This window comes from Desulfuromonas acetoxidans DSM 684 (genome assembly GCF_000167355.1).
Classification (GTDB): Bacteria; Desulfobacterota; Desulfuromonadia; order Desulfuromonadales; family Desulfuromonadaceae; genus Desulfuromonas; species Desulfuromonas acetoxidans.
Genome location: NZ_AAEW02000008.1, coordinates 1 through 57,671, shown reverse-complemented (window position 1 = coordinate 57,671; position 57,671 = coordinate 1). Strand labels below are relative to the sequence as shown.

Here is a 57,671-nt window from a genome sequence, read left to right as displayed (position 1 = left end):
TGTGGGACTGCAGTGCACCTTTTAACGGATATAACGATGATGCCGTTACGAATCATTGCCAGATGTGTGGTGGTCGGACTGTTGATCATCCTGACCAATTCGTTTGCCGGCGCGGCCACTGATCATCGTGGCTCGCGCACGGTAACGGACCTGGCCGGACGCCACGTGGAGGTGCCCGTTCCGGCCCAGCGGCTGGTGGGCATCCATTCCGCTCTGAGTATGCTGTGCTATCTGAACCTTGCCTCGCAGGTGGTCGGCGTGGAGCAGGAGGAAAAAGATCCGCGTCAGTGGCTGGGTGGCAGCGGCCGCTCCTATCGACTGGCCCATCCCCAGCTCGGCGAATTGCCCGGTATCGGTTCACGCCGTCAGATCGACGCTGAGGCGCTGGTCACACTGCAGCCCGACGTCATCTTCATGGGCTGGGGCACGCCGCAGGCCGCCGATCGCCTCCAACAACAGACCGGCGTTCCGGTGGTGATGGTGCACAACGGCAACCTGACCAGCCAGCGCCATCGGTTTGAACAATCGCTGAATCTGATTGCAACGATCTGTGAACGCCGGGAGCGCGCCGAACAGATCAAGGCATTCATCGACGCCAGCCTGGATGATCTGCACCAGCGCATCAAAGGGCACACCTCATCCACGACATGCTATATCGGCGGCCTCAATTTCCGCGTCGCCCACGGCCTGCTCGGCACCAGCCGCGACTATCCGCCGTTTGTGCTGCTCAACGCCCACAACATCGCCGACGCCATCACGCCCCCAAAGAACCTGATCAAAGGGCGCTTTTCTATGGCTGCGGAAAGTTTAATCAAGGCCGATCCCGAGGTAATCTTCATCTGTGCCAGCGGTGCGTCTCTGGTACACAACGACCTCAACCATCCGGCGTTTGCCGCGCTCAGCGCGGTACGCAACCAGCGTCTGTATCGCATCATTCCCCATTACTACGCAGCCAGCCCCGATACGGTGCTGGCCGAAACCCATTACATGGCCACCATCCTCTACCCCGAGGCGTTTGCCGATGTCGATATCGCGGCCACGGCTGACCGCTTTTACCGCTTCTTTGTCGGCGCACCGCTCTACCGGGAGATGGCGGAACTGTTCGGCCCGTTCGCGCCGTTCACCGCAGAGGCTAGACCGTCATCATGAGCCTGCGCCACGCCTATCATCAGCGCCAGCGTCGTTTGACCGTGGGCTGGCTGGCGACCCTGCTGGTGCTGGGCCTGATCACCCTGCTCGCCCTGACCAGCGGCGCCATGGATGTGGACTGGCGTCAGCTGTGGTGCGGTGACGGCCATTCCCTCAGCGCGTCGCAACGCGTCCTGCTGCACATCCGCCTGCCGCGCGCCTGCAGCGCCATTCTCGGCGGCGCGGCTCTGGCCACGGCCGGGCTCATCCTCCAGGTGTTACTGAACAATCCACTGGCCTCTCCCTCCACCCTGGGCATCTCCCAGGGCGCGTCGTTCGGCGCAGCGTGCGGCATCTGGCTGCTGTCGTCGGGTCCGGCGCTGACCGTGTCGCCGTGGCTGGTCACCGGCCTGGCGTTTAGCGGCGCCATGGCCACCACCCTGCTGATCCTCGCCTTGAGTCTGTGGCGTAACTGCGGACGTGAAACCATCATCCTTGCCGGGGTAGCGCTCAGCGCCCTGTTTGTCGCCGCCACCACCCTGTTGCAATATCTGGCCGACGACACCCAGCTGGCCGCCATCGTCCACTGGAGTTTCGGCGATGTCGGGCGTGCCGACTGGCGCGATCTGCGTCTGCTGGCTCTGGTCACGCTGATTGGTTTGGTGGCACTGTGGAGTCAGCGCCGCACCTTCAACGCCCTGCTGTGCGGTCACGACACCGCCACCACCCTCGGCCTGAATGTCATCCGGTTGCGGCTGGCCGGGGTCACTCTGGTGGCACTGATGACCGCCACCACCGTCACCCTGCTCGGTGTCATCAGCTTCATCGGCCTGGTTGCCCCCCATCTGGTGCGGTTACTGGTTGGCGATAATGTGGTGGCACGGCTGCCGTTGTGCGCCCTGAGCGGCGCCATTTTGTTGCTGCTCGCCGACCTCATCGGGCGCACCGTGTTCGCACCGCTGACCTTTCCCGCCGGGGTGGTCACCGCGTTCCTCGGCGCACCGTTGTTCCTCGTGCTTTTGTTCAGCCGGGAGCAACCATGGACCTGACCCTGCATCACCTGCATTTTGCCTATCGCGGCGGTCATCCGGTGCTCAATGGTCTGGACGCCACCCTGGCCGACGGCCAACTCACCGCCCTGCTCGGCGTTAACGGCTCCGGTAAATCGACCCTGCTCAAACTGATGGCCGGGATTCTGACGCCTGACAGTGGCAACATCGTCCTCGGTGCACCGCTTGATCAATCCCTGCGTCAGCTTGGGCCGCGACGTATCGCCCACTACTGCGCCTATGTGGCTCAGAACTCCCCGCCGCCGACCCTGACGGTGTTTGACTACGTGCTGCTCGGTCGCCTGCCCCATCAAGGCGGTTGGTCGGCTCGTCCTTCAGCAACCGACCTGGAATTGGTTGAACAGAGCCTGAATCACATGGAACTCATCGATCTGGCCTACACGCCCATGACCAAATTGAGCGGCGGTCAGGTGCAGATGGCAGTGATCGCCCGCGCCCTGGCCCAACAACCGGCCATCCTGCTGCTCGACGAACCCACCAACAACCTCGATCCCAAACATCAGGTGCAATTGATGGATAAATTGCGCGCCGCCAGTCGTGAGAAGCGCACTACCGTGATTTTCAGCATGCATGACATCAACCTCGCCCTGCAGTGGGCCGACCGGGCCATGTTGTTGCACGAAGGGCGGCTGTTGCGTCATATTCCAACGACGCAATTGACCACCGGCGACCTGTCGACCTTGTTCGGGCTACGTTATCGGATGCTGGAAGGACACGACAACCAACGCTGGTTCTGGCCGGAGACCTTCTGACAATCCCACCACAACACTCCAGAGAAAACGCAACAAGGTTTGAAGTCCACAATAGCCAAACTTGCAGTCGGGGTCCGGTCCACGTTATAGTGAGAACAAACATGTTCTGAAGATCTCTCTTCATCAACGGGACAAATGCGCTATCATCACCAGATTTTCGGGTATGGCTTCGCCTCGCACCATTCCACGTCATTCAGGCGAATTTTAAGCATTGACAGACATGAGCTGAAAGTATGATACAAAATATCTGGCTGCACGCATTCACTGTTTTCATGGGCTTTTTTGCCATTATGAACCCCATTGCCAACGTGCCGGTGTTTATTGGCCTGACCAGTGACGATGACACTAAAACCACAGCGGCCATCGCCTTACGCGCCCTGCTACTGGCCTTTGCAATTGTCGCCCTGTTTTCCGTGGCCGGAAAAATCATTTTTGAACTGTTCGGCTTGACCTTGCCGGCATTTCGCCTCACCGGCGGCTTACTGGTTTTTCTGGTCGGATTTCACATGCTGCAGGGCAACCATTCGAGTGTTCAGCACCCGAGCCATGCCGAAAAGCAAAAACCTGCCGAAGACTCTCTCGGTATTGCCGTTTCGCCGCTGGCGATGCCAATCCTTGCCGGTCCCGGCACCATTGCCACGGCCATGAATTTTTCTTCGGGTGGCGGTATCACCGAACTGCTGGTGACCATCTCCATGTTCGGAGTGCTCTGTGTTCTAACCTACATCCTGTTTATTTTCGGTGAAAAACTGGTTTTTTTCATCGGACCCAGCGCCTTGGGCGTGATCACCCGGATGATGGGTCTGATTCTGGCATCAATCGGAACGCAAATGGTCATTGAGGGCATTCGCGGCGCCTTCTCACTGGCCGGCTAAAGACATCACCAATCCAACCATAAACGGAATAATATCCCTTCGGCTGCTAAACCCTCGCATTCACAGCATAAAAATGCTACAAAGAATCCAGGGGCTAAAAGTTTTCAACTCGTGCCAAGCCTTGTTTAAAACTTTATCTACAATGCAATATCAATCTCACTGACAACCACCCCGCCAACTCGGATGCCTGGAAGAAAGGCGACCGGATTGTTATCACTCCGCCGGGAGAGACATGCGTATTTTAATGCTTCTGTTTGTCATGCTCGTGGGCTTTTCCACCACAGCTTGGGCGACAAACGGCATGAATATGATCGGTTATGGTGCTGTCTCCAGCGCCATGGGGGGAGCGGACTTGGCCTTGGTTGATAATGTCACGGCCATGAACATTAACCCTGCCGGGCTCAGCGGCTGCTGCGGTAGCGAAATCAGTGTCGGCGACAGTATGCTGCAGCCACGCAACCATCATCAGGATCAGCACGGCAACAATCTCCTGGCCGATGAACAACTGTTTCACCTGCCGCTGCTGGCCTGGGCCCAGCCCATCAAAAATTCCCCTTTCATCTTCGGTCTTGGTTTTTTCGCTCAGGGCGGCATGGGTTTGCGCTATGAAAGCCTGCGTATGCCGTTTGCCGATCAGGTGGCCATGTCCCAGGAGTATGATGAGCTGTCCAGTGACATCAGTTACATGAAAGCCACGCCGACGCTGGCCTGGCACAGTGAAGACCGCCGCCTGAAACTGGGAATCTGTTTGCAGGGCGGTTATGCCACAGCAAAAATGGATATGTTCCCCCATACCAGTCTGGCCGTTGATGACGATGGCGACGGCACCAATGAGTTTGCTTTTTTCGGCATGAGGTTGAAAGACTCGCGCGCCTGGGCAACGGGTCTGCGGTTGGGCTTTCAATATCAGTGGGGAAATTTGACGGTTGGCGGTGCTTACCTGACCGAATCAAAACTGACCTATAAAGACGGCAATGCGCAAATCAATTACTCGGCACTGGGTGAAGGATTGGTCGATTACGATGCCGAATTGTCTGGATTTAACTGGCCACGTCAGGCTGGTCTCGGCTTCAGCTACCTGATTGGTGACACCGTAAAAGTGGCCGTGGATGTCGACTGGATCAACTGGTCCAATGCCGTTAAGAATGTCCGCTTGAAACTTCACCAGAGGGGCAACGACCAAGTGCCCGCATCATTGGCTTACAGCTACCCCATGTCATGGCGCGACCAATGGGTGTTGGCCGTAGGGCTGGAATATCGCTGCACCGACAACCTGCGCCTGCGGTTGGGGTATAATCACGGCAATGATCCCATTCCGGGAAAAAACCTCTTCCCGTTTTTCCCGGCCATTGTGACCGATCATGTGACAACCGGTGCCGGACTGAAATGGCAAAAGTGGCAGGTTGACCTTGCCCTGGAGTGGGCGTTAAAGAAAAAAGCCTATGGCGATAACGGCCTGTTCTGCCATCATGGTTACAGTGCCGAAGTCTCGCAGTTTACCAGCCATGTGATGGTGACACGCCGCTACTGAAACGAAAAGCATACATTGAGATGAAACCACATCACATCTTTGCCGATGCTCCTGATGGAGCCACCCTCGATCAGTTTTACACGGCTCTCAAACAGGAGTATGCCGTGCGCGGTGCATTGATGGCCGACGCCCACCTCGGTTATGCCCTGCCCATCGGCGGTGTTATTGCGACGCAGGATGTCATTGTCCCGGCCTGGGTGGGCTACGATATCGGCTGTGGTATGTGCGCGGTACCAACAACCTTTGACGCAACAGAGATTCATGCCCATGGTGAGGCAATCTTCAACGCCATTTACCAAGCTGTGCCGGTGGGGTTTCACCACAACCGCCAGGAAACCACCTGGAACCATGAACATCTTCCCCGCAGCCCTTTTCTGGCTAAATTATTTGCTGAAAACGGCCTGCTGCAGCTGGGCTCACTGGGCAGCGGCAATCACTTTATTGAGATCGGCCATAACGGCAACGACCAAGTATGGATCATCGTCCATTCCGGGTCACGCAACCTCGGCCATTCGGTGGCCGGACATTACATGAAACAGGCTGCCGGAGGGACAAAAGCGCGTCAGGGCCACGATGGCCTGGCGGTGGATTCGGCAGCGGGACGTGACTATCTGATGGACCTGGCCTTCTGCCTGGCTTTTGCCTTACAGAACCGCCATGAAATTATTGGTCGGGTGGTGGAGCAGATTCAACGTTATTGCACCGGCAAGGCGCAGTGGTCAGAGCTGATCAATCGCAATCATAATCACGCCGAGGAAAAAGACGGTTTGTGGATTCACCGCAAGGGTGCCACCCACGCTGAGGCAGGTATGATGGGCGTAATTCCCGGCAATATGCGGGACGGCTCGTTCATTGTTGAAGGCAAAGGCAATCCGCTGTCGTTATGGTCGAGTTCGCACGGAGCCGGACGGGTATTGAGCCGCAAAGCGGCTAAGGATCAGTTGAGCATGCAGGAATTCAGTCGCAGCATGGACGGCATTGTCGCCCGAGTCAGCAAAAAGACCCTCGACGAATCGCCGTTGGCCTACAAAAATATCTTTACCGTTATGGAACAGCAAAAAGATCTGGTAACGGTGCATGCCCACATCAAACCGTTGATCAACATCAAGGGCTAGTCGATCCTTTGTCGCGGTTTTCTTCGTGTTCCATGCGGGCACGATACTGATTGAGAACCGTGACAATGGCCAGCACCTCGGCCCGGGTCATATAGGGGCGGCCACTCTCTTCAAGGGATTCAAAGAAAGGATCAAAGGCGGTGACGCCCTGGTGATTGAGATCCGCCTGCAGTGCTTTTGGCGACTGATCATCCTTTTTAAATAAAAAAGCACGTTGCGCATACTGAATACCGGCCTGAGCCAGGCGTTGGACGACAATCAGAAACAGGACTCCGCACAACAGGAAAAACGTGGCGGCCGTCGCCTGAATATCAACAGAGCTCCAGGTTGACGGAAGAAACTGCGGATGCCAGGGCATGGTGACAAAATAACCGGCTGCTCCCGTCAGCATCATGGTCACATTGCGCCGCAACCAACCGATCCGCCGCCGCCCCAACACCATATCAGCCACCAGCACCATGGCAACGAGCAACAAAGCTCCGTGCCACCACGGTTGGCCGAACAGCATCGTCACCAGCACGGCCACTACGCACAGTGCCAGCACCGGTAGCAATGCGCCGAGAAAACTGCCAAAACTGCGCACCAGGCTGCCACGGCGAATTCGCCGAATCTCCCGCCCGGAGAGGGGGATATAGAGATGCAGGCCTTGTTGATCGGGTATGGATTGAGATGAGGGCATGGGCGGTGATCTCTGTCAGGTTTTTGAGGCTGAAATTGTCCCGTCAGACATCACCGTGAAGCGCAATGCCCAGGGAAAGACACTGCCCCATAAAACCATCCTCAGACACCAGGATCAAATCATTTATCACCAAACGGTGATTTTCATCTCAATCAGGTGGGATCGTTCGCACAAAAGAAACACCCAACTTAGTCTCCAGCAGGCTGATAAATTGGTCCTTGGGTAGCGGCCTGGAAAACAGATAGCCTTGGCCAAAACGGAACCCCATGAGATTGAGACACTCATGTTGCACCGATTCTTCAATTCCCTCGGCAACGAGGCTCAGTCCCATGACACGGGTGAAGGTGACCAGCGCTTCTGCAATAGCAGCATCATTGACGTCCCGATGGACATCAGTGACAAACGCACGGTCCAACTTGAGCTTTGACACCGGAAACTGTTTCAGATAGGCAAGCGATGTATAACCGGTGCCAAAGTCATCCAGAGCAATCTTGAACCCTTTAAAGCTTAACGCTTTCATGGTCTCAATCGCTTTGCCGACATCATCAAGCATCATACTTTCCGTCAATTCCAATTCCAGAAGTGAGGGGGGAATGTCATAAAACCTCACAATTTCAACAAGCTCGTCGGTAAATCCGGGCTCAAGAAACTGGCGGGCCGACACGTTGACGGCAATAGGAAACCAATTCCCCGAGCTCCGGTGGTATCCTCTAATCGTTCGACAACACTCCTCAATAATCCAGCGGCCCAGAGCAATGATCAAACCACCTTCTTCCGCCACCGGAATCATGCGGTCCGGCGACACCCAGCCCAGCTCGTCACTGTGCCAACGCAGCAACGCTTCTGCGGCGACAATATCGCCGGTGGCCAGATCAACCTGCGGTTGGTAGTAGAGCTGCAATTCGCTGTTTTCGAGTGCCCGGCGCAACTTCGACTCAATGGTCAGATACTCCTGAGCTTTATCCGCCAACTCGGCAGAGAAATAGCACATCCGGCTGCGTCCCTGGCGTTTGGCCTGATGCATGGCATTGTCGGCATTGGCCATCAACGTCACATCATCGTCGCCATCTCCCGGATAAAGAGCCACGCCAATGCTGGCAGTGATAATCAGTTCAGCCCCATCGATCATCATCGGTTCAGAAATCGCCTGCAACATCTTCTGGGCCATACGCGTCGCATCCACCTCATCATTGAGACAGGTCACCAGAATGGCAAATTCGTCGCCACTGAGCCGCGAGATGGTATCCTGCCCGCGGCTGACACGTTTCAGACGCGCGGCAACCTCAATCAGCATACGGTCACCAGCCACATGGCCGAGAGAATCATTGATCCGTTTAAAATAATCCAGATCAAGAGAAAAGACCTGGACCTCCATCCCTTTGCGGCTCTGAGCACGCTTGATGGCCTGCTGCAGACGATCGCGAAACAGCACCCGGTTGGCCGAGCCAGTCAGTGGATCGGTTTGAGCCAGCTGCAGCATTTTTTCTTCCCAGGCCTTTTCTTCACTTAAATCAGCGCTCACCGCAACGTAGCGTGTTGTTTTGTTTTCGGGTTCTTCCACTGTTTCGATCCGCAGCCATTGCGGCAGGCTGTGCCCGCGATGGTGCCGTATCCAGATCTCTCCTTCCCAGCGCCCTTCGTCTCGCAACTGCTTAACTAAGTCGGTATAGAACACACGGTCATGACGTTCCGCCCTGAGAAACAGGGGAAGTCTGTTGAGTAAGTCCTCCTCTGAATAGCCGCTGAGGTCGCAAAACGTTTTGTTCACGGCAAGGACATTCCCAGAGTCATCCATGATCATCACCGCATCGTTACTGTGATCGACAACCGCTGACAGTTCCCGCAAGCGCTGGTCTTTTTCACGCCGTTCACTAATATCGCGAACCGCAGTCAAGACACAAGGTTCGCCCCGGTAGTCAATGACAATACTGCGAATTTCAACAGGAAAGTGATGGCCATCCTTATGTTCATAGGTGAATTCAAACAGAATGGATTTCCCCTCAAGTGCCTCACGGTATTTCTCGCTGAGGGCACTTTTTTCCTGGGGATCACACAATTTGGTGAAATGCTGATGATTCAGTTCCGCAAACGTGCGACCAAGCATCTCTTCATAGGATTTATTACACAGCAGCAACTCGCCGTTAAGGTTACGGACCGTCAGTCCGTCAACACTGTAATCAAATAAGGTCCGGTACTCATCAAGACTTCGTTCGAGCTCTTCCTGCAGCTCTTTGAGTTTAAGTTGACTGTGATACTGTTCGGTAATATCGAGAATCACCAACTGAATCAGCGTCTGCTCTTCCAAAACAATCTGACTGCCGAGAATCTCAACGCACAAATCTATAGACGGGAGGTAAGCCGTTTCAGTGTGATGCCCCTGCTGTTTGATCATTTTTATAAAGGAGCGAATCTTCAGCCAGTTTGTCTTATCATGGAACTGACGCAGATTGCCGGTTTCCATCGTTTCCGGCAACTTGAACAAGCGTCGTGCGGCGTTATTAAAACGTAGCAGTTCACCGCTTTGCGACATGACCAAAATGGCTTCTTGAGCCTGGTCAAACAGGCTGCGATAATAGTGCTGTTCTCGCAAGACCCCGGCATAAAGGGGATCAAGGCCAAATCGCTTGATAAACAACCACATAAGCTGACTGAGCACCACGCAACCCAAAACAATTAACGCAATGGCTCTCCACCCTCGATAAGGCAACCATTGTGTGGAAACCACCACTTCTTTTATCACAACCAAATGGACACGTCGTTGAGACTCTCCTACAGTGATTTCAGCCTGCAAGGTAAGCTGGCTTTGTTCGACGGGCCGAGTCGCTGAAAATAATGGGCTTTTGTCTGGATCATAAAGACGGATAACGACATAGTCCGGATTCCCTTCGAAGAAATCCTTGAGAATCCGTTTCATCTGGGCGAGATCATTTCGTTGCAAAGGGTCGTCAAGCAACGTTTTAAGCACGTGCTGATCCGTTTTAAAACTCTGCTGCGCCACCAGATCAACCACATGCTGCTTGACTTGCACCACAAATAAGATGCCCGTCAACACCACAACCAAAAAAACGATCGTGACGGCCAGAGCCACCGAACGATACGATTTTTTTTGCCAATGAGGCTGAGGTTCACGAATCATGGGACGCCCTCATCATTTGATGGTACAGACAAATCTGATCACCGTTTACGGCAACCGCGCCATTGGATAATGGAGCAACCATAACACTCGTGTTCAAACGAATGTGCGGCGTGATCCGTTTTACAGAACAATCCCACCTCAGGACGAAACGCGAGGTTGGGACACGAGAAAAGAAGCAAGAAGAAACGTCAGTCCCAAGAAAAGAGGCGCAAAAGGTATGAGCGGCACCGGTCGTGAAGAAAGGGATTCTCGTCCCAAGTTCCCATTGAGGTATAAAATCTCGCACCACTGCCACCTTTATTAAAGAACGTTCCGCGGTTAAGAAAAACTCTAACAATCTTAACTGAGATTTTAAAAAGGTAAAGGCAGTGGGAAAACGGAACTTCAAACAACAGAGTCAAACATGGTTGAGCAATTTCAACTCTTTAGGGTGTGGATTGAGATAAACCTGCTCCTGCAGATAATCTTGTTTATATTTACGCACATAATGATTAAGCAACGTGATGGGTACAATCAGCGGAACCAGGCCATTGCGGTAATCCTCTACTTTTTCCAGCACTTCAGATTTTTCATCAGCGCTTAACTGCTTTTTGAAATATCCAAGAATATGCTGCAAAACGTTCACCTGCTTTTTCTCCGTTGTCTTCAAAGACATGGCCTTGAGCAATAAGGTGCGATACTGATCTTGAAAGGTCTCAAAAGGCAGAGTTTTGCCATGGGCAACCAGACGGCCCATTTCGCGGTAGATCTTTTCGCTGTGGGCGAGAATCAATAACTTGTGACGGCTGTGAAAGTCAACCATTCCCCCATAACCAGAGCCGGCGGCCAGAGTTTCACGCAAGCGTTTCATGGTGAAAATCCGCGTAATGAAATTTTCACGCAGTTTGGGGTCGTGCAGACGGCCCTCCTCCTCGACCGGCAGCAGGGGAAAGTGCTCCATAAAGATCCGCGCGAACATCCCAATACCATGATGATCGGGCATACCACCAGATTCGGGATAAATTTTAACCCGCTCCATACCGCTGCTCGGTGATTTGGCCTTGAAGATAAAACCATCGAGTTGTTCAGACTCCAGCTGCTGGACACGCTGGTGCGCCCAACACTGCATTTTATCGGTGATATCTTCGCCACCTTTGGAAAAACGCAGCCGCACATCTTGATGGCTATCACGCACCAGGCGCAACGCCGGACGGGGGATGGGAAGTCCGACCTCGACTTCCGGACACACCGGCACGTAATCAACATAGCCACCAAGCACGTCCGTCAGATAGCGATCCCGTTTGTGGCCGCCGTCAAAGCGGACTTTGGCACCCAACAGACAGGAACTGACACCAAGACGAATGCGGCTTTCCATAAAACACCTCCCGGGCAGAATGATCACTTACGTTGAAAGAGTGTGCGGCTGACCGCCTCCACCTCACCAAGGTCATCAACCACAGTCGTTCCAGGGATCTGGTAAACACTGGCGATCCCGCTGCCTCCAGCAACAATATGACAGCTCTCGGGCAACATGCGACGCAATGTCACCAGATCACTGCGCGCCTGCAGCGACGAATAATGGCTGCTGAACGAAAGGGCAACACCGTGACAGGCGGTGGCATAAACGAGATCCGGCAATTCCGACATGGGTAAATCCTCTAACAGCCACTGACAACGCACCCCTTGACGCGAAAACAGCACCGCCGCCATCAGCAAAGCCAGATGATGGCGCTCACCGTTAATGGTAACAAACAGCATCAGGGGCGATGCCACATCGGTATCCTGTTGCTGACCAAGAATTTCGAGCAAGATCTTCTGTATCCGGTCAGAGATGGCATGCTCACGGGCAATGGTCAATTCCCCCGATATCCAACCACGATCAAGACAGGCCAGCACCTCTGCGCTACAATGAAGGATAAAATGCTCGATGGTAGTCGTGGCCAGGTGATAGCGCAGCACCTGCTCCAGCTCATCCAGCGACGCCGATAACACCAGAGATTGAAAGCCACGGGCACGATTTTCATCTTCAGCCACATAGGAATCAAGCAACTGATGGCGCTCATCAGCAGACATGGCAAACAGGCTGTTGGGACGATAACCCAACGATTGCAATTTACGCACAATGTGCAACTGTGCCACCTGATCCAAAGGATAGCGACGATGGCCGCGTCTGTCGCGTTGCGGTTGGGGAAAGCCGTAGCGTCTCTCCCAGACACGTAACGTATCGACGCTGACGCCGAGTTCCTGACTGAGTTGTTGAACAGTGAGCATGGTTTTGTCCTGGACAAATGATGAATATCACTAAATACTATAAGGAAAACGCAATCAATAACAATAGAAATATGGAGGATGTTATGGAAAACAAATTGGAACAACTTTTTTATGTTGCTCTCGGCGGCGCCCTGGCGGCAAAAGAGCAGATTGAAAAAAACAGCGAAGAGCTCAAAGATTGGCAGGGTAAAGCCGAAAACACTGCGCGCACGTTTCTTGATGATCTGGCCGAAAAAGGCGCAGAAGAGCGCGAAAGCCTGCGTCAAACATTAAAAGGACTGCTCAAGGAAGTGATCGATGAATTGGGCCTGGCCACAAAAGAAGATCTTGAACAGTTGAAAAAGGAACTGGATCGTTAAGTGGGCCGGTTGATTTTGCTCATTCTGCGCCAGTGTCATCCACTGCGCAGTTATCGCATCTTCCGCTTTCTGGTCACGGTGTTTTTGTTGTTTCGCCGCCGCGATCGGTGGCTGTTGTGGCAACCACTGTCACCACACGAGCTGGTGGCCACCATCCGCACCCTGGGAACCAGCTTTCTGAAGCTGGCCCAGGTCCTCGCCACCCGTGCGGACTTTTTCGACAGCGACTATCTGGCCGCACTGCGTCAGCTCCACGACCAGATGCCACCGATGAACGACGCCCAAAGACGCCAGGTCATGGAGAACGCCTTCGGTGACAAGACCTATTTCAGCGCCTTTGACGAACAGCCCATCGCAAGCGCCTCCATCGGCCAGGTCCATCGGGCACGGCTGAAAAAAGAGGGCGACTGGGTGGCGGTCAAACTGCTGCGCGCCGACATTCGCTGGATCGTGCGCATTGACATCGTTCTTCTCAACCTGTTCATGCACCTGTTTCAGCCACTGTTCACCGACCAGACCCGTCACTCCATCGAATCGGTGCTACGCGCCTTTACTCAGGTGATTCTCGAAGAGGTCAACATGAGCCGCGAGTTGGCCAACCTCGAACAGTTCCGCCAGATCTACAACGACCATCAACCGGAGATGATCCGCTTTCCGACACCCTACCCGGCCTATTGCAGCGAGTTTGCCCTGGTGATGAGTTTTGAAGAGGGTGTGCGCATCGACAATGTAGCAGCGGTAAAAAAAATGTCGGTGTCGTTCGAAGAGCTGATGCAGCATCTGGTGATGTTCTACACCGAACAGATGCTGGTCAAGGGGATCTTTCACGCCGACCCGCATCCCGGCAACCTGCTGGTGACGGAACAGGGGCAACTGGTGTTTCTCGACTTCGGCATGGTCAGTCGGATTCCCCAGGCCATGCGTCAGGCGATGATCTACGCGGTCAAGGCCGCTTACGAGCGCGACTACGATCTGCTGGTCAGCGCCACGCGCCGCCTCGGCATCCTCACCGAAGAATCAGATCCACGTCACATGAGCGAGGTGGCCGAACGGTTGTTTGACATCTTCGACAGTGAACAACTTGATGCATCAAGCATGCAGGAACTGGCGTTCGGTGTGCTTGACGTGCTCCACGATCAGCCGTTCAAGCTGCCGCAGGATATTATTTACGTCATGCGCGTCAGCTCGCTGATTGAGGGCCTGGGGACTCAGTACGTCACAAACTTTAACGGCGTCAAAGACATCCTGCCGATCCTCAAAAACAACCTGCCGCGGGCTTTAGGTGAAAATTCTCTCGGCCTTGACAAGCTGATCAAGGAGGTCGCACAACTGCCTTTGACCCTGAGCCGGGCACGGCGGGTAACGGAACTCGCCGAACAAGGTGATCTGGTGGTGCGCATGGCCAATGCCGACCGTCAGTACCTGCTGCACCATCTGGCTAAGCTATTGCGCCGCCTGGCAATAATCATTTTCTGGCTGGCCGTCGCCTTCTACCTGCAACGCGCCCCGCAATCCTGGGCACAGAACGCATCGTGGATTGCTTTAGCCGTCGCCGGTCTGCTGACTTGGCGCGGTCTACGTTTGAAATAGGAAAACACTTATGCCTTCTGCGCCATCTGCCCCAGTCATCATGTGGTTCCGCCAGGATCTACGCCTGCATGACAACCCGGCCCTGCTCACAGCAACACGCCTCGGTCCGGTCATCCCCATTTATATTCTCGATGATGAACATGCCGCAGATCAGCGCATGGGCGCGGCCAGCCGCTGCTGGCTGCACCGCAGTCTGGACGCCCTCAATCAACAACTTGATGGCCACCTGCAACTGTTTCGGGGCCCGGCTGATACTCTTCTTGAACAACTGGTTCAGCACTATGACTGCCGGACCGTGACCTGGAACCGCTGCTATGAGCCATGGCGGATCAATCGCGACAGGATAATTAAAGAGAAACTGCAAGGGCTGGGCATCACCGTCCACAGTGACAACGGTTCACTGCTGTGGGAACCATGGCAGGTGCTGAAAAGAGACCAGACGCCCTATCAGATATTCACACCATTTTACCGCCACGCCCGCGACAGTGTGCCGGTCCGGTCCCCCCTGCCCCGACCTGCCGAAATCGCTCTGGCTGCGGTAACACCGTACAGCGCCTTGAAACTGGCGGACCTCGAATTGCGACCTAACCATCCATGGGCGGACAAAGTCCTCCACCACTGGCAACCGGGAGAAGCTGGCGCTCAGCAACGCTGGCAGACCTTTATGGAAGAAGAATTGCTCGGTTATGGTGAGGGGCGCGATTTACCAGCGCAGCCCCACGTCTCTCGTCTGTCACCGGCTATCCATTGGGGGGAGATTTCCGTGCATCAACTGTGGCATGACGCGCAAGCCATCGGCCACGAAGACGCCCTGGCGTTTCAACGTCAACTCGCTTGGCGGGAGTTTTCCGTTACCCAGCTATTCCACCATCCCGATATGGATCGGATCAATCTCGACCGTCGCTTCAACCTCTTCCCCTGGCACGATGATGCAGAGAAACTCAACCGCTGGCAGCAGGGGCTGACCGGCATTCCGTTTGTGGATGCCGGGATGCGCGAGCTATGGCAGACCGGCACCATGCACAACCGGGTGCGCATGGTGGTGGGATCATTTCTGGTGAAAAATCTCGGCATCCACTGGCACCATGGCGCCGCGTGGTTCTGGGACTGTCTGCTCGATGCTGATCTGGCCAACAACAGTGCTAGCTGGCAGTGGATTGCTGGCTGCGGAGCGGATGCCGCACCCTACTTCCGCATCTTCAATCCGGTCACCCAAGGCCAGAAGTTTGATCCCCACGGCGACTACACCCGCCACTTTGTGCCGGAACTGGCCAAGCTGCCGAACCGCTATCTGTTCTGCCCGTGGCAAGCTCCGAAGGGTTTGTTGCAGGAATGTGGGATTACGCTTGGTGGAACCTATCCTGAGCCGATGGTTGATATCAAAGTCTCACGCCAGCAGGCGTTGGATGCCTATGCGCATATGCGGCAGGCAACTTGAATGATTTTTTCACCACTGAGACACGGAGAAAACCTCATGGCAGACCTTTTTTCTTAGCCTCACGATAAAGGCCTCGATAACTTCGGATAAGATCTGAACATTCTCAAATCCATATTTGTAGGAGAGAATTTATTCGCGAATGTTTTTGGGGCTTTCTTTTGATTCTCCCAAAATAAATCTTGGCCTTTATCCGACTTGATCGTGAAGTCATCGTGAGGCGAAACGGGGTTGCCCTTCTCCATGTCTCCGAGCCTCCGTGTTAAAAACCACCAACTACAAAACCTCCCTCACCTCTTGAACCCACTCCGAAAATTCGCTATAACAGGGGCCGTTTCGAAACGCCCTAATCAAGGAGCCCTGTTTCACCATGATGATGTTTCTGTCCGCCCCGGCCAGCTTCCTGTTTTTCTACCTGGCCTGGCATTTCATCCGCCGCAAAGAATACCGCAACGGCATGGTCATGAGCCTCATTGCCGTGTTCCTTTTGGTGGTTACCGTCGCCTTCGGCGCTCTCGGTTATTTCTGGTCAACTCTGGACTATCAGGGACCGATCATCTGAGCCAGCCCTCTAAACCGGCAATTCAGCATAATCGCCGTTTTCGCTGTAGCACACCAGTTGCTGACTGACCACATCAGAACGGACATACAGTCCGGCATCCTCCACCTGCAGCACCTTCACCACCTTTTTAAACCGACTGCTGGCCGGCATTAAACCTTCAAACACATTGTGGAAGTTCAATAATCGCTGACGGTTAAACTGGCAATCGCGGCGCTCCGGATAAAGCGCCAGATAAAAGATCTCGCTCTCGACCAGATCCTGGAAAAAGTGGGAGCCGTAGGATAGCTCCGGCATCATGCCGCCGCTTTCAAAGGCCACTTCGCCAACAATGGTCATGTTGTTAATTTCGTTGAAGGCAATTGGCACGCCGAGACTCGGTGTTGATGTCCCCCAGCGTCCTGGTCCGAGCAGCATGGTTTTGTTGTCCTGTCGATCGGCAATGCGCTTGTTGAGGCGGCCAATAAGGCGGGCCACCTCAAATTTATCCGCATGGCCGAGACGGGCATATTCATCAGGCTCGACCCAGATAATCCAGCTCAATTGGTGGGCAACATTGCCACCCATAAAATTGCCCTCGTTACGAAAGATCACTTGCTCGTCATCGAGATCGGTCGGCAACTGACCCAGAGTCTGAATGCCCTTGGTCTGCAACGGACGGCACTGCACCACGCACAAACGGATGGTCTGCTGGGTATCAACACTGGCAGTAAATTCAATATCCACCGGATAATCGTAGGCATTTTCCAGTGTTTTCAAGGCGTTCTGCATCATGGCGCAAAAATCGGTCTGCGCCAGAAACCGCTCAAAGGTGAGCAGCCAGACATCCTCTTTTTGCCGGGTGCGACTGCGGATAAGGCTGCTGGTTTCAGTATCGCGCACACCATACAGAGACCATGGCATTTCAGGTAATGCCCCGGAAAGGCGCAGGGTAGACACTGTCTGCAGCGCGTTTTCCTCAACATTGAGCACATCGACATCACGCTGGGAAAACTTGCGCACGTCTTCCACGCCTTTGACCGGGCGCTTCATTGGCGCATCCAGAGCGACAATGCACGGATAGTCACCATCAACCCGATCGACGGCACGGGTTCCCAGACCGAGAACCAGGCGCAACATCCCGGCGGTGGGTTCCATGTCACGATCCCAGACAAAACTGTTGTACGACACGCCGACCCCGGCCAGTTCCGGAAAGTAATAGCGCTCATGGTAGCTGCCGGACACCCGCTGCACCAGCAACGCCATCTGCTCGTCGCTCTGATCGAGTCCGCGCTGCAGGCGATAGGCCAGCGCCTCTTCGCTCATGGCACTGGCAAAAATCCGCCGCACCGCATCCTCAAACATCTCCAGCCGCTCTTCCGGGGTACCCTGGTTGGTGCGGAAAAAACTATCGTATTTTCCGGCAAAGGCATTGCCGAAACCGTCTTCCAGTAAGGAACTGGAACGGACGATAATCGGGTATTGTCCAAAATATTCCAGCATGCGCCGGAACCCTTCGCGGATCGATTCAGGAAACACGCCCTGCATCATGCACTCGCGTAACGTCTCAGCAGCGGAAAAATAGCCATCAGTGTTTTTTTGCTCCATGAACAATTTCCACCAGCCATTGTGGACGATGTAGCTGTAGTAGACGTTGGAACCCACATAAAAGGAATCATGAGGTTCCAGAGCATCGCGCCAGGTAAACGACAATTCTTTACTGAGGATATGGTTAGCGAGCAACATACCGACGGCCTTGCCGCCGATAAAGCCGGTACCGATGATACGCGAACGAATGTTGATGAGATCAGACAAGGAGAAATAGCGTTCGGCGAGCGCCAGCACGCGTTCATCGCGGCCAATCATATGACGGCAAATATGACGAATCATGGTCAGTTGTTCGCGCGGTTCAGCCTGTTCGCGATCCAGGCGTTCGGCTTCGAGAAACAACTGATGCCAGTGATCGAGATAGCGGGTACCGTACCCCTCACGACGACCATGGGTACGTAGCAGCTTAGTTGCTTCCCAACTGTTGGTGATGGGAATGAAGCGGTCACCGTGTTTGCGATGCGGCAGGAACATGGTCGGCGAGTGGCGTTGCCAAACCTTGCGTGGGTGGACGTAGAAATGTCCATCGGCCTGGTAGACATCGACCAGCACCTGGGTGGTCTGACGGATGCGGTCGAGGGTTTCAAACGAGTGACTATGGCGGATCAGGGCAAAATAAGCCACGGTATCCAGCTCGAACAGATACGGGCAGGTGACCCAGAAAAAGTTGCCGACCATGTGGTCGGTGGTCCAGGCGGAAAGCAGTTCCGACAGGCAATCGAAAACGTAAAAAGCGCCGGTGCCTTCGTCGCGGAGGATTTCATGGATGCGGGTGGCGAAATGTTCAAAGCCCTGGCGTGGATCGATGGAGCACACCCGAATGTGGGGTGACGCCCCGAGCAGCGGCTCGTGCTCACCGAAGCGCATGTAGATCACCCGTCGATTCTCTTTGAGGGCATGGTCGACATAGGGTCCGATGAAATAGCGGTAGTCATCGATGCTGTCAACTTCCCACACCACGTTGTCGCCGATGCGGAGTCCGTCGAGAATCTGGTCGAGGCTGTCGTAGCCGGAGGTGACGCGTAATGCTGAATCCATTGAAATTCCTCTGTAGAGTAATTTGGTGTTTTGTGGTTTGCGGTGTTTGAACTGGTTGCTACAGCGAACCCTTTTCCGTTCTCAATGTTGGTGCCCACGTGACGTGGGCTTCCGCGCCCACACTCGGGTCCCTTTTGCGTCGACAAAAGGAACGCAAAATCGACTCCCAAGGGGTTGTCATAAATCAGCCTTCACGGAGTTGTTGCGGATCTTTTTCACGTCAGCGGCGTTATCGGTCGTCGCCATAGAACGACTATAGCTCCTCCCTCTGCCTTGCTGACGCAATAAATCTCACGCAACACCTCTCGTTCTTCTGATTCATAACAACCCCAATGCGCCCTTACGGGTTCCCTCACTCCATCCGCTTCCGCCGTGATGTCGGCAAAACTCGCTGACGCTCAAACAGTTGCCGACGATCATCACGGCTCCAGCTCCTTGCGTTCGGCGCTGCAGTACGGGAGAGCTTGGGGGCTCTATTCGTTTATCGCGGGCTGTTCAATTTTACTGCCCTTGGGGTGGGCAAAGCCCACTCCCTCTTTGCCAGGGTGCCAGCACAACTTGGTTGTTCAAGCTCCTGTTTTTTATCACCGTCAATGCCATCGCTGATGAAGCCCACGATTCGTTGACCTCAAGGGCAACGAGCCGAATCAGTGAAGCATAACGGAAAACGATTCATCCTATCTAAATCAAGAAATCACTGTGAATCCCTAGCCGGCTTTTGCATCCTTTTGGGCGGCTTGCCAAAAGGATGTCGCCTGCCGGGGCGAAACCCGGCGATCTTGACCTTGATTTTGTTCTTCTGTGGTCCACCATACGGAACAAATTGCTCCAGCGCACTTCAGCCGTTCTCGCTGTTGCTCCCCACATGACGTGGGCTCCCGGGCTTCGCGCTCTTCGAATTCCCTCACTTCAGTACGGGAGGGCTTCGCTAAGATACGAACATTTTCTTAATGCACAAATGGCTCCGATCCCTGCAGGAGGAATCGGAGCCAAAAGCATATCACGATTGATCAAAAATCAAATCAAGCCTAATGCCGACATTGATTTGGCCACTTTGATAAAACCGGCAATGTTGGCACCGTTAACATAGTTGCCCGGTGTGCCAAACTCATCAGCCGTTTCGTAGCACAGTTGATGAATGTTGCACATGATCTGCTGCAATCGCTCTTCGGTATATTCAAACGTCCATGAATCACGGCAGGCATTCTGTTGCATCTCCAGAGCACTGGTTGCTACGCCACCAGCGTTGGCCGCCTTACCCGGACCGTAGGCAATCCCGGCTTCGAGGAAAACCCGTACCCCTTCCGGCGTGGTCGGCATGTTGGCCCCTTCACCGACGGCAATACAGCCGTTTTTCACCAGCATGGTGGCATCCTTGCCGTTAATCTCATTCTGCGTGGCCGACGGCATAGCCACCTGGCAGGGCACTTCCCAGATATTACCCTTTTCAACGTACTTGGCGTCTTTGCGATAATTGAGGTAATCCTTGATACGACGCCGCTCGATCTCTTTGAGCTGCTGGATAATCTCCAGATCGAGACCGGCTTCATCATAGATGTAACCGCCGGAATCGGAACAGGCCACAACTTTGCCACCAAGTTGATGAATCTTTTCGATGGTGTAGATCGCCACGTTGCCGCTACCGGAGACGACACAGGTTTTGCCTTCCAGCGAATCACCACGCACCTTGAGCATCTCTTCAACAAAGAATGCCGCGCCATATCCGGTAGCCTCGGTACGCACCAACGAACCGCCCCAGTCGAGTCCCTTACCGGTCAACACACCCGCCTCCCAGCGGTTGGTGATCCGTTTATACTGACCAAACAGGTAACCGATCTCCCGACCGCCAACACCAATATCACCCGCCGGAACATCGGTATGCTCACCAATGTGGCGAGCCAGTTCCGTCATGAAACTCTGGCAGAAACGCATGATCTCAGCGTCAGATTTGCCCTTGGGATCAAAATCGGAGCCACCCTTACCACCGCCAATAGGCAGACCGGTCAAGGCGTTCTTGAAGATCTGTTCAAAACCAAGAAATTTAATAATACCGAGATACACCGAAGGGTGAAAACGCAGACCGCCTTTATACGGCCCCAAGGCACTGTTGAACTCAACACGGAAACCACGATTGATGTGAATCTGTCCGTTGTCATCCTGCCAGGGCACACGGAAGATAATCTGCCGTTCCGGTTCACAGATTCGCTCGATGATGCGCTGATCGCGAAACTCGGGATGTTTGACCATTACCGGGCCAAATGATTCGAGAACTTCACGCACGGCCTGGTGGAATTCAGTCTCACCGGGATTGCGCGACAACACTTCCTGATAGATGGGCTCAATTTTTTCGTCAAAGGTCGGGGTCATGGTTTTTCCTTCCAGAGGTGTTTAAAATTTAATCACATATGCAAAAACATCACTTTTCTTTATCTACAAAATCAATGCCAAACCCATAAACGCTGAAAAAACGCCCTTATGCACATTTTATAAACAGAAACCAACCAGCCCAACAAACACAAATAAGTACTTCATTGTGTAGTCTGAAAACACATTAACGCCTATTGCCGTAAAAAACGGCCTAACAGAAAAGAAACACGCCAGTGACACGCAGTTAATATTTCAGGCTAATGATACCGCCTTGCGTTTGTTAACCATTGTTCTCTGCCACTGAGTTCAACGAAGAGCTGGTGAAACACGCTGAGAAACACAACCCTCATTGCAATCCACAACAAGGAGAACCACATGATGCCACGACAGACCCGCGTTATCACTTTTCTGGTGATGACGCTCTTACTACTGACCACAATGGCTCAGACCGTCCTGGCGGCCAATGGACGCGTGGCCGGCCAGGTACAGGATTCTGTGAACGATATCAATTTGATGGGCGTGCTCGTCAGCGCGGACAATGGCCAGACCAAAACCGTAACTGACCGCGCCGGCAACTACAGCATCAACCTGGCAACCGGCGAGCACTCTCTGACCTTCAGCTATCTGGGCTACAGCAATGTCACCCGCCAGGTGACGGTTGCAGAAGGCAGCACCAGCAGCCTTGACGTCGATTTCGGTAGTGAAGGGATGCAGATGGATGAGATGGTGGTCAGCGGTCAGGCCGTTGGTCAGGCGCGTGCTCTTAACCAGCAGAAAAACGCCCCCAACCTGCAAAACATTGTCGCCTCGGACGCCATCGGCCGCTTCCCAGACCAGAATGCTGCCGAAGCGTTGAACCGCATCCCCGGCGTTTCCATTGAACGCGATATGGGCGAAGGCCGCTTTGTCATTGTCCGCGGTATCGATCCGCACCTGAACAGCGCCTCCATCGACGGCATCACCCTGGCTTCGGCTGAAGACGGCACCCGTGCGGTTCTGCTCGACGTCATCCCAACCAACGTTGCCGGCTCGCTGATCGTCACCAAAGCGCTAACCGCCGACATGCCGGCGGACAGCATCGGTGGCCACATTGAAATTGTTTCGCCCAGCGCTTATGACCGTAACGAGCGCACCATTCGCGGCTCCGTCGGCGGCAACTACAGCGACATCAGTGACGAGCTGACCGAAACCGGCGAACTGACCTTTGGCGACGTGTTCGGTGCCAACGACCAGTTTGGCGCTCTGTTCTCCGTCAGCTACGACAAGCGTGAGTTCGGTTCCGACGACGTCGAAGCCGACCCCTGGGAATTGAACGATGATAACGAGTGGGTCACCGAAGAACTGCAGTATCGTGAATACGATCTTACACGTGAGCGCCTCGGTTTTACCACCAACCTTGAATACAAGCCCAACGACAACAACAGCTACTTTTTGCGCGGCCTGTACAGCGAGTTTACCGACCACGAATACCGTCGCCGTAGCATTATCAAGGATATGATGATGCTGCCGGACACCTCGTCCACCGGCCTGATCGTGGGTGAAGATTACGAAGACGACGCGACGGAACTGTATCCGACCACCGAGCTGCAACTGAAAAACCGCGAAGAAACCCAAATGAACTGGGCGCTCTCCGTCGGCGGTGAAAACGAGGTCGACACCTGGACCATCGACTACAAAGCCGCGTACTCTTATGCCGAGCAGGACACACCGTTCGACAAACAGTACCTCTACGAGACCAGCGACCTCAACTACACTTACAGCGACGCCGATGGGGACACACCCAACATCACTGTAAACAGCGGCGACATGAACGACCTGAGCATCTACGAGCTCGACGCCATTGAGGACAGCGAACAACTGGTCGAAGAAGAAGCGTGGATCTTTGCGGCCAACGTCAAGAAAGAGCTCAACACCTCGTTTCAGTCGTATCTGAAAACCGGTATTCACGTCACCCTGCGCAATAAAACCAATGACCTGGAGATGACGGTTTACGAAGATGCCCCGGCAGCTCTGGCTACCCTTGAAGGGCTGACCACCGGTGGCCGTCACGAAAACACCGATCTTCCGCTCATCGATGATGACGTTGACGACCTGTTTGACAGCTTGAAAGATGATTTCGGCACCATCGAGTACGCTCTTGAGGACTCCGTTGCCGAAGACTACGAAACCGACGAGAATGTCTACGCCGGTTACATCATGGGCGAAGCCGATTTCGGCCGTTTCACCCTGCTGCCCGGTGTGCGCGTTGAGTACACCGACCTGGAATGCCGGGGCAACGCGTTTGATGAAGACACCGAAACCTACAGCGCACAGAAGAAAACCAACGACTACACCAACATCCTGCCCAGCCTGCACAGCAAGGTGCGTTTCAGCGACGACCTGATCCTGTATCTGGCCTGGACCAACACCATCTCCCGTCCGCAGTGGGACCAGATGTACTACGGCAAATTCACCGATGACGACGGCAACATCGAGATTGGCAACCCCGATCTCGATCCCTACGAAGCGATGAACTGGGATGCCACTCTGACTTACTACATGCCTGATTCTCTCGGCATGGCGTCCATCGGCGTGTTCTACAAAGACATCGACAACTTCATCTACGAGCAAACTGCGGACATGGGTGATTACGAGCTGACCACCTTCCGCAACGGCGACGAAGGGGAAGTCTACGGCATTGAGTTGGCCTACCAGCAAAAACTCAGCTTCCTGCCCGGTGCGCTCGATGGCTTCTCCATCGAGGGGAATCTGACTCTGTCCGACAGCGAAGTAGACGTCTTGCCCTCGGAAGAGGGCGGCGAAGGGCGCACCGTCGACATGATGCGTCACTCCGACACCGTCGGCAGCGTAGCGTTGTCCTACGAGAAATACGGCTTCTTTGTACGCCTCAGCGGAACCTACCGCAGCGAATACTTGGACGATTTGGGTGAAGAGAAATTTGAGGACCGCTACATCGACGATCACTTCCAGGTCGATCTGTCCACAGCCTATACCTTCATGGACAAGTACACCCTGTATGCCAACTTCATCAACCTGACCGACGAACCGCTTGATGCCTACTACGATCAGTCGGGCCGCAACAGCCAGTACGAAGAGTACGGCTGGTCGGCACGCTTCGGCCTCAAGTTCAACTTCTAGCCGCCTGTCGCATCAGCGACGTACGGTTGATTCAATACTGTCCCGACCCCTGCCAGCCAGGGGTCGGGTTGTTTTACAATGACAGGTAGACACGTGACTCTCTTTTCCCCCACACAAGACACAATCCACCGCTGGCTCGCCGGAGCTGTGCTGCTCCTGATGCTCGTATGCGGTCTGGCGACCTCGGCCGACGCCAAGCTGACCTTCCGTCAGAATAAACATCTGTATCAGGCGCAAAAAGCCCTGCAAGTCGGCGATGCACAGCAATGCGTCACCATGATCCACAGTTACACGACCGAGTATCCCGACGACATCCCGTACCCGTTTTACTCGCTGCTCGGCGCCTGCTACCACCAGCTAAATGACTACCCAAAAGCCGCCGAGGCCTTTGCCACGGCTCTGAAACTGCAACCGGACGATGCCCAACTGTCGATCAATCTGGCCACCTGCTATTACCTCGACGGCCATTACGATCAGGCCGGACGTCAATTTTCCCACAGCTACCAATTACAGCAGGCCAAAGACCCCCAACTGCTTTATCAGTCTGCCGTCGCCTTTATTCAGGGGGAACATTACCGCCAGGCCAAACAAAGCCTGACCAGCCTGATCAACAGTGGGGCAACAATTAAAGCCAACTGGTACGAATTGCTGCTCTCCTGCCACATTGAGCTCAAAGAGTGGCAGCAAGGCCAACAGCTTCTCGACCGCCTGCTGCAGCAACAGCCCGAGCACGAACCCTACTGGCGCCTCAAAGCCCAGATCGCCCTGCAGCAGGAAAAGTATAAACAGGCGGCATCCGCCCTCGAAGTCACCCTGCGTCTGCACGGCGACAACCGCGACGATCTGACGCAACTGGCCGGGCTTTACGGCTACCTGAGAGCACCGCTGCGCGCTGCCGACTTGCTCAAACGCGCCTACCAAGACACCCCAACCCCGGAAAACAGCCTGAAGATTGCCCGCCTTTATCATCAGGGCTATGCCTACGATGAGGCCCTGGCTGAAGTGGATGCGGCACTGCACCGCTCGCCGAAAAACAGCGAGCTGCACAGCCTCAAGGCGCAACTGCTCTACGACCGGGGCAGCTATCAACAACTTCTGGCGCTGTCACCGACGACAGCCCGCCCGCGGCAACACCTGCTGCAAGGCTATGCCGCCTGGCATCTGGGCCAATGGGAAACGGCCCGCACCCATTTTAAGCAGGCCCTTGGCGACCGACGTTTCCGGTCTCAGGCCCGCAACGCCCTGGATGTCCTTGATCTCCTCGCCCAGGCCGAACAGGAGAGTAACGCTGCAATCTAAAAACAACCGCTCATTTTTCTCAGGATGCAAACGGTCCTGATGCAGTCACACACGATGGAGTACCGATGATGAACACAGCATGGAAAACCCTGTGCCTGACCCTGGCCATCAGCACCCTGCCCCTGCAGGCTCTAGCTGCCGACCCGGCACAGATCCAACAACAAAGCACCGCCACCCTCAAACAGGAAGTCGCCACTCAGGACAAGGTGGAACAGTGGTCCGAACAACGTCAGGCCCTGGTCAACGACCTGCTTGACCAGAAGACCCAACTGGAATGGAACCGCTTTCAAACCAAGAAATATCGCCAATACGTTGATCACAAGCAGACCACCATTGCCGACCTTAAACGGCAAAAAGAACAGATGACCCTGCTGCGCAAAGAACTGGAACCATTTCTCGACAGCAGTGTGGAACAACTGCACAACGATGTCGCCAAGGACCTGCCGTTTCTTGACCAGGAACGCAGCGAACGTCTGGCATTTCTCGACCAGTCCCTTACCGACCCTGATCTGGCGCTGAGTGAAAAACTGCGCCGAGTCCTCGAAGCGTTGCAGGTGGAAGCCGACTACGGCAACAGTGTTGAAGTCACCGAACAAACCCTGTCTCTGGCCAGCGGCGACACCATGGTCCAGGTGCTGCGTCTGGGGCGTGTCGGCCTGTTTTACCTCAGTCCCAACGGCGACAAAGTCGGCCAGTGGGATGTGCAGGAGCGGGTGTGGAAACCATTGCCGGAAGAGTATCGCGACACCGTGCGCGTCACCATCGACATCATTGAACAGAAACGTGCCGCAGAACTGATTGATCTGCCGCTGCCCGAAGCGGTTCGTAGCACGGAGGGCGTGTAATGAAAACATTGAAAACTTTAGTCATTGCAGCTCTGCTGCTGGTTGCTCACAGCTCTTTTGCCGCCTCCTGGCAGGAGATCAGCGATTCTCTGACCACCATGAACCAGCAGGGGCTGTCCCGCGCGGCCATGATCGAACAGCTGATACATCAGGACGAAGCCGATCTAAAAAAGGCCCTCAGCCAACTGCGCAGCAAGGTAAAACAACAGAAACAACAGCTCAGCGTCGCCCAGCAAGATCTGGCTAAACTGAGCAAGGTCGAGCAGAAGCTCAATCAGGAACTGGCTGCCGAGCAGGAAGAGATTGAAGGGATTCAGGGCACGGTTCTCGGGGCCGCCAAACGGGTCAATGACCTTTTTGAGCACAGTCCGCTGGGTGCCGAGTTTGTCCAACAACGTCAGACCATTGATACCATCCTCGAGAAGAAAAACTTCCCCGGCATGGATGAGATTCGCGCCCTCACAGCCCTGTGTCGCGCCTATGCCACAGCCGGCAGCCAGGTCACTCTGGGCAATGGTGAATTTTTTGCCGAAGACGGCAATGTTGTTCGTGGCGAGATCGCCCGTATCGGTGCGCTGGGTGCCGTTTACCGAGACCGCGACAACGCCGGTTACCTGCAAGCCAACAGTGACGGACGTGAACTGGTAGCGGTCGCCGGTGAGATTCCCGGTCCAGCACTGAATGCCATTGATCGCTTTTTCAGTGGCGAGCACAGCCACCTGCCGTTGGACATCTCCGGTGGCGCGGTATTTCTGCAGATGACCCAGAGCAAAAGTTTCGGCGAATGGCTTGAATCAGGCGGTTTTCTGGTGTGGCCGATTCTGGCTATCGGCGTCATCGCTCTGCTGCTGGCCGCTGAGCGTCTGGCGTTCTTCCTGCGCATTCGCGCCAACTCCGACACCATCCTTCACCAGGTCACCCGTTATGTGGAGTTGGATCAGATCAAAGAGGGTGAGATGTTCTGCCGGGAGAAGAAAAACGCCCCCACCTGCCAGATCCTCGCCAGTTGCCTGAAGCAGATCGGCCAGACGCAGGAGGTTCTCGACAACGCCCTTGAAGAAGCCTTGATGAAACAGATGCCGCGCTTTGAGAAGTTTCTGCCCACCATGGCCATGTTTGCTGCCATTGCCCCACTGCTCGGCTTGCTCGGGACTGTTACCGGTATGATCAGCACCTTCCAGGTGATCACCGTGTTCGGCACCGGCGATCCAAAGATGATGTCCGGTGGCATCTCCGAGGCATTGATCACCACCCAAGTCGGTCTGGCCGTGGCCATCCCCATCATGCTGCTGCATCATCTGTTTGAGCGGCGCGTGGATGTGTTGATTGGCGACATGGAAGAAAAAGGCACGGCGTTCAAGATCACCCTGCTGAAAACCGGGCGTATCACGCCGCAACCGCAGGATAGCAACCATGAGTAACCTGCTTGGCGAAAGCCTTGACATGATCCGCCACGGCGGGCTGGTGATGTGGCCGCTGCTGGTCAGTTCGCTGGTGATGTGGCTGATGATCTTCTACAAAGGCCTGCTGTTTTTTCAGGCCCGCCGAGAAGAGGTCAGCCTCAAACAATGCCGTCAGGCGCTGATTGAACAACGCTACATCGGTGCTTTCTGGCAACAGAACATCCTGCGCCAGTTTATCTGGCTGCGCGAGCACCAGAGCCTGGATCGCGACCACCTGCTGCAGTTGCAGCAACGCCAGAGCAATGAAGTGGATCGTTTTATCGGCACGATTTTGGTGCTGGCCAGCGCCGCACCGTTGATGGGCCTGCTCGGTACGGTCAGCGGCATGATCACCACCTTTAATGTCATTTCCGTGTTCGGCACCGGCAATGCCCGCGCCATGGCCGCCGGGATCTCCGAGGCCCTGATCACCACCCAGGCCGGTCTGGTGGTCGCGGTGCCGGGGTTAATTCTCGGCGCCCTGCTCTACCGCCGCGCCGAACAGATGAAAGAGCGGATGCAGCGCTTCAGCCTGCGTCTGCTGCAACAAGGAGGGCTGTAATTATGGCTCGAGTCAGTCTCAGTCGCCGCCAGCGGCGCAAACCCGCAGAACTCAACATGTCGCCGTTGATCGACATGATTTTCATTCTGCTGATTTTCTTTGTCGTCACCACCTCGTTCGTCCGCGAAGCCGGGGTCGATGTGCAGCGCCCCATCGCCCAGACCGCTGAAACACGTGACAGCACCAACATGGTGCTGGCCATCACCGCCGACAATATCGTTGTCATCGAAGGCAAGCCCATTGATGTGCGCTCGGTGCAGTCCTATATGGAGCGTTTTCTGATGCAGAACCCCAACGGATCGGTGGTGTTGGCCGCAGATCGCAGCAGCCGCTCCGGCCTGGTGATCCAGGTGTTGGATGCCTGTCGTCTGGCCGGGGTGAAAAACCTCAGTGTTGCGGCGAAAAAAGGGGCCTGATATGGCAAAAAAGCGCCCCCTGCTCGTCACGGCCCTGGCCGCTGCCGTGGCCACTAATCTGGTGCTGTTTCTGTTGATTCCGCTGTTGTCGCAGATCGATGGCAACGCCGACGAAGAGACCACGCGCAGCGCCTTCACCTTTAACAACCTGCGTCAGGCACCGCCGCCTCCGCCCCCCGAGGAACAGCACAAGCAGCCGCCACCGCCCAAGGAGTTACCGAAAACACCACCGGCATTGCCGACGCGCAGTCAACAACCGCCACCCAAGGCACCGCCAATGCAGATGCCGCAACCGCAATTCGAAGCGGCGGTGAGCGACATGAAACTGGGCGGCATGGCCTTTAACCCGGTCAGTGCCCCGCAGAGCGAGTTTGACATCAGCCAGGTGGACACCATGCCGCAGGTGATCAGCCGCCGCGAACCGGTGTATCCATACAAGGCGCGCCAACAGAAAGTCAGCGGCGTGGTGATGGTGAAATTTCTCGTCGCCACCGATGGCTCGGTCCATCAGGCGTCGGTGGTGCAGGCCAACCCGCCCGGCGTGTTTGATGAAGCCGCCCTGCAAGCAGTGAGCAGTTGGCGCTTCAAGCCCGGCATGCTTGATCAGTCCGCCGTGGCCACCTGGATCACCGTGCCGATTCGTTTTGCCATCAATTAACCCTGAATTGAGAAAAATATTGAGGAGCTTGCAATGAATTCTGTGTTCACAACATTCACCCGCACCCTGAGCGTGGCCCTGCTGGTCACGACACTGGGGCTACCGGCGCTCGTCACCGCCGATGATGACGCCCCGTATCAACGCAACTGCGATACACCGATCATCCATCCGAAAAAGGTCACGGACATGACGCCTAACGACACCGATGACCCGGCCATCTGGATCAACCCGCACGACGCGGCCAAAAGTCTCATCGTCGGTACTGACAAGGATCGCAATGGCGGACTGTACGTATTTGACCTCAAAGGACACATGCTCAAAGACAAGACCGTTGCCCTGAAGCGGCCCAACAATGTTGACATTGAATACGGCCTGATGCTGGGCGGCAAGTCCGTGGATATTGCCGTGGCCACCGAGCGCCTGACCAGCAAGCTGCGCGTGTTCAGCCTGCCGGATATGACCGCCATCGACAACGGTGGCCTCGATATGTTTGTCGGCGAGCAGGGCGAAGATCAGCGCGCCCTGATGGGCATCTCCCTGTACAAACGACCCTCAGATGGGGCGATCTTCGCCATTGTCGGCCGAAAAAACGGCCCCTCCGGCAGCTATCTGTGGCAGTATCTGCTTCACGATGACGGCAGCGGCCAACTCAGCGCCACCCTGGTGCGCCGCTTCGGCACTTTCAGCGGCCTCAACGAAATCGAAGCCATTGCCTTAGATGATGCGCTGGGCTACATCTACTATTCCGACGAAGGGGTCGGTGTGCGCAAGTACTACGCTGATCCATCGCAGGGCAACAAAGAGCTGGCCTTGTTCGCGACCAAGGGGTTTGCCGGCGATCACGAAGGGATCTCCATCTATACCCAGCCCAACGGCCAGGGGTACATTCTGGTGTCGGACCAACAGGCCAACGAGTTTCACATCTTCCCGCGTCAGGGAACGACCGACGATCCTCATCACCACCCGCTGCTCAAGGTGGTGGAACTGGCCACCTGCGAAAGTGACGGCTCTGAGGCCACGTCGACACCCTTGGGCAAAAATTTCCCCCAAGGGATGTTTGTCGCCATGTCCGACAACTGCACCTTCCAGATCTACACCTGGGAGCAGATTGCCGGTGACGACCTGTAGCCAAACACGAAGACACGCTTGAATTCTTTTACCAAGCATTCATAGGATAGGACCATGATGATATCTCTGCATAAAAGTCATCGCCCGTTACGCGATGCCCTGATTGTTCTGACCTTTGCCACGCTACCCTGGCTCAGCGGCTGCAACAATCAGTGTGAACCGGAAACCAGCCACCATGCCTACACCCACAACGAGCAGCCTGCATATGCCACTGTGGAATCTGAAACCGCACCTTCCACAGCTGCGCAACCTCAACGGATGGAAGCAGCCCCAACGTCCCACGCTAAAAATGTTATTCTGTTGATTGGCGACGGCATGGGCTTCAACCATCTGCGCGCCGGCAGCCTCTACCGCACAGGCGAAACCAACGCGCCGCCTTACCGTGATTTTGATATCAAAATGGCCATGAGCACCTATCTCAATGGTGGCAACTACGATGGTGATCAGGTTTGGAGCGGCTTCGCCAACGTCAAGGAAGGGGCCACAGATTCTGCGGCCGCAGCTACCGCTCTGGCCTGCGGCACCAAAACCTACAGGGCTGGCCTGGGTGTGGATTGCCAACGTCAGCCTGTGGATAACATTGTGGAAATCGCTGAAAAGCAGGGGAAATCCACCGGAATTGTCACCAGTGTGCCGTTGAGCCACGCCACCCCGGCCGGTTTTGTTGTGCATAACGTCAGCCGTCGTAACTACGAAGAGATCGCCCGTGAGATGATCCTCGACAGTGGTGTCGACGTACTGATGGGCGGCGGCCATCCGTGGTACGACAACGATGGCCAACTGCTGGCAACACCGGAAAGTTACCAGTATGTCGGCGGCGAAAAACTGTGGCACCAACTGCAGGAAGCGGCGGTTGGTGGCGATGCCGATGGTGACGGCATTAACGACCACTGGACGCTGATTGAAAGCCGCAACGAATTTCAAAACCTGGCGAAAGGCTCCACGCCCAAGCGTCTGCTCGGCGTACCGCGCATCGCCAAAACCCTGCAACAGGAGCGCAAACTCGAAGGCGATGGCGATTACGGCAGCCACGTGACCACAGAAACAGTTAAACCCTACACCGTACCGCTGATCACCACGGTTCCAACCCTGGTCGAAATGAGTCAGGCCGCCCTCAACGTGCTCGACAACAACGAACAAGGCTTCTTCTTGATGATCGAAGGCGGTGCCATCGACTGGGCCAGTCACGATAACCAGTCCGACCGGCTCATCGAAGAACAGGTCGACTTCGACCGCACCGTCGCCGCCGTCTGCGACTGGGTAGAGCAACACAGCTCCTGGCAGGATACCCTGGTTCTGGTCACCGCCGATCACGAATGCGGCTACCTCACCGGCCCAGACTCCGACCCGCGCTGGAACCCGGTCACCAATAACGGTGCCGGAAAACTGCCCGGCCTCGAATGGCATCACACCAGCCACACCAACTCGCTGGTGCCGCTGTTCGCACGCGGCCCCCATGCCGAGCAACTGGCGCAACGGGCGACCAACGACGACCCGGTGCGTGGCCCGTATGCGGATAACACCGATCTGTATCCGGTAATGCAATCCGTGCTGGAGAAGTAATCGCTACAGGATAAAACATCAAGCGGCCGATGCAGTGCATTGCATCGGCCGTATTTAAGTTCACCGTGATATCCCTTTCCGGCAGCGCGAAACAGGAGCATCATGGCTCATTGCAATAGCTGTTGTAATGCTGAGTGTTGACGTGGCCATTGCTGTCGATGTCGCTGAAGCGAACCGCAAGCTCCAGGCAATACGGGGTGCTGGTCATTTAGTTTTCCTTTCCCTGATTCCAGGCAGCCAGTGCCAAGACCGCATTATGCCCACCAAAGCCAAAGCCGTTGGATAAAGCCCTGGTGACCGGTTGCGGTCGGGCAACCAGCGGCACGTAATCGAGATCGCATTCGGGATCGGGCTGGTGGAGATTCAGCGTCGGCGGGATCAGGTTGTGATTGAGGCTCTGGATCACGGCAACGACTTCAATGCCACCCGCCGCGCCGAGCAGATGGCCGGTAGCGGACTTGGTGGAGCTTACCGCGACCTGCGGATGCTCTTTGCCCATCAGTTGCTTGATGGCGCGCGTTTCGACGCGGTCGCCTATGGGCGTACCGGTGCCGTGGGCGTTGATGTAATCCACCTGCTCAGGTTGCCAACCTGCCATGGTCAAAGCCTGACGCATGGCAGACAGCGCACCACGCCCGTCAGGATGTGGTGCCGTGAGATGGTAGGCATCGCAACTTGAACCGTAGCCGCACACCTCCGCATAGATGGTGGCGCCACGCGCCAGTGCCTGCTCCAGCTCTTCGAGAACAAGAATTCCTGCCCCCTCGCCCATGACAAAACCGTCACGCCGCTGATCAAACGGCGCGCAGGCTTCCTGCGGCACGTCGTTGCGGGTCGACATGGCTTTCATACTGCAAAATCCGGCCATGGCCAGAGGCGTCAGCGGCGCTTCACTGCCACCGGCGATCATCCGGTCGGCGCGACCCGCTGCAATGGCCAGACAGGCTTCGCCGATGGCATGGTTGCCGGTGGCACAGGCACTGACCAATCCCAGGCACGGCCCCTGGGCACCAAACTCCATGGCCACCAATCCGGCAGCCATGTTGGGAATCATCATCGGAATAAAATAGGGGCTGGTGCGCTTGCGGCCACTGGTCACCAGGGTTTCGCAGGTGCGGTTGAGGGTTTCAATGCCGCCGATGCCTGAGCCGATATAGACGCCGGTGCGTGCGGCATTGTCTTCATCCACCACCAACCCGGCATCGCTGACCGCCTGATGCGCGGCATCGACGGCAAACAACAAAGAGCGATCCCAGTCACGTGTCTCGCTGCGTTCGAGCAAGGTGGGATGATACGCCGTGATTTGCGCGGCAATGCGTGTGGAAAAAGCCGCCAGACTTTCATCGTCCAAGGCACGAATGCCACCCTTCCCGGCCACCAGACCGGACCAAAACTCCTCCACTCCTTGCCCGAGGGCTGAAACCACGCCCATGCCTGTGACGACCACCCGTCGTAATTGTGTCATTTTTGATCTCCTCCACACAAAAAGACCGATCGGTCTCTTTGTTGGCAAAAAAAATTACCTGGGCCGCAAACTCTCCAGGTAGCCATCCAGTTGCGCCACAACCTGCTCCGCCGGATATAAAGAATCGTGGAGCTTAGCCAGAAAAATACTGCCTTCGGCAGCCGCCAGCACAAAGCTGGCCACCTGTTCAACATCACAATCGGCGCGAAACTCGCCGGCAGCCATGCCCCCTTCAAGGAGTGAAATAACCAGCGTTCGCAGCCGCTGCATGGCGTGAACAGCCGCCTGTTTGAGCGGCGGATAGGAATCGTCGGCCTCAATGGACGCATTGAGGATCGGACAACCACCGCGCAGCGGCTCATCCTGGCTGACAGCCAGCCCAACCCGATACAGCGCCCGCAGCTTGGCGGTCCATGTTGTCTGACGCACGACCTGATCGTGAAACCAGTCTGCCATCAGGCCAACGTTGTAATGGAACACCTCCAGCGCCAAATCTTCCTTGCTGGCAAAATGATTATACAAACCGCCCTTTTTCAAGCCGGTGGCCTGCATAATTTCAGATAAGGTTGTGCTGTAATACCCTTTGGTATTAAACAGCCCGGAAGTCTGCCGCAAAATGCGCTGTCGTGTCTCGTCACCTTTTCCCATAGGGGCCATTTAAGACCAATCGGTCTTTTTTGTCAAAAAGTTATTTCCTGATGAACGGTGAACGTGACTTGGAGGCATTGCCACACTAGCAAGATGAACTGAAAAAGGTCTGCTTAAAGGAAGGTTTGGTAATGAAGGCAGAGGTCACTCGTAATAGTGTTTTTCCGGCAATTCAATGCTGAAGTAATCGCCACCGATGCGAGTCATATCCACCAGGCTCTCGCCAACGGAGGCCCAGAACCCTTCTGCCGTGGAGTGCTCGCCACTCAAGGCGGACATGGGGATGGTTTCAGGATCATGAGTGGTGACAACCACCAATCCTTGAACAATTTTATGGTCAAACGTGATCGTGACAACGTGGTAATAGCGTCCGGACCGCCATCGAACGTCACGGACTTTAAACCGGTAACCTTCAGCGAAGAATCCACCACCCTGCGCTTTTTTGCGGTCCATGACCAAGGCGGCAACGGTATGATTAGGCGGGATGCAAGAGTTCTCGCCAATCGCGCTGTAAATTTCATCAGAGTGACTTCGCCCCTGATTGACGATGGCCACATTGCCATGCCCTTGCTGAACCACAACCGCTGTCGAAGGGACCGATCCGGGCATTCGGGCGTAGATGCGATGGCGTTCGAGACAGTTGAGATACGTTGCCTCGTAGCTTTCAAAGAGACGATTGTAATAGCGATAAAAGGTCAGGTAGCCTGTAGCTGAGGCAAGATTGCCGGGAGCGTTCAAAGGTCGTCCGGTCTGGTCATTGAGAATTTGCCCGGTGGAATTGAATGCCTCGTCCAACGCGCTTTGTCCCAACAGAGCAAAATCGCGATTCGCCGGAATCTCCAGTTCTTCAAGAAGTTCGAAAACCGTTCCCTTGGGGATATCGACGAGAGAATCAGCCCACGCAAGCGGGACGATGAACAGTTGGAGGGCCAGAAGCCCCAGTCCGAATATTTTAACCATGCCCCTCTCCTCCCACAAAAAAGCAGACAGTCGTGGCAACCCCATAGCAACCTCATTCTTCTGCTGGTTGAACTGGAGGAGCCAACTGAACCCGGTAGTCCTCAACAGCCAGAACAATGCCCCCTTCATTTGGAGGAACAGACCGAAGAGTGAGCAGCAACGGATTGCCATCGTATTGCCCCTGCCGATAAATTTCGCCAATCAGGTAAAGCGTGTCTTGATACAGAACCTGGCTGCCGACAAAAGCCTGGCAGACAATGCTGTCGCTGAGGTGAAGCAGGAGCGGTTCCTCCGTTGACAATTCGGACTGATCTATCCGCACCAGCGGGATCACCGCCTCGTTCTCCTTACCGAACAACGACATGTTCGTACAGCGGCAAGTCGTGTCACGATAACCCTCCTTATGAAAAATCATAGTCCGACTGACCGGCCAACCTGCACCGGGAGCGGGTAATTGGTACACGGTTCCGGAGGTCAGTGCCGGATAATTGAAGCGACCGTCGTCTTCCGTCCGCAACGATTGTGGCGTCCAGCCTTCAGCAGCCGGATCAGCTTGCTCATTGATTGAAGCACCGCCTAAGGGCACTCCGCTGATACTATCCACCAGAGTTCCCGAGAACGCAGGAATGTCGGTTCTGCTGCGGGGAATACAGCCGCTCAAAAGCAGCACAACAAGCAAAAAGAGGAGACTGTTACGCATCGTCGACCTCTATTCAGGCTCAGGAGGCTGATTGAGTTGGGATAAACGCTCAGCAGCTTCGTTACTGTATTCTCTGTCCGCAGCCTTAACCTGCTTGAAATATTTTGCGGCTTTCTCCTGTTGACCATCGAGCTGGTAAGAGCGGCCAATCAGGTATTTCAGATCACAAAATCCCGCCGGATACCTGTCCGCCAAATCAAGGCAGATACTGTCTTCGTGCATTCCGACAGGATTGTCTTTGTACTGATGAAAACAACGATCATGATCAGCACTCTCCGGTGATTGCATGGCAAAAGCTGCCGTCGCCCACAACAGGAGAAGACAAACACTAACTGGTAGCTTCATAAATTTTCCCTTCAATTTTTACTGACTCTCGCCAAGGGCAGACAGCAAATCGTCATACATGGCGCTATGATCTACAAAGCACGCAACTTGTGGACGCTCTTCCGCAAGATTATTAACACTAATAGAATGATTCACACCGACAAAATAATCGGTTACCCGGTTATTGTTGTCCTCATCAGTCACGGTGATAACAAAAGCACCGCCAGAGGCTCCTGGATATGCGACACAGTCGGTATTAACCAGCCAGCGGTCTCCTCTTCCTGTCATGCGGCAGTCTTGATCGTAGGTGAGGTTGTTACCGCCATTCCCCTTGCCGGAACGGCATTATAACCGGCGTAAGTAATCGAATAAGGATTCATCGTGTAATAATCCGTATCCATGACCTCGTCGTAAGCATAATCTGCAATCAATAACGGTTTGATCAGGCTATTGGCAATTGGCCGGTCGAGCTTCAAGATCGCATAATCGTCTTCGGCATTGATTTTATACGGCGTAAGTGCTCGCTGGATCATGGTGCCATTTCTCTTGGTAAATTCTATCGTGATCTGAGCGGTTTCGGCTTCGTCCCCATGAAAACAATGTGCTGCAGTTGTCACAATAACGGAATTCGCCCTCTCATTATGGACAACGACATTGCCCGTTCCGCGCAACGTACCGTTAATCATCAGCTTGCCGTAGGTTTCCAGAAACTCTGGCGAATCAGCACCATAGATCTGGCGAGTATCCGTCTCCTGTTTGACTTTGCTGGCGAGTTTAATGATTTCTTCCCGATCCAAAATGGGATTGAGATCGTGGATACGGGCAATGTCCTCACTGTTGGCGTAACCCTGTGTAGCACTCAATACAACAATGACGACCAAAATTTTTAGATAGCGGGCCATATCAATCACGTTATCCTCAATGCATTCGTAAAAGTCGGCGGCAGCGCAAGATCACTCCTCTTGGAGGACACCATCCACATAGCACTCTTGTGAGGCAATGCTCCCATCCTGATTGTAACGGATCATTGTACCATGCACCAAGTCGTTACGGGAAGGCACCTCAAACTCCAAACCACCGGTTTCATAATAGAATTTACTCAACCCATCATAGAGACCGTGCCGATAGGAGATTTCACTTTTTAACGCACCAGAGTCATAATATTCCTTGGTAATCCCATGGGGACGCCCGTCAACGCACACCAGTTCCTGCAACAAAACACCTGAATCGGAATAACTTTCAACCACACCATCAATCTTCTCACGGCTGTGTTTGTCATACAGGGTTTCATGAAGTTCGACCACATCGTCAGAATCATAAATTGCTTGCGGCTCACGGGACATCACCGCAAAGCCTGGAACAGACAAACTAAGGAGCAAAATAAAAAGCACAGATCGTCGCATCGCTTCAATCCTTTCCAGGTCTCAGAGGTAGACCGTACCATCGGCCATATCAAAAGAATCGAGTCATTGGAAATTTTTTCAAATATCTCTAAAAAAATACGATACATAAAAAAGAAGACCAATGCATCTGTTCACATTGGCCTTCTCACTTCTCTAATATTTTCAAAGCTATACAGTGTTATCGGTTCACTAATGACATCATCTCTCCCGGATAACGGGTGCCACTAGCCGCCCCTTTAGGCAGAAGCATTTCCAGCTCAGCCAAATCTTCCGCTGTCAACACCACAGACAACGCCCCAAGGTTTTCTTCGAGGTAACGGCGCCGCTTGGTGCCGGGAATCGGCACAACATCATCGCCCTGGGCCAACACCCAGGCCAGGGCCAGTTGACTGGGTGTCACTCCTTTGGTCTCAGCCATGGCTTTAACGGCATCGACCAGTTGCAAGTTTTTGTTGAAATTCTCACCCTGGAAACGTGGCGACATGGCGCGATAGTCGCCTTCGGGAAAATTATCAATGGAGCGGATCTGGCCGGAGAGAAATCCGCGCCCCAGCGGGCTGTACGGCACCAGGCCGATGCCCAACTCACGCAAAGTCGGTAAAACGTCATCCTCAATATCGCGACTCCACAGGGAATATTCGGTTTGCAACGCGCTGATGGAGTGAACGGCATGAGCGCGACGCACAGTATCAGCTGCTGCTTCGGATAAACCTAGAAAGCGCACTTTGCCTGCGGTGACCAGTTCAGCCATAGCACCAACGGTTTCTTCAATGGGCACGTCACTATCAACGCGGTGCTGGTAATAGAGATCGATATGGTCGACACCGAGGCGTTGCAGCGAGGCGTCACAGGCTGTGTGGACATAGTCGGGTCGGCCGCAGATGCCGCGATGGTTGGGATCGTCACTGCGGATAATGCCGAATTTGGTGGCGAGGATAATCTTATCACGATGCGCTTTGAGCACCTTGCCCACTAACTGCTCATTGGTAAATGGTCCATACATATCAGCGGTGTCAAACAACGTGACCCCCAGCTCAACCGCCCGCTGTAGTGTGGCGATGGATTCTTCGTCGTCACGATTGCCATAAAAATCGGACATTCCCATACAACCGAGGCCTAAGGCGGAAACTTCTAATCCCTGAGTTCCTAACTGTCGTGTCAACATGTCACTTCTCCTGTGTACTTCGGGTGAAACAAGTCATCGTGGTCACGATGGCAGCGTCTTGATGGGCAAATCATTCGTTCTGCGGCAAACACAACCACTAAGTGGATTAATATTTAGCATCCTGAATAAGTTGCGTCAAGTCAGTGTTCGACGATTATTTTCCCAATATGATAGTATGGTGTTCAATATCGTTTGATTTCAGTGTGTTCCGCATGACTCTTATACAAATCAAACAAAACACGCCTTTCATAATAATGACGCGATAGTTAGACCCCACTCCGCACCGGGGACGCTGTCGCAGCCGGAAAGGAACGTTTTATGAAACAGCATCCCTGTTATGCCGCCATTGATGTGGGTTCCAATGCCGTTCGTCTGCTGATTGCCCGCATTAAGGAAGGTGATCATCCCGTCGCTGAAAAAGAACTGCTGCTGCGTGTGCCGTTGCGCCTTGGCAGTGATGTTTTCACCCTCAATCGTCTCAGTGATGAAAGTGCCCGCTGCCTGACTCAGACGTTGCATGCGTTTTCCAACCTGATTTCGGTGTTTCAACCTCTTGATATCAAAGCCTGTGCCACCAGCGCCATGCGCGAAGCGGATAACGGTCTTGATGTGGTGGAGCAGATTCGCCAGCAATGCGGCATTGAACTGGAAATTATCAATGGCAAAAAAGAGGCGGAACTGATCTTTGCCAACCGCCCGGACCGACTGCTGCCCCACGGCTGCGAATCCTTTCTGTATATTGATGTCGGCGGCGGCAGCACAGAATTGAACCTCTATACCGATGGCGAACTGGAGGTCAATGAATCGTTTCGCCTCGGCACGGTGCGGCTGCTGGAAAATGCAGTGGATAAATCGGAGTGGGGCCGCATGCAGGACTGGATTGAAGAACATGTTCAGCAAAAACAAGTTTTGGGTATCGGCAGTGGCGGCAACATCGGCCGGCTGCATCGCTTGGCCAAGCGCTCCGAACAACAGGCCATGAGTCGCGATCAGTTGAAAAAGGTCTACCAGAAGCTTAAAGTCTTGGATGAAAGTGAACGCGTCACGCGCTTCAAACTCAAGCCCAGCCGGGCCGATGTGATTGTCCCGGCCGCCAAAATTTATCTGTCTGCCATGAAATGGGCCGGGATTGAAAAAATCTTCGTCCCAAAATTTGGCTTGGCCGACGGCATTATTCTCGAACTGCACCGCCGCCAACAGGAAAATGGTCACGATGATCTATTGCGTAATCAAACCAGTTTGCTACACTGAACGCTGTCGTTAAAAACCATTTAGTCTTATTAATTCACACCAATGCTAAGGAGGATGTATGACATCGCAACAAGGCGTGTATAAATGTGAAGTTTGTGGCAACATTGTTGAAGTTCTGCACACGGGGGCCGGCGCTCTGGTCTGCTGCGGCAGCGACATGGAACTGCTTGATGCCAATACCACTGATGCAGCACAGGAAAAACACGTACCGGTCATCGAAAAAACCGACACCGGTTACACCATTACTGTCGGCAGTGTTGAACATCCCATGACCGATGAGCATTACATTGAGTGGATTGAGCTGATTGCCGACGGCAAGAGCTATCGCGCGTTCCTCAACCCCGGTGACAAGCCGCAAGCCACATTCTGCGTCTCTGCAGAAAAAATTACCGCCCGCGAATATTGCAACCTGCACGGTCTGTGGAAAGCGGAAGCCTGATCTCTTTTCAGGCACCTTTGCTCTAACAAACAAGGCGAAGTTCGCACCTGCGAGCTTCGCCTTGTTACTTTCAACTCAGAACTCAGCACTTTCCACTATCATTTCAATACATCTGCTCGTGATAAGCGGGAATTTCCTCAAACCAACGCGTATTTTGCCTCCCCCGCTCCAATGCCTGACGCGCCGTGTCAAGCAACGCCTGGCGGTCCTTTGGATAACTGCCGGCCAGATTGAGAAAGTTGGACACATGGTTGGAGCGCAGAATCGTGCGCTGCGGATGCAGGTGTTCGAGCATCTCGACGGCTTCCTGAAGAATTTCACCATAGCTGAGCGGTTCAATACTGCGATAAAAGGCCTCATTGTGACGATGAAACATGGTCAGCAATGAGAAGTATTCCGGCGACACGGCATTGACCCACGCGGCGGTGGCGACAGCATGTTCATGGCTGCGTTGGCGTCCGGCAAGACCGAGAATCGCCGTGACCGACAGCTTCATTCCGGCCTGACGTGCCTTGAGCGCCTGGTCTCGCATGGTCTCGGCATCATAGCCTTTATTCGCCAACCGCAATGTTTCATCATCACCACTTTCCAGACCAAAATAGAGAATACGCAACTTCTTGCTGCGCAGTTGCCGCAACTCCTCGGGTGACTTACTCACCAAACTTTTGGGTGAGGCATAACTGGAAACGCGGGTCAGTGCGGGTAATTCCCGCTGTAACAGATCGAGAACCTCGATCAATCCGTCAAAGGGATAGATCAGGGCATCGCCGTCAGCGAGAAACACCCGCTGGACCGTTTGACGCATCTCCAGTGGCAAACAGCGAAGGTCATCGGCCAGTTCATCGACAGACCGAATACGAAACTGTTTCATTTTATACATGCCGCAAAAGCGACACTGATTCTGACTGCAGCCGATGGTCGCCTGCAAGATCAATGACCGCCCTTCAGAGGGTGGCCGAAACAATGGTTCTTCATAATCGAGAAAATAATACATGCACCATTCTCCTTAAAATCAGAGAGATATCTAACATTTGGTCAATAACGAGCCGAAAAAAAGAATAACGACTCAGTTTTGCTACAGTTTCAGGAGATGCTATACTCAAATTAAAATCACCGGAGGCTGCCACCACACCATGACCACCTATGCCAAATTCAAAAAGATGTGCCGTAAGATCACAGCGCTGCAGGTAACCATTGTTTACCTGGTCACAAGCACGCTGTGGATCTATGGTTCCAATTGGCTGATGGACAACTGTTGCCTCCCCAGCATCCCCTGTCTTAAAGATATCCGCGATGGCGTATTCATCTTGGTCAGTGGTGCGATACTCTACCTGGTCGCTTCACGTTTTCTCATCACATTTTTATATTCCGAAAAGCAACTGCATCAGAGCCAACACCGCTTTCGGGCATTGTATGAAAACCTGACGCAGGGTGTTATCTATGTGGCCGCCGATGGCCATGTCGTTTCTGCCAACCCGGCTGCAGAAGAGATCACCGGCATGCCCTTGGAACAACTCATCAGCATGTCGATCCGCTCCCTGAAAGGTAAACTATTCAGTGAAGACGGCAGTGAATTCCCCTGGCGGCAGTATCCGGGAATCGTCGCCTTGAATCGCGGTGAAGTCGTTAAAGACGTGATCATGGGCTTTACCCATCCACGACACAGACGACAATGCTGGATTCGTGTCGATGCGGTCCCTCAGTTTTTCAGCGGCAGAAACCGTCCCGACGAAGTTTTTATAAGCATTGAAGATATCACGGAGTTTCACCGCGCCCAGAAAAAAATCGAACAATTGGCGTATTACGACGCCCTGACCGGCCTTCCCAACCGGCGGCTGTTTATGGACCGGATCAACCAAACGGTCAAACGTGCTGAACGGGATAACGACCATCTGGCACTGCTGTTTATCGACCTGGATAAGTTCAAGTCCGTCAATGATCGTTTTGGCCATTCCGGAGGGGATGATTATCTGTGTGAGGTCGCAACACGGCTGGAAAGCGCAGTCCGCAAAAGCGACACCGTCGCCCGGCTGAGCGGTGATGAGTTTGTTGTCCTGCTGTCCACGGTTCATAACGGCAATGATGGTGAACTGATGGCCAAAAAGTTATTTGAACAGCTCCAACCAACCGTTGAGATTGACGGCCATGACGTGTCGATCAATGCCAGCATCGGCATTGCCTGCTACCCGCAAGATGCGACAACCGCAGAGGGCCTGTTGCAATGCGCCGACACCGCCATGTACCGCGCCAAACACCAAGGCAAAAACAATTTCTGCAGTTTTACGCCCAAAGTACAATAATCCTCAACAGTACGCCGCCTTCAATCCTTCCACAGGGTGAGCTTCTCACCCATCACGCGTCTGGTCGCGACCAATCACGCTGCCGACAGTGTCCATCAATTACATCGAGATAACGACGCGCTTCATTGACGAGCCCCTGATCGTGGCTGACGTCGAGAACAGAGAGAAAATATTGATGAGCACTGGGATGACAGTTTTCCTTGTTGAGCAAGGCAATGCCAGCTCCCAGGTAGGCCTGATCAAGCTGGTCATCGCTGGGACGGTCACTGATAAAACGGCGATACAGAGTCAGTGCCGCATCAAAGTGCTTTTCCGCCATAAGATATTGCCCCATCTCCAGCACATGATAGGAGGGGATGGTTCGACGTAACTCACGCTGGTTCAGGCCAAAAAACACGCCACAGGCATCGTCCATTTTATCGTGGTCAATCAGGCAGTTAATCCGGTCAGCCGCACTGGCTTCCGGATTCTCGCAGGGGGAAACCTTTTTGTGAAACCGCTTGCCGTGACGCAAGCCCGGCCAGTGGTCAATGGCATAAGCCACACCACCACCGGCAATAAAACCACCGATATGCGCACCGTGGGCCACACCGGAACCACTGTGGACAAATAAAAACGGTAGCACATTGTCGATCACCAGAAACACACCGAGAACCAGCCGCGCCGGAAGCAGGATGGTGGTCATGATAAACGGAAACAAGAAAATAAAGGTTTTCACCTTATTGCGTGGGAACCAGATGAAGTAGCAGCCAAGAATACCGGAGATCGCCCCGGAGGCACCAATCAATGGTGTATAGGAGTCCAAAGTAAACAGGGCAAAAAAAACCGTGGCCATGACCCCGGTAAACAGATAGAGCACCAGATACAGCCACGGGCCGAGGCGGTATTCAACATTATCGCCAAAAATCCACAAAAACAGCATATTGCCCGCCAGATGCAGCAGACCGGCATGAAGAAACAGGGAAAAAAACAGATCGTCAAGCCGCGGAGCCGCCGGTTTGAACCCATGCTGAAACACAAACAGGTCATAGGCGCTAATACGCTCGGCCACCTGTTGTGCCTGGCTGAGACTCTGCACACCGAGATGGTGGAGGTATTCGATCAAGGCCGGATTGTACGGGTCAGCCTTCATACCGGAAAGCGGCAGAGTGATCAGGGCAAAAATCATGATATTGGCGGCTATCAACGACAGGTTGACATACGCCCGACCGGGTGGATTGGGAAGATCACCAACAGGGATGAACATGAACGACCTTTCAACGCAACCCTCTCGGCTGCGCCTCGGCAAGTGATTGATTTTTACGGGTTAAACCGCTATGCTCAGCGCCGGAGTACCCTAACTCCACTTGAGTATACACCAACGGACAATGACAGAACAGTCCGAGCCCGCCAACGGCGACGGGCGCGGGACAGATAGACCACTTAGCCGGTAAATAGAGGCAGCGGTGAACTTACTTTACGTTTTGGATCTCATCGGTACGGCGGCTTTCGCCGCGTCTGGTGCCCTGGCCGGGGTGCGACGCAACATGGACATGCTCGGCGTGCTGGTACTCGGCCTGGTGACAGCCATTGGCGGTGGTACCCTGCGCGACATCCTGCTCGGCGACACCCCACCGTTCTGTCTCAAAGACGAAACCTATCTTTATATCTCCATTGCCATTGCTCTGCTGACGTTTTTCGGCCATCACGTTCTCGATCGCTACAGCAACCCTTTGCTGTTTTTCGATGCCATCGGCCTGGGGACCTTTGTTGTCATCGGTACCGGCAAAGCCTTGGATTTTCACACCGGGTTCATCGGTGCCGTGACCATGGGCGTCATGACGGCCACAGCAGGGGGAGTGATTCGCGACATGCTGTCGAGCCAGGTTCCGCTGATCCTGCAAAAAGAGATCTACGCCTCTGCCTGTATTGTCGGTGGTGTGCTGTTTTACATTCTCGACCGCATGGGCTGGTCGCGACCCTCGGTCATGCTGATTGCCGCCGGTGTGGTGGTCGGCCTGCGACTGCTGGCCATCCGCCACAACTGGGCCTTGCCCACCGCACCACCGAAAACCTATCCGACCAAGGAGAAATGACATGCACCACATCACCCTGCAAGGAGAATCCCAACCGATTGCCGTGGGCAAAATTGTCTGTCTGGCACGCAACTATGTTGCTCATGCCAAGGAACTCGGCAATGAAGTGCCCAGTGATCCGGTGCTGTTCATCAAGCCGACCACCAGTATGATCAACGACGGCGAAACCATGGTCATCCCCGGCTATTCCGACGACTGCCACCACGAGGTGGAACTGGCCGTGCTCATCGGTCGCACCGCACACAACGTCAGCGCCGAAGAGGCCATGGATTATGTTGCCGGTTACGGCATCGGCATTGACATGACCCTGCGCGACACCCAGGCAGTGTTGAAGGAAAAGGGCTATCCGTGGGAATTGGCCAAAGGGTTTGACACATCGTGCCCGTTGTCCGAGTTTGTTCCGGCCGACAGGGTCGGTGATCCGCACGATCTGGCCATCCGCCTGCAGGTCAATGGTGAGGTACGTCAAGATGCCAACACCGGTCTGATGATTCGCCGTATTCCCGAAACCATCGCTGCTATCACCCGTGCTTTCACTCTGGAGCCGGGCGATCTGATCCTTACCGGCACACCGGCCGGCGTCGGTCGCGTCGTCGCCGGCGACAAAATGCTCGCCGAGATTGAAGGGATCGGCACGTTGCAGGTTGACGTGCGATGAAACAGCGTATCGCCCTGATCGGACCGGGACGCCTCGGCCAGGCCGTCGGTGCCCTGCTGCAGCAGGCCGGTTATCCGATCACCGCCATTGTTGGTCGCGATCAACAGCGCACACACGAAGCCGCCGAGTTTATCGGCGCATCATTGATGGCCGGCACCGATCTGAAACGCTGTAGCCGTGCCGAGCTGGTCTTATGCTGTGTCGGCGATGATCAACTGGCCCCGTTGGGCGAAGCCTTACTTGATGTGCTGGCGGACACCCCATCACCAACCGTCATCCATTTCAGCGGTCGCCATCGGGCGGCGATTTTGCGCCCGGATGATCCCCGTGCAGCGCACTGGCAGGTGATGAGCCTCCATCCGTTGCAAACTTTTGCCAGCGGTGAGCAAGGACTGAATTCGTTGCCGGGCAGCTATTGCGCTGTCGAAGGGAATGATGAGTTGTTTCCCCTCGGCGCGAAACTGTCTCTTGAGTTAGGCTGCCAACCGTTCCGATTACGCTCTGAGGACAAAGAGCGCTATCATGCTGCCGCCTGCATGGCTTCGAATTTTGTCACCACCCTGTTCCATCAGGCAAGCACCCTGATGGCCGAAACCCTTGAAGATCCCGCCATGGCCAAAACCGTTTTAGCTCCCATCTTCCAGACAGCCGTCACCAACACCTTGAATCTCGGTCCGCATCAGGCGTTGACCGGTCCCATCGTTCGCGGCGATATCGACACCATTCGTGGCCATCTGGAACAATTGGCTGAGCATAGTCCTGAGCGGCTGCCCTTCTACCTCGAACTGGCTGAGCAGACCCGCCAGCTGGCGGTGGAGAGTGAGAGGTTGGCCCCGGAGCGTGCGGTACAGCTTAAAAACCTGCTCGATTCGTTCACATCCTTGTCTTAAATAAGTTTATCCTGTGACCACTTACATTCGGTGCTGCTGAACGGAAGGGCTGGGCTGCTGAATAACACACGACTGCAGGGCGGGCACCGTCCCGCCCGTTTGATCGGTGCCACGGAAGAGATAGAGAGCAGCGTCAAACCGTTATCAACGTTTTACACCATTGCTGATGAGTTGCACGATTTGCCGAGCTAAAGGGAGGCAAGCCGGATATGTGAAGCACATCGGAAACAGACACAGTGTAGGTGGATCCAGGTTCAGGAGGTGTTCAAGCTGGTTTTTGCATACTTTTGAGCGGCCAGTCAAAAGTATGTCGGCTGCCGGGACGAAACCCGGCGACCTTGACTTTGATCTTCAGTGGGTCATCATTCGGAATAGGTCGCGCTGGAAAACATCATCTGTTTGCGATGGTTGTACGCACGTGACGCGGGCTTCCGCGCCCACACGTCGGCTCCCTTTTGCATCGACAAAAGGGAGATAAAATAGACTCCCGTCATTGCGCCCTACGGGTTCCCTCACTTCAGTCGCTTACGCTGTGATGTCGGCAAAAACTCGCTGTCGCTCAAACAGTTTGCCGACGACCATCACAGCGACACTCCTTATGTTCGGCGCTGCTGAACGGGAGAAGAGAGGCGTTAAACAACAAACAATATTTCCCCTTTAATTGACCACATTCTGCGGGTCCCCCGCCTGAAACGCCGCCACATTAGCCACCACGGTTTCCAACAACCGTTGCCGTGCCGCCAGAGTTGCCCAGGCAATATGCGGAGTAATGACACAATGGGGTGCAGTCAATAATGGGTTATCTGTCGCCGGAGGCTCACTGCTGAGCACATCGACACCGAGGCCACCCAAATGTCCTTCCTGCAACGCTTTGGCCACCGCCACTTCATCCAGCAACGGTCCACGTGCGGTATTAATCAGAATTGCGCCCGGCTTCATCAAGGCCAACCGCCGCTCATCAACGAGATGATGGGTCTGCTCGGTCAACGGGCAATGCAGGCTGACCACATCGGATTGAGCGAATAAATGATCGAGTTCAGCGTCACTCGGACCATTCCCCTCATGCAACTGCTTAAATCGGTGAGAGCGACGCACATGCACCAACACGTTCATGCCAAAGCTTTCACCAATCCGCGCCACAGCCCGGCCGATATGGCCGAAACCGACAATCCCCAGCGTCAGACCGTCCAACTCCATCAACGGGGTTTCACGAAAACTGAAGTCAACACTATCGCTCCAGGCCCCGTCATGAACACGCCGGTCATGATGCCCCACCTGCTGCACCAGTTCCAGCAACAGGGAGAACACCATCTGCGCTACAGACATGGTGCTGTAAGCGGGCACATTGGTAACGACAATTTGGCGCTGAGCAGCCACTTCCAGATTAATGACATTGGTGCCGGTCGCCAGCACACCAATGTAACGCAGTTTCGGCAACGCCAGCAGCTCCCTCTCGCCCAGTACCACCTTATTGGTCAAAACAATCTCGGCATTGCGGGCGCGCTCAACAATTTGATCCGGCGCAGTGCGTGGATAGATTTCACACGTGCCAAGGGCCTGTAGCGGTGCCCAGTCCAGATCACCGGAATTCAGAGTATAGCCATCCAACACAACAATATTCATCGCTCCCCCTCTTCTTTCAGCTCAGACTTACGCAGAAAAATAACATCCTTATCGATAAACGCCAGTTGCGCTTGCCATTTTTCCGCTAACCAGTGAAAGGTCTGACGGGAAAAAAAGCGCACATGGGTCCGGTCGTTTTTATAATGCCATGTCGTAAACGCCTGCTGGTCGATGACCAGCTTGGTCATGATGGCAAGGATTCCCCCCGGCTGCAGCAGATCCCATAACCGATCGAGTTCCGCCCCCGGACGATGCAGATGTTCAACCACCTCGGTCGCGGTAATAAAATCATAGCGATGCGCCAACACCGAGAGGTCCGGGGCATAAAACGGATCATACAGCCTCATCGGCAGGCCAGATTCTGCGGCCATGACCGACAGAGTCGGTCCGGGTCCGCAGCCAAAGTCCAACCCAAGTGCATCGTCGGTAAGGCGCTGTTGCAACGGATTGAACAAGCGACTGAGAAAACGCCGATAACCATCATCCTCCGGAGCGTTTTCATGAAGATCGTACTCGGCTTTTTCCTCGTGTGAGGTCGGCAGATCATAACGCGCAACAAACACCAGTTTGCAACAGGGACAACGCCAATAGCAGCGCCGCCGGTCTTCACCAAACAGGACACTGCCACCGGACTGGCATAAAGGACACGGTTCTTCAATTGTTGTGTTTGTATCCATCGCCCTACCAAAGAAAAAAAGCCCCCGCGATGCGGGGGCTTTAACGTACTCAAAGAATCTTGAAAAATCAGGCTTCCGGCTCTTCAAGCAGTACTGCGTGAGCGGCGGCCAAACGGGCAATAGGCACCCGGTATGGCGAGCAGGACACGTAGTCGAGACCGATTTTGTGGCAGAAGATAACACTGCTCGGCTCACCACCGTGCTCACCACAAATACCCAGCTTAATGTTGGGACGGGTCTGACGCCCTTTTTCACAGCCCATTTTGACCAGCTCACCAACACCATCCTGGTCAATGGCGACAAACGGATCTTCCGGGAAGATCTCCTGCTCAACATACAGCGGCAGGAACTTACCGGCATCGTCACGGGACAGGCCGTAGGTGGTTTGCGTCAAATCGTTGGTGCCGAAGGAGAAAAATTCGGCCTGGGTGGCCACCTGATCCGCAGTAATCGCGGCACGCGGCAACTCAATCATGGTGCCGACCAGATATTCCACCTTAACGTCGTACTCGGCAATCACCTCATCTGCAACCTTCACAGCGTTGGCGCGGAGAATTTCCAGCTCTTTGACGCCACTGATCAGCGGAATCATGATCTCGGGAACGATATCGTAGCCCTCGTTTTTGACCAGAGAGCAGGCGGCTTCCATGATGGCGCGCACCTGCATGTCGTACACCTCGGGGTAGGTGATACCGAGACGGCAGCCACGGTGACCGAGCATCGGGTTGAACTCATGGAGGAAGTCAACCTTCTGCTTGAGCTTTTCAGCCGGAACACTCATGCTGGCAGCCAGCTCATCGATCTCTTTGTCGGTATGAGGCAGGAACTCGTGCAACGGCGGATCAAGCAGGCGAATGGTCACCGGCAGGCCCTTCATTTCACGGAACAAGCCGAGGAAATCATCACGCTGCATACCAATGATCTTACCCAGTGCCACTTTGCGCCCTTCGAGGTCTTCGGCAAGAATCATCTCACGAACCGCCATGATGCGGTCGGCGTCGAAGAACATATGCTCGGTACGGCACAGACCAATACCTTCGGCGCCAAAGCTGCGGGCGACCGCAGAGTCGGCCGGGGTATCAGCGTTGGTACGAACTTTCAGGCGACGGATTGAATCAACCCACTCCATGAGCAGGCCGAAATCACCGGTGAGCTCGGGTTGAACCGTGGGAACCGTGCCGCTCATCACTTCACCGCTGGAACCATCAAGGGTCACAACGTCGCCTTTTTTGTAGACATTGCCCTTGCTGTCGGTGAATTGCTGGGTATCGTAGTTGATCTTGATCTCACCACAACCGGATACACAGCATTTCCCCATACCACGGGCAACAACAGCCGCGTGGGACGTCATACCTCCACGCGCAGTCAGAATCCCTTCGGCAGCGTGCATACCATGAATATCTTCCGGGCTGGTTTCGATACGTACCAGAATCACCTTCAGTCCCATGGCCTTAGCTTCTTCAGCTTCATCCGCAGAGAAAACAATCTCACCGGAGGCTGCACCTGGAGACGCGGGCAGACCTTTGGCAATCACGGTTTTGTCGGCATTGGGATCGAGGGAGGGGTGCAGCAGTTGATCAAGCTGCTCGGGAGCAACACGTAACACGGCTTCCTTTTCGGTGATCAGGCCCTCTTTAACCATATCAACGGCAACTTTGACCGCAGCCTTGGCGGTGCGCTTGCCGTTACGGGTCTGCAGCATGAACAGACGGCCTTTTTCGATGGTAAACTCAATGTCCTGCATGTCACGGTAATGTTTCTCCAGCTTCTGCTGAATCTCCATGAGCTGGTTATAGCTCTCGGGCATCACCTCTTCCATGGAGGGCAAAGTTCCATCACCACCAGCTTTATTGATCGGCTGAGGCGTACGGATACCGGCAACAACATCCTCGCCCTGAGCATTGATCAGGAACTCACCGAAGAACAGGTTCTCGCCGGTGGAGGGGTTACGGGTAAAGGCCACGCCGGTAGCGCAATCGTCACCCATATTACCGTAGACCATGGACTGAACGTTGACTGCGGTGCCCCACTCGGCCGGAATATTGTTCAAACGACGGTAGGTGATGGCACGCTGGTTCATCCACGAACCGAATACCGCGCCGATGGCACCCCACAGTTGCTCTTCGGGGTCGGTCGGGAACGCTTCACCCAACTCTTCGGTGTATTTATTTTTGAACAGAGTGACCAGTTCCTTGAGGTCTTCGGCAGTCAGAGCGGTATCCTCTTCCACACCACGCTTCTCTTTCATCTCCTCAAGGATATCTTCGAGAACTTCGCCATCCATGTTCTTAACAACATTGGCGTACATTTGGATAAAGCGGCGGTAAGAGTCATAGGCAAAGCGCTCATCACCACTCTGCTTAACAATCCCTTTAACCGTCTCATCATTCAGGCCCAGGTTGAGAACTGTATCCATCATCCCCGGCATGGATGCGCGGGCACCGGAACGTACTGACACCAACAACGGGTTTTCAGAATCGCCGAATTCCTTACCCATGAGCTGCTCCACTTGCTGAAGCTGGGCATCGACCTGGCCTTTGAGTTCCGCCGGATAATTGCGGTCGTTTTTATAAAACTCGGTGCATACCTCGGTGGTAATGGTGAAACCGGCGGGCACCGGCAAGCCGATGGAGGTCATTTCAGCCAGATTGGCCCCTTTGCCCCCCAACAGATTCTTCATTGATCCTGTCCCTTCAGCGTTGCCATCGCCGAAGAAATACACGTACTTGACTGCCATCAGTCGTCCTCCTCACAAAATGTTGGTAATACCTGAATGCGCCTCTTACCACACGTTGGTAAGATTATGCCGCAATCCGGGAAAAATCCGCCAAACCGGCAAACAGCCCGGCAACCTGTGTCAACAGAGCCAGTCGATTACGTTTGACCGCTTCATCTTCCGCCATCACCATGACGCCATCAAAGAAGGCATCCACAGCTGGGCGAAGAGAACCGATGGCACGCAATGCACCAGGATAGTCGCCGTCCGCCATTAGACGGGCCACGTCCTGCTGAACCTGCTGTAACGCTCCATACATCTCTCTCTCACAGTCCTGCTCAAAGCACTCAGCATCAACTGCATCGGTCACACCCCCCTTAATGATGTTACCGACCCGTTTGAATGTTGCTGCCAGGGCTTCGAATTCAGGTTGTTGCTTCATTGCCGACAGCGCTTCAATCCGCTGGCGGGCATCCATCACATTGTCGAAACGAGCGGCAAGAACGGCTTCTACAACATCGGTAGCCGTCTCCGGACCCGTCATCATATTGACAAAACGCAGGCGGATGAATTCGACCACATCCGCGGTCACTTCCTCGACACTGCGATTCAGCTTGTCTTCCAATTGCTTGACCGCCTTGGCCACCAGCTCTGGGATAGAGACGGTGAAACCACGGTCGAGCAGAATATTGAGCACACCGATCGCGCAACGGCGCAGTGCATAGGGATCGGCCGTTCCGGTCGGGATCAGGCCGACACCGAAGCAACCGCAAATGGTGTCAATCTTGTCAGCGATAGACACAAACGCCCCAACATTATCGCTGGGCAGATCACCGCCGGCCTGAACCGGCAGGTAGTGCTCAAAGATCGCCTTGGCCACGCGGGGGTCTTCCCCTTCGATGGCAGCGTATTCACGCCCCATAACACCCTGCAGCTCAGGAAACTCGTAAACCATACCGGTTTCCAGATCGCATTTACACAGTTGGGCGGCGCGTCGGGTCAGCTCAACCACCTCGCTGTCAAACTGGCTGGCCAGATCTTCGGCCAGAGCAGTGAAGCGCTGCACCTTGGCATAGCTGGTGCCGAGCTGGGCCTGATACACCACGTTTTTCAACGCTTCGAGGCGGTTTTCCAACGGGGTTTTCTGGTCTTCCTTCCAGAAGAACATCGCATCGGAAAGACGGGCACGCAACACGCGCTCATTGCCTTTAACAACCACGTCGGGATCGGTCGGCCGGGTGTTGGAAATGGTGATAAATTTCGGCAACAGACGCCCTTCAGTATCGGCCAGGGTGAAGTAGCGCTGATGCTCCTTCATGCTGGTGATCAGCAGTTCATCGGGCAGTTGCAAAAACTCCTCTTCAAAGCTACCGCACAGCGGGGTGGGATCTTCCACCAGATAGGCCACTTCTTCAAGCAAGTCTTCGTCCACATTTAAAGCACCACCCTCTTCACCGGCGACACGCTCGATTTCGCGAGCAATGATCTGCTTGCGCTCTTCAGGGTCAACAATGACAAAGTGCTCACGCGCCTTGGCAACAAAATCGTCCAGGCCGGTAACGTCAAAACCAGCCGGGGCCATGAAGCGGTGACCGTAGGAGGTGTTACCGGACGTCAGATTGCCCCAGGAGAACGGAATTACCTCACCACCGAACAGAGCGATCAACCAATGGACCGGACGGGCAAAACGGACATCGAGATCTTTCCAGCGCATCGATTTCTTGAACGACAAACTGCTGACGATCCGTTCCATAATTTCCGGCAACTGTTCTTTGATCGGCTGGCCTTCAATCACTTTGGACAGAAACAGATAGGTTCCTTTTTCGGTTTCCTGTTGGGTCAGTTCGGAAACGTCGACACCATTGGAACGGGCGAAACCCAGCGCTGCCTTAGTCGGGTTGCCGTCCGCATCAAAGGCGACTTTGACCGACGGGCCGGAAAGGTTGAGTTCCTGGCGCTCCTGTTCTTCGGCCACATCAGCGACCGAAAGCACCAGGCGGCGCGGCGTGGCATAGGTAGTCACATCGCCAAAAGCAACCCGGGCATTGGTGAGTTCCTTGCGCATCATTCGTTCGAGATCACGCATGGCCACCGGTAACATCCCGGCAGGAATTTCTTCAGTCCCTATCTCCAGAAACAATTCTTTTGCCATAATATCTACTCCATCGGTCCCGGCGACAACCGGGAACCGTCCACAGTCCATAAATCACAAACCACGGCAAAACCGTGGTCTGAGAGTATCATCGTTATTTTTTCAGCAGCGGAAATCCCAGCCGTTCGCGTTGTGCCACATAGCCCTCGGCACACAGACGCGACAGATTACGCACCCGACCGATGTAGTGCGCGCGCTCGGTCACGGAAATCGCGCCTCGAGCATCAAGCAGGTTAAACGCGTGGGACGCCTTCATAACAAAGTCATACGCCGGGAACACCAGATCTTTTTGTGCCAGTTTGGTGCACTCCTTTTCGTACATGTCGAACAGCTGAAACAGCATGCCCGTATCGGCTTCTTCAAAGTTGTAGGCCGAGAACTCGACTTCGGTCTGGTGGTGAATATCACCATATTTGACGCCATCAATCCATTCCAGATCGTAGACATTATCCACGCCCTGCAGGTACATGGCTATCCGCTCACAGCCGTAGGTGATCTCACCGGGAATCGGTTTGAGATCGATCCCGCCGACCTGCTGAAAATAGGTGAACTGGGTGATTTCCATGCCATCGAGCCACACTTCCCACCCCAGGCCCCAGGCACCGAGTGTCGGCGATTCCCAATCGTCCTCAACAAAACGGATGTCGTGGCTGGCTGAATCAATACCAAAACTTTTCAGGGAGTCAAGGTACAGCTCCTGAATATTGAGCGGGGCCGGCTTGAGGATGACCTGAAACTGGTAATAGTGTTGCAGCCGGTTGGGGTTTTCACCGTAGCGACCGTCGGTGGGACGGCGTGACGGCTCAACATAGGCAACGTTCCAAGGCTCGGGACCAAGGGAACGCAGAAACGTGGCCGGGTTAAACGTTCCCGCACCTTTTTCGATATCGTAGGGTTGCTGGATGACACAGCCTTGCTGGGCCCAGTAATTCTGCAGCGACAGAATCAAATCCTGAAAAGTCACATTAACCTCCGAGAGGGCAGCCGGATCGACCGCGAACGGAATGAATATCAAACACGACAAGTCACATTGCATACACGGCAAAGGCAACCTGTTGTAAAATCAAGAGTAGTAGCCCATTCAAGGCGGAAATGTCAAGGCAAAACTCTGGTTTAAACGCCCTTGAGACTGGCGAGAAAGCGCTCACTTTTCAGGGGGCGGCCAACGGTTTCTTCGACGCAATGGTGAAGCAGTTCACCCGCCTGAGTGACGGTCAACGGGCTGAGACGAATCCCTTCGAAAACCAACGGGTCGACCTGAAGCAAGCGCACCAGACTGCCGAGGGTCAGGGCATCTACCACCACACCACCGTGATGTCCGTATGCACAAGCCGCGCACAGCGTGCCGCCGCGAGCCGCATCAAAGCGGTATTCCCCCGCTCCCAGCACAGCCCAGCATTCACCACAATGACCGAGATGGGGCAGCAATCCTGCGGCATCAAGCAAACGCAGTTCCATCAATAACCGAAGCGTTTCACCGGCCCCGCTAGAAGCTGCAGCAGGCAAAAAGGAGCGCAACAGATCATACACTTCGGGGATGGCCTGCTCTTCCGGCCACAGGGCCATAATCAGTTCACAACCGTAAGCAGCCAGAGCCATGCCGTCCAGATTGGTCATCAGACCGTGAGCACCATCAAGCAGTTCCACTTCAGCGAGCTGAGGCAAACCACCACGGCGCCGAGTCTGCCAAGTGATGCGCAAACGGCTGAACGGGTGCAAGGCACCACCAAAACGGCGTCGGCTGCTGCGGGCATTGCGGGCAAAAGCGCCACAGATGCCATGATCACGGGTCAGCAGAGTCACAATGCGATCTGCTTCACCATAATCGGTACAACGCAGAACAATCGCTTCGCAGGGGCTGCCATCCATGGTCAGGCTCTGGAGGCTTTCGGACGCGCCAAACAGTCGCGTGCAATCGGCGGATTGAGACCAGTCATTCGATTATTGGCCGGCAACAACCTGTCGCTCTTTGTCGAAAAAGATCGGAAACAGGAGCTGATCGGATAAGGTCGTAGAAGGTCCATGGAAAATCCGACAGGCTTCTAGTGAAGGTTACTGATAAACAGGGTTGCCATGCCGAAATAGATCAGAATACCGGTAATGTCGTTGGAGGTCTGAACAAACGGAGTTGAAGCAATCGCCGGGTCAATGCCGATCCGTTTGAAAAAAGCCGGAGCCAGCACACCCATGGTTGCCGCCACGGTCATGGCGATCGTCATTGCCGAACCGACCACCAGCCCCAGATAGGGGTTATGGTGCCAGACAATGGCGATGCCGCCCACCACCAGGCCACAGACCAAACCCATGATCAAACCAACACGCAGCTCTTTAAAAAACACCTGCCGCAGGGTGGTAAAATCGATCCGTCCCGTGGCAAAGCCGCGTACGACAATCGTCGCAGATTGACCACCGACGTTACCGCCCATGCCAGTGATAACCGGAATAAAGGAGATCAGGGCGATCACCTCTTTGAGTGTCAACTGAAACCACCACATCAGATAACCGGTAACCACACCACCAAGCAGGTTGACCAGCAGCCACGGCAGGCGCAAGCGAGCGATCTTAAACGACTTATAGCCGTACATCAGCTCCTCTTCGCTGGCACCGGCCATTTTATAGATATCCTCGGTGGCCTCTTGGCGCATGACGTCGATGACATCATCGACGGTGATAATCCCCAGCAGTTTGTTGTGGTCGTCGACAACCGGAATCGCCAGGATATTATATTTGGCGACCAGCTGGGCCACCTCTTCCTGGTCGGTATCCGCCCGCACACTGATCACATCGGGTGACACAATATCCCGCAAACAGCGACCGGGAGGCACCATCAGCAACTGGCGCAGCGAAAGCACGCCGACCAGGTGATTGTACATGTCGGTGACATACAGATAGAAAACCATCTCAACATCTTCAGCCTCCTGAAGTGCTTCGATGGCCTGACGGGCGGTAATATCTTCGCGCAGGGAGAAAATCTCCGTCGACATGATACCGCCGGCAGTGTCCTCCTGATATTGCATGAGCTGTTCGATCTCATCAGAACAGTCATCCTGCATACTGTCGAGAACTTCCTCGGCCAGCTCTTCCGGCATGTTTTGGATAATATCGACGGCATCGTCGTAGGGCATATGCTGCAGCACATGAACGATAGTCTCTTTTTCGATCTGTTCGAGCAACTGGGCACTGACACTGTGCTCGATCTCCGAGAGGACTTCGGCGGCGGTATCCACATCTTCGACCAGATGAAACAGGACCCGCTGCTCCTTGAGATCGAGGTAACGAAACAGATGGGCGATATCCGCCGGGTGGGTTTTCTTCAAAAGATTGTTCAGGTTGGGATGAGCGCCGCGACGAATCAGCTTCCTGACCGTTTCCAGCAACATCTGTACTTTCTGATCCATAAACCACAACCTCCGCCTGAACCAAAGCACCATGAAACCAAAGGCCCGACAACAGGTTGCAGGCCTTTACGATGGAGCACATGATACTTTTATTCGTGATCGTTTTAACCGGAAAAACATCGCTTTAGATGAACTGTTGATGTGTAACAATTATCAGGGCAAATAGCAACCGCCAACACTGATCTTTTCATCGCCAACCATGAAACCAACCGTCATCATGGAATGCTTTTTTTTACTTAAAACGCTTGACCGCAACAAACATTTTCTCTAATTTGTCGATGGTGTAGTTCTATATTCTTTTTTTC

Annotated in this window: 51 protein-coding genes (1 of these 51 running past the window's edge); 26 read left to right on the top strand and 25 right to left on the bottom strand. The window is 54.4% G+C overall.

Features of this window, described 5'->3' with window-relative positions:
- The 7 genes from DACE_RS08100 to DACE_RS08070 form a co-directional block, all read left to right on the top strand.
- Positions 1 to 25, top strand: the final stretch of a protein-coding gene (locus tag DACE_RS08100; RefSeq protein ID WP_006000151.1) for a TonB-dependent receptor plug domain-containing protein. It extends 2,102 nt beyond the left edge of the window; the window shows 25 of its 2,127 coding nt (coding positions 2,103-2,127); its start codon lies beyond the left edge, outside the window; the stop codon is at positions 23 to 25.
- A gap of 11 nt (positions 26 to 36) precedes the next feature.
- Complete coding sequence (locus DACE_RS08095) at positions 37 to 1,149, top strand: ABC transporter substrate-binding protein (RefSeq protein ID WP_050769986.1); 1,113 nt, start codon at positions 37 to 39, stop codon at positions 1,147 to 1,149.
- Positions 1,146 to 2,177 (top strand): FecCD family ABC transporter permease, encoded by a 1,032-nt coding sequence (locus DACE_RS08090; RefSeq protein ID WP_006000145.1) that lies wholly within the window; start codon positions 1,146 to 1,148, stop codon positions 2,175 to 2,177. The genes DACE_RS08095 and DACE_RS08090 overlap by 4 nt, the downstream gene beginning before the upstream one ends.
- Entirely contained in the window at positions 2,168 to 2,950 is a 783-nt protein-coding gene (locus DACE_RS08085; RefSeq protein ID WP_006000142.1) for an ABC transporter ATP-binding protein, read from the top strand. Before DACE_RS08090 ends, DACE_RS08085 begins: the two co-directional genes overlap by 10 nt.
- A 236-nt stretch (positions 2,951 to 3,186) precedes the next feature.
- Complete coding sequence (locus DACE_RS08080) at positions 3,187 to 3,825, top strand: MarC family protein (RefSeq protein WP_040366659.1); 639 nt, start codon at positions 3,187 to 3,189, stop codon at positions 3,823 to 3,825.
- Positions 3,826 to 4,057: 232 nt separating this feature from the next.
- Positions 4,058 to 5,356: an OmpP1/FadL family transporter gene (locus tag DACE_RS08075; RefSeq protein WP_006000138.1), complete on the top strand. Its 1,299-nt coding sequence runs from the start codon at positions 4,058 to 4,060 to the stop codon at positions 5,354 to 5,356.
- A 20-nt stretch (positions 5,357 to 5,376) separates the two neighbouring features.
- Positions 5,377 to 6,471, top strand: coding sequence for an RtcB family protein (locus DACE_RS08070; protein ID WP_006000136.1), 1,095 nt, complete (start codon positions 5,377 to 5,379; stop codon positions 6,469 to 6,471).
- Here the strand turns inward: DACE_RS08070 and DACE_RS08065 are convergent.
- The 4 genes from DACE_RS08065 to DACE_RS08050 form a co-directional block, all read right to left on the bottom strand.
- Entirely contained in the window at positions 6,461 to 7,150 is a 690-nt protein-coding gene (locus DACE_RS08065; protein WP_006000135.1) for a hypothetical protein, read from the bottom strand. The two genes, DACE_RS08070 and DACE_RS08065, sit on opposite strands and share 11 nt — an antisense overlap.
- 148 nt (positions 7,151 to 7,298) lie before the next feature.
- Positions 7,299 to 10,286, bottom strand: coding sequence for an EAL domain-containing protein (locus DACE_RS17215; protein WP_006000133.1), 2,988 nt, complete (start codon positions 10,284 to 10,286; stop codon positions 7,299 to 7,301).
- Between the two features lie 397 nt (positions 10,287 to 10,683).
- A complete protein-coding gene (locus DACE_RS08055; RefSeq protein WP_006000131.1) occupies positions 10,684 to 11,640 on the bottom strand; it encodes a YbgA family protein in 957 nt (318 codons plus the stop codon).
- A gap of 23 nt (positions 11,641 to 11,663) precedes the next feature.
- Positions 11,664 to 12,536, bottom strand: coding sequence for a MerR family transcriptional regulator (locus DACE_RS08050; RefSeq protein WP_006000129.1), 873 nt, complete (start codon positions 12,534 to 12,536; stop codon positions 11,664 to 11,666).
- Between the two features lie 83 nt (positions 12,537 to 12,619).
- On the opposite strand from DACE_RS08050, the gene DACE_RS08045 reads away from it, so the two are divergent.
- The 4 genes from DACE_RS08045 (at position 12,620) to DACE_RS08025 (ending at position 16,482) form a co-directional block, all read left to right on the top strand.
- Positions 12,620 to 12,895, top strand: a complete 276-nt coding sequence (locus tag DACE_RS08045; RefSeq protein WP_006000127.1) for a hypothetical protein — start codon at positions 12,620 to 12,622, stop codon at positions 12,893 to 12,895.
- Positions 12,896 to 14,485 (top strand): ABC1 kinase family protein, encoded by a 1,590-nt coding sequence (locus DACE_RS08040; RefSeq protein ID WP_006000125.1) that lies wholly within the window; start codon positions 12,896 to 12,898, stop codon positions 14,483 to 14,485.
- Between the two features lie 10 nt (positions 14,486 to 14,495).
- On the top strand, positions 14,496 to 15,923 hold the full coding sequence (locus tag DACE_RS08035) for a cryptochrome/photolyase family protein (protein ID WP_006000122.1): 1,428 nt from the start codon (positions 14,496 to 14,498) through the stop codon (positions 15,921 to 15,923).
- 367 nt (positions 15,924 to 16,290) lie between these two features.
- Positions 16,291 to 16,482: a hypothetical protein gene (locus tag DACE_RS08025; protein WP_006000120.1), complete on the top strand. Its 192-nt coding sequence runs from the start codon at positions 16,291 to 16,293 to the stop codon at positions 16,480 to 16,482.
- 9 nt (positions 16,483 to 16,491) lie between these two features.
- On the opposite strand, the gene DACE_RS08020 is transcribed toward DACE_RS08025, so the two are convergent.
- Together DACE_RS08020 and gdhA are read right to left on the bottom strand one after the other, a co-directional pair.
- Complete coding sequence (locus DACE_RS08020; protein ID WP_006000118.1) at positions 16,492 to 19,104, bottom strand: PEP/pyruvate-binding domain-containing protein; 2,613 nt, start codon at positions 19,102 to 19,104, stop codon at positions 16,492 to 16,494.
- 1,017 nt (positions 19,105 to 20,121) lie between these two features.
- On the bottom strand, positions 20,122 to 21,471 hold the full coding sequence (gdhA, locus tag DACE_RS08015; RefSeq protein WP_006000116.1) for an NADP-specific glutamate dehydrogenase: 1,350 nt from the start codon (positions 21,469 to 21,471) through the stop codon (positions 20,122 to 20,124).
- Positions 21,472 to 21,846: 375 nt separating this feature from the next.
- Between gdhA and DACE_RS08010 the strand changes: the two genes are divergently transcribed.
- The 9 genes from DACE_RS08010 to DACE_RS07970 all read left to right on the top strand — a co-directional run bounded on the left by DACE_RS08010 (position 21,847) and on the right by DACE_RS07970 (position 32,522).
- The gene (locus DACE_RS08010; protein WP_006000115.1) at positions 21,847 to 24,609 is read left to right on the top strand and encodes a TonB-dependent receptor; all 2,763 of its coding nucleotides are present in this window, start codon (positions 21,847 to 21,849) and stop codon (positions 24,607 to 24,609) included.
- A 93-nt stretch (positions 24,610 to 24,702) separates the two neighbouring features.
- Positions 24,703 to 25,908, top strand: a complete 1,206-nt coding sequence (locus DACE_RS08005; protein WP_162013597.1) for a tetratricopeptide repeat protein — start codon at positions 24,703 to 24,705, stop codon at positions 25,906 to 25,908.
- Between the two features lie 65 nt (positions 25,909 to 25,973).
- A complete protein-coding gene (locus DACE_RS08000; protein ID WP_006000113.1) occupies positions 25,974 to 26,753 on the top strand; it encodes a DUF3450 domain-containing protein in 780 nt (259 codons plus the stop codon).
- Positions 26,753 to 28,174: a MotA/TolQ/ExbB proton channel family protein gene (locus DACE_RS18690; RefSeq protein ID WP_006000112.1), complete on the top strand. Its 1,422-nt coding sequence runs from the start codon at positions 26,753 to 26,755 to the stop codon at positions 28,172 to 28,174. The genes DACE_RS08000 and DACE_RS18690 overlap by 1 nt, the downstream gene beginning before the upstream one ends.
- On the top strand, positions 28,167 to 28,757 hold the full coding sequence (locus DACE_RS07990) for a MotA/TolQ/ExbB proton channel family protein (protein WP_006000110.1): 591 nt from the start codon (positions 28,167 to 28,169) through the stop codon (positions 28,755 to 28,757). Before DACE_RS18690 ends, DACE_RS07990 begins: the two co-directional genes overlap by 8 nt.
- 2 nt (positions 28,758 to 28,759) lie before the next feature.
- Entirely contained in the window at positions 28,760 to 29,173 is a 414-nt protein-coding gene (locus DACE_RS07985; protein WP_006000108.1) for an ExbD/TolR family protein, read from the top strand.
- Between the two features lies 1 nt (position 29,174).
- Entirely contained in the window at positions 29,175 to 29,831 is a 657-nt protein-coding gene (locus tag DACE_RS07980) for an energy transducer TonB (RefSeq protein ID WP_006000106.1), read from the top strand.
- 33 nt (positions 29,832 to 29,864) lie between these two features.
- The gene (locus DACE_RS07975) at positions 29,865 to 30,959 is read left to right on the top strand and encodes a phytase (RefSeq protein WP_006000104.1); all 1,095 of its coding nucleotides are present in this window, start codon (positions 29,865 to 29,867) and stop codon (positions 30,957 to 30,959) included.
- Positions 30,960 to 31,013: 54 nt separating this feature from the next.
- Positions 31,014 to 32,522 (top strand): alkaline phosphatase, encoded by a 1,509-nt coding sequence (locus tag DACE_RS07970; RefSeq protein ID WP_006000101.1) that lies wholly within the window; start codon positions 31,014 to 31,016, stop codon positions 32,520 to 32,522.
- Positions 32,523 to 32,622: 100 nt separating this feature from the next.
- On the opposite strand, the gene DACE_RS18130 is transcribed toward DACE_RS07970, so the two are convergent.
- From DACE_RS18130 to DACE_RS07925, 10 genes are all read right to left on the bottom strand, one after another.
- Entirely contained in the window at positions 32,623 to 32,730 is a 108-nt protein-coding gene (locus DACE_RS18130; protein ID WP_155809043.1) for an acyl-CoA thioesterase family protein, read from the bottom strand.
- On the bottom strand, positions 32,731 to 33,987 hold the full coding sequence (gene fabF / locus DACE_RS07965; protein ID WP_006000099.1) for a beta-ketoacyl-ACP synthase II: 1,257 nt from the start codon (positions 33,985 to 33,987) through the stop codon (positions 32,731 to 32,733). It abuts the gene before it with no gap.
- A gap of 54 nt (positions 33,988 to 34,041) precedes the next feature.
- On the bottom strand, positions 34,042 to 34,635 hold the full coding sequence (locus DACE_RS07960; RefSeq protein ID WP_040366607.1) for a TetR/AcrR family transcriptional regulator: 594 nt from the start codon (positions 34,633 to 34,635) through the stop codon (positions 34,042 to 34,044).
- 144 nt (positions 34,636 to 34,779) lie between these two features.
- Positions 34,780 to 35,595: a hypothetical protein gene (locus DACE_RS07955; protein WP_040366604.1), complete on the bottom strand. Its 816-nt coding sequence runs from the start codon at positions 35,593 to 35,595 to the stop codon at positions 34,780 to 34,782.
- 52 nt (positions 35,596 to 35,647) lie between these two features.
- The gene (locus DACE_RS07950; protein ID WP_006000093.1) at positions 35,648 to 36,295 is read right to left on the bottom strand and encodes a hypothetical protein; all 648 of its coding nucleotides are present in this window, start codon (positions 36,293 to 36,295) and stop codon (positions 35,648 to 35,650) included.
- Between the two features lie 9 nt (positions 36,296 to 36,304).
- A complete protein-coding gene (locus DACE_RS07945; protein WP_006000092.1) occupies positions 36,305 to 36,640 on the bottom strand; it encodes a hypothetical protein in 336 nt (111 codons plus the stop codon).
- Positions 36,641 to 36,658: 18 nt separating this feature from the next.
- The gene (locus DACE_RS07940) at positions 36,659 to 36,907 is read right to left on the bottom strand and encodes a hypothetical protein (protein ID WP_006000090.1); all 249 of its coding nucleotides are present in this window, start codon (positions 36,905 to 36,907) and stop codon (positions 36,659 to 36,661) included.
- On the bottom strand, positions 36,904 to 37,521 hold the full coding sequence (locus tag DACE_RS07935) for a trypsin-like serine peptidase (RefSeq protein ID WP_155809042.1): 618 nt from the start codon (positions 37,519 to 37,521) through the stop codon (positions 36,904 to 36,906). The genes DACE_RS07940 and DACE_RS07935 overlap by 4 nt, the downstream gene beginning before the upstream one ends.
- A gap of 51 nt (positions 37,522 to 37,572) precedes the next feature.
- On the bottom strand, positions 37,573 to 38,022 hold the full coding sequence (locus DACE_RS07930) for a toxin-antitoxin system YwqK family antitoxin (protein WP_006000086.1): 450 nt from the start codon (positions 38,020 to 38,022) through the stop codon (positions 37,573 to 37,575).
- A gap of 178 nt (positions 38,023 to 38,200) precedes the next feature.
- Positions 38,201 to 39,187: an aldo/keto reductase gene (locus tag DACE_RS07925; RefSeq protein WP_006000084.1), complete on the bottom strand. Its 987-nt coding sequence runs from the start codon at positions 39,185 to 39,187 to the stop codon at positions 38,201 to 38,203.
- Between the two features lie 318 nt (positions 39,188 to 39,505).
- On the opposite strand from DACE_RS07925, the gene DACE_RS07920 reads away from it, so the two are divergent.
- Positions 39,506 to 40,438, top strand: coding sequence for a Ppx/GppA phosphatase family protein (locus DACE_RS07920; protein ID WP_006000083.1), 933 nt, complete (start codon positions 39,506 to 39,508; stop codon positions 40,436 to 40,438).
- Between the two features lie 58 nt (positions 40,439 to 40,496).
- Positions 40,497 to 40,877, top strand: a complete 381-nt coding sequence (locus tag DACE_RS07915) for a desulfoferrodoxin (protein WP_006000081.1) — start codon at positions 40,497 to 40,499, stop codon at positions 40,875 to 40,877.
- 103 nt (positions 40,878 to 40,980) lie between these two features.
- Here DACE_RS07915 and DACE_RS07910 read toward each other — a convergent pair whose 3' ends face one another.
- Positions 40,981 to 41,871: a radical SAM protein gene (locus tag DACE_RS07910; RefSeq protein WP_006000079.1), complete on the bottom strand. Its 891-nt coding sequence runs from the start codon at positions 41,869 to 41,871 to the stop codon at positions 40,981 to 40,983.
- Positions 41,872 to 42,010: 139 nt separating this feature from the next.
- Between DACE_RS07910 and DACE_RS17210 the strand changes: the two genes are divergently transcribed.
- Entirely contained in the window at positions 42,011 to 43,177 is a 1,167-nt protein-coding gene (locus tag DACE_RS17210; protein ID WP_006000077.1) for a sensor domain-containing diguanylate cyclase, read from the top strand.
- A 52-nt stretch (positions 43,178 to 43,229) separates the two neighbouring features.
- Here the strand turns inward: DACE_RS17210 and DACE_RS17205 are convergent, their stop codons facing one another.
- Positions 43,230 to 44,423, bottom strand: a complete 1,194-nt coding sequence (locus DACE_RS17205; protein WP_006000075.1) for a rhomboid family intramembrane serine protease — start codon at positions 44,421 to 44,423, stop codon at positions 43,230 to 43,232.
- Between the two features lie 199 nt (positions 44,424 to 44,622).
- On the opposite strand from DACE_RS17205, the gene DACE_RS07890 reads away from it, so the two are divergent.
- From DACE_RS07890 to DACE_RS07880, 3 genes are read left to right on the top strand one after another with little or no spacing between them, the layout of a single operon-like run.
- Positions 44,623 to 45,252 carry a trimeric intracellular cation channel family protein gene (locus tag DACE_RS07890; RefSeq protein WP_006000073.1) on the top strand — a complete coding sequence of 210 codons (630 nt, stop codon included), beginning with the start codon at positions 44,623 to 44,625 and terminating at the stop codon, positions 45,250 to 45,252.
- A 1-nt stretch (position 45,253) separates the two neighbouring features.
- Positions 45,254 to 45,910 (top strand): fumarylacetoacetate hydrolase family protein, encoded by a 657-nt coding sequence (locus tag DACE_RS07885; RefSeq protein WP_006000071.1) that lies wholly within the window; start codon positions 45,254 to 45,256, stop codon positions 45,908 to 45,910.
- Positions 45,907 to 46,800: a Rossmann-like and DUF2520 domain-containing protein gene (locus DACE_RS07880; protein WP_006000069.1), complete on the top strand. Its 894-nt coding sequence runs from the start codon at positions 45,907 to 45,909 to the stop codon at positions 46,798 to 46,800. Before DACE_RS07885 ends, DACE_RS07880 begins: the two co-directional genes overlap by 4 nt.
- A 657-nt stretch (positions 46,801 to 47,457) precedes the next feature.
- On the opposite strand, the gene DACE_RS07875 is transcribed toward DACE_RS07880, so the two are convergent.
- From DACE_RS07875 to mgtE, 7 genes are all read right to left on the bottom strand, one after another.
- Positions 47,458 to 48,423 carry a D-2-hydroxyacid dehydrogenase gene (locus DACE_RS07875; RefSeq protein WP_006000067.1) on the bottom strand — a complete coding sequence of 322 codons (966 nt, stop codon included), beginning with the start codon at positions 48,421 to 48,423 and terminating at the stop codon, positions 47,458 to 47,460.
- Positions 48,420 to 49,100: a class I SAM-dependent methyltransferase gene (locus DACE_RS07870; protein WP_006000065.1), complete on the bottom strand. Its 681-nt coding sequence runs from the start codon at positions 49,098 to 49,100 to the stop codon at positions 48,420 to 48,422. The genes DACE_RS07875 and DACE_RS07870 overlap by 4 nt, the downstream gene beginning before the upstream one ends.
- Positions 49,101 to 49,167: 67 nt before the next feature.
- Positions 49,168 to 51,837 (bottom strand): pyruvate, phosphate dikinase, encoded by a 2,670-nt coding sequence (ppdK, locus tag DACE_RS07865; RefSeq protein ID WP_006000063.1) that lies wholly within the window; start codon positions 51,835 to 51,837, stop codon positions 49,168 to 49,170.
- A gap of 64 nt (positions 51,838 to 51,901) precedes the next feature.
- Positions 51,902 to 53,968: a glycine--tRNA ligase subunit beta gene (gene glyS / locus DACE_RS07860; RefSeq protein WP_006000062.1), complete on the bottom strand. Its 2,067-nt coding sequence runs from the start codon at positions 53,966 to 53,968 to the stop codon at positions 51,902 to 51,904.
- A gap of 94 nt (positions 53,969 to 54,062) precedes the next feature.
- Positions 54,063 to 54,932, bottom strand: coding sequence for a glycine--tRNA ligase subunit alpha (gene glyQ / locus DACE_RS07855; protein ID WP_006000060.1), 870 nt, complete (start codon positions 54,930 to 54,932; stop codon positions 54,063 to 54,065).
- A gap of 149 nt (positions 54,933 to 55,081) precedes the next feature.
- Positions 55,082 to 55,837, bottom strand: coding sequence for a DNA repair protein RecO (gene recO / locus DACE_RS07850; protein ID WP_006000058.1), 756 nt, complete (start codon positions 55,835 to 55,837; stop codon positions 55,082 to 55,084).
- A gap of 173 nt (positions 55,838 to 56,010) precedes the next feature.
- Complete coding sequence (mgtE, locus tag DACE_RS07845) at positions 56,011 to 57,366, bottom strand: magnesium transporter (protein WP_006000056.1); 1,356 nt, start codon at positions 57,364 to 57,366, stop codon at positions 56,011 to 56,013.
- Positions 57,367 to 57,671 lie beyond the last annotated feature (305 nt).

What these genes read in the sequence shown, in the direction of transcription:
- DACE_RS08095 (WP_050769986.1), top strand. Translation starts at nt 37, where the DNA reads ATGATGCCGTTACGAATCATTGCCAGATGTGTGGTGGTCGGACTGTTG.
- DACE_RS08090 (WP_006000145.1), top strand. Translation starts at nt 1,146, where the DNA reads ATGAGCCTGCGCCACGCCTATCATCAGCGCCAGCGTCGTTTGACCGTG.
- DACE_RS08085 (WP_006000142.1), top strand. Translation starts at nt 2,168, where the DNA reads ATGGACCTGACCCTGCATCACCTGCATTTTGCCTATCGCGGCGGTCAT.
- DACE_RS08075 (WP_006000138.1), top strand. Translation starts at nt 4,058, where the DNA reads ATGCGTATTTTAATGCTTCTGTTTGTCATGCTCGTGGGCTTTTCCACC.
- DACE_RS08070 (WP_006000136.1), top strand. Translation starts at nt 5,377, where the DNA reads ATGAAACCACATCACATCTTTGCCGATGCTCCTGATGGAGCCACCCTC.
- DACE_RS08065 (WP_006000135.1), bottom strand. Translation starts at nt 7,150, where the DNA reads ATGCCCTCATCTCAATCCATACCCGATCAACAAGGCCTGCATCTCTAT.
- DACE_RS17215 (WP_006000133.1), bottom strand. Translation starts at nt 10,286, where the DNA reads ATGATTCGTGAACCTCAGCCTCATTGGCAAAAAAAATCGTATCGTTCG.
- DACE_RS08055 (WP_006000131.1), bottom strand. Translation starts at nt 11,640, where the DNA reads ATGGAAAGCCGCATTCGTCTTGGTGTCAGTTCCTGTCTGTTGGGTGCC.
- DACE_RS08050 (WP_006000129.1), bottom strand. Translation starts at nt 12,536, where the DNA reads ATGCTCACTGTTCAACAACTCAGTCAGGAACTCGGCGTCAGCGTCGAT.
- DACE_RS08045 (WP_006000127.1), top strand. Translation starts at nt 12,620, where the DNA reads ATGGAAAACAAATTGGAACAACTTTTTTATGTTGCTCTCGGCGGCGCC.
- DACE_RS08035 (WP_006000122.1), top strand. Translation starts at nt 14,496, where the DNA reads ATGCCTTCTGCGCCATCTGCCCCAGTCATCATGTGGTTCCGCCAGGAT.
- DACE_RS08025 (WP_006000120.1), top strand. Translation starts at nt 16,291, where the DNA reads ATGATGATGTTTCTGTCCGCCCCGGCCAGCTTCCTGTTTTTCTACCTG.
- DACE_RS08020 (WP_006000118.1), bottom strand. Translation starts at nt 19,104, where the DNA reads ATGGATTCAGCATTACGCGTCACCTCCGGCTACGACAGCCTCGACCAG.
- gdhA (WP_006000116.1), bottom strand. Translation starts at nt 21,471, where the DNA reads ATGACCCCGACCTTTGACGAAAAAATTGAGCCCATCTATCAGGAAGTG.
- DACE_RS08010 (WP_006000115.1), top strand. Translation starts at nt 21,847, where the DNA reads ATGATGCCACGACAGACCCGCGTTATCACTTTTCTGGTGATGACGCTC.
- DACE_RS08000 (WP_006000113.1), top strand. Translation starts at nt 25,974, where the DNA reads ATGATGAACACAGCATGGAAAACCCTGTGCCTGACCCTGGCCATCAGC.
- DACE_RS18690 (WP_006000112.1), top strand. Translation starts at nt 26,753, where the DNA reads ATGAAAACATTGAAAACTTTAGTCATTGCAGCTCTGCTGCTGGTTGCT.
- DACE_RS07990 (WP_006000110.1), top strand. Translation starts at nt 28,167, where the DNA reads ATGAGTAACCTGCTTGGCGAAAGCCTTGACATGATCCGCCACGGCGGG.
- DACE_RS07985 (WP_006000108.1), top strand. Translation starts at nt 28,760, where the DNA reads ATGGCTCGAGTCAGTCTCAGTCGCCGCCAGCGGCGCAAACCCGCAGAA.
- DACE_RS07980 (WP_006000106.1), top strand. Translation starts at nt 29,175, where the DNA reads ATGGCAAAAAAGCGCCCCCTGCTCGTCACGGCCCTGGCCGCTGCCGTG.
- DACE_RS07975 (WP_006000104.1), top strand. Translation starts at nt 29,865, where the DNA reads ATGAATTCTGTGTTCACAACATTCACCCGCACCCTGAGCGTGGCCCTG.
- DACE_RS07970 (WP_006000101.1), top strand. Translation starts at nt 31,014, where the DNA reads ATGATGATATCTCTGCATAAAAGTCATCGCCCGTTACGCGATGCCCTG.
- DACE_RS18130 (WP_155809043.1), bottom strand. Translation starts at nt 32,730, where the DNA reads ATGACCAGCACCCCGTATTGCCTGGAGCTTGCGGTTCGCTTCAGCGAC.
- fabF (WP_006000099.1), bottom strand. Translation starts at nt 33,987, where the DNA reads ATGACACAATTACGACGGGTGGTCGTCACAGGCATGGGCGTGGTTTCA.
- DACE_RS07960 (WP_040366607.1), bottom strand. Translation starts at nt 34,635, where the DNA reads ATGGGAAAAGGTGACGAGACACGACAGCGCATTTTGCGGCAGACTTCC.
- DACE_RS07955 (WP_040366604.1), bottom strand. Translation starts at nt 35,595, where the DNA reads ATGGTTAAAATATTCGGACTGGGGCTTCTGGCCCTCCAACTGTTCATC.
- DACE_RS07950 (WP_006000093.1), bottom strand. Translation starts at nt 36,295, where the DNA reads ATGCGTAACAGTCTCCTCTTTTTGCTTGTTGTGCTGCTTTTGAGCGGC.
- DACE_RS07945 (WP_006000092.1), bottom strand. Translation starts at nt 36,640, where the DNA reads ATGAAGCTACCAGTTAGTGTTTGTCTTCTCCTGTTGTGGGCGACGGCA.
- DACE_RS07940 (WP_006000090.1), bottom strand. Translation starts at nt 36,907, where the DNA reads ATGACAGGAAGAGGAGACCGCTGGCTGGTTAATACCGACTGTGTCGCA.
- DACE_RS07935 (WP_155809042.1), bottom strand. Translation starts at nt 37,521, where the DNA reads ATGGCCCGCTATCTAAAAATTTTGGTCGTCATTGTTGTATTGAGTGCT.
- DACE_RS07930 (WP_006000086.1), bottom strand. Translation starts at nt 38,022, where the DNA reads ATGCGACGATCTGTGCTTTTTATTTTGCTCCTTAGTTTGTCTGTTCCA.
- DACE_RS07925 (WP_006000084.1), bottom strand. Translation starts at nt 39,187, where the DNA reads ATGTTGACACGACAGTTAGGAACTCAGGGATTAGAAGTTTCCGCCTTA.
- DACE_RS07920 (WP_006000083.1), top strand. Translation starts at nt 39,506, where the DNA reads ATGAAACAGCATCCCTGTTATGCCGCCATTGATGTGGGTTCCAATGCC.
- DACE_RS07915 (WP_006000081.1), top strand. Translation starts at nt 40,497, where the DNA reads ATGACATCGCAACAAGGCGTGTATAAATGTGAAGTTTGTGGCAACATT.
- DACE_RS07910 (WP_006000079.1), bottom strand. Translation starts at nt 41,871, where the DNA reads ATGTATTATTTTCTCGATTATGAAGAACCATTGTTTCGGCCACCCTCT.
- DACE_RS17210 (WP_006000077.1), top strand. Translation starts at nt 42,011, where the DNA reads ATGACCACCTATGCCAAATTCAAAAAGATGTGCCGTAAGATCACAGCG.
- DACE_RS17205 (WP_006000075.1), bottom strand. Translation starts at nt 44,423, where the DNA reads ATGTTCATCCCTGTTGGTGATCTTCCCAATCCACCCGGTCGGGCGTAT.
- DACE_RS07885 (WP_006000071.1), top strand. Translation starts at nt 45,254, where the DNA reads ATGCACCACATCACCCTGCAAGGAGAATCCCAACCGATTGCCGTGGGC.
- DACE_RS07880 (WP_006000069.1), top strand. Translation starts at nt 45,907, where the DNA reads ATGAAACAGCGTATCGCCCTGATCGGACCGGGACGCCTCGGCCAGGCC.
- DACE_RS07875 (WP_006000067.1), bottom strand. Translation starts at nt 48,423, where the DNA reads ATGAATATTGTTGTGTTGGATGGCTATACTCTGAATTCCGGTGATCTG.
- DACE_RS07870 (WP_006000065.1), bottom strand. Translation starts at nt 49,100, where the DNA reads ATGGATACAAACACAACAATTGAAGAACCGTGTCCTTTATGCCAGTCC.
- ppdK (WP_006000063.1), bottom strand. Translation starts at nt 51,837, where the DNA reads ATGGCAGTCAAGTACGTGTATTTCTTCGGCGATGGCAACGCTGAAGGG.
- glyS (WP_006000062.1), bottom strand. Translation starts at nt 53,968, where the DNA reads ATGGCAAAAGAATTGTTTCTGGAGATAGGGACTGAAGAAATTCCTGCC.
- recO (WP_006000058.1), bottom strand. Translation starts at nt 55,837, where the DNA reads ATGGATGGCAGCCCCTGCGAAGCGATTGTTCTGCGTTGTACCGATTAT.
- mgtE (WP_006000056.1), bottom strand. Translation starts at nt 57,366, where the DNA reads ATGGATCAGAAAGTACAGATGTTGCTGGAAACGGTCAGGAAGCTGATT.